This window comes from Stieleria mannarensis, assembly GCF_014154935.1.
GTDB lineage: Bacteria > Planctomycetota > Planctomycetia > Pirellulales > Pirellulaceae > Stieleria > Stieleria mannarensis.
Genome location: NZ_JACEHH010000010.1, coordinates 115344 through 173014, shown reverse-complemented (window position 1 = coordinate 173014; position 57671 = coordinate 115344). Strand labels below are relative to the sequence as shown.

General features: G+C 60.8%; 36 protein-coding genes (1 of these 36 only partly in view). 16 read left to right on the top strand and 20 right to left on the bottom strand.

Annotated elements, in window-relative coordinates:
* Positions 1–348 precede the first annotated feature (348 nt).
* On the top strand, positions 349–8652 hold the full coding sequence (locus H1B37_RS09340) for a choice-of-anchor I family protein (protein ID WP_182866371.1): 8304 nt from the start codon (positions 349–351) through the stop codon (positions 8650–8652).
* Between the two features lie 118 nt (positions 8653–8770).
* Complete coding sequence (locus H1B37_RS09335; RefSeq protein ID WP_182866370.1) at positions 8771–9442, top strand: PEP-CTERM sorting domain-containing protein; 672 nt, start codon at positions 8771–8773, stop codon at positions 9440–9442.
* Positions 9443–9583: 141 nt separating this feature from the next.
* Here the strand turns inward: H1B37_RS09335 and H1B37_RS09330 are convergent, their stop codons facing one another.
* Together H1B37_RS09330 and H1B37_RS09325 are read right to left on the bottom strand one after the other, a co-directional pair.
* Complete coding sequence (locus tag H1B37_RS09330) at positions 9584–9808, bottom strand: hypothetical protein (protein WP_182866369.1); 225 nt, start codon at positions 9806–9808, stop codon at positions 9584–9586.
* 341 nt (positions 9809–10149) lie between these two features.
* Positions 10150–10752: a CvpA family protein gene (locus H1B37_RS09325; protein WP_182866368.1), complete on the bottom strand. Its 603-nt coding sequence runs from the start codon at positions 10750–10752 to the stop codon at positions 10150–10152.
* Between the two features lie 447 nt (positions 10753–11199).
* On the opposite strand from H1B37_RS09325, the gene H1B37_RS09320 reads away from it, so the two are divergent.
* A complete protein-coding gene (locus H1B37_RS09320) occupies positions 11200–11982 on the top strand; it encodes a metal-dependent hydrolase (protein ID WP_353620811.1) in 783 nt (260 codons plus the stop codon).
* Positions 11983–12378: 396 nt separating this feature from the next.
* Here the strand turns inward: H1B37_RS09320 and dtd are convergent, their stop codons facing one another.
* The gene (gene dtd / locus H1B37_RS09315; protein ID WP_436298250.1) at positions 12379–12819 is read right to left on the bottom strand and encodes a D-aminoacyl-tRNA deacylase; all 441 of its coding nucleotides are present in this window, start codon (positions 12817–12819) and stop codon (positions 12379–12381) included.
* Positions 12820–12941: 122 nt separating this feature from the next.
* Between dtd and H1B37_RS09310 the strand changes: the two genes are divergently transcribed.
* Positions 12942–13847 carry a DUF1559 family PulG-like putative transporter gene (locus H1B37_RS09310; protein ID WP_182866366.1) on the top strand — a complete coding sequence of 302 codons (906 nt, stop codon included), beginning with the start codon at positions 12942–12944 and terminating at the stop codon, positions 13845–13847.
* Positions 13848–13917: 70 nt separating this feature from the next.
* Here H1B37_RS09310 and H1B37_RS09305 read toward each other — a convergent pair whose 3' ends face one another.
* From H1B37_RS09305 to H1B37_RS09295, 3 genes are all read right to left on the bottom strand, one after another.
* A complete protein-coding gene (locus H1B37_RS09305) occupies positions 13918–15357 on the bottom strand; it encodes a DUF1501 domain-containing protein (RefSeq protein ID WP_182866365.1) in 1440 nt (479 codons plus the stop codon).
* Between the two features lie 95 nt (positions 15358–15452).
* Positions 15453–17327 carry a DUF1800 domain-containing protein gene (locus tag H1B37_RS09300; protein ID WP_220498119.1) on the bottom strand — a complete coding sequence of 625 codons (1875 nt, stop codon included), beginning with the start codon at positions 17325–17327 and terminating at the stop codon, positions 15453–15455.
* A 604-nt stretch (positions 17328–17931) separates the two neighbouring features.
* A complete protein-coding gene (locus H1B37_RS09295; protein WP_182866363.1) occupies positions 17932–19152 on the bottom strand; it encodes an argininosuccinate synthase in 1221 nt (406 codons plus the stop codon).
* A 248-nt stretch (positions 19153–19400) separates the two neighbouring features.
* Here H1B37_RS09295 and larB point away from each other — a divergent pair, with 248 nt between their 5' ends.
* From larB to H1B37_RS09260, 7 genes are all read left to right on the top strand, one after another.
* A complete protein-coding gene (gene larB / locus H1B37_RS09290; RefSeq protein ID WP_286177558.1) occupies positions 19401–20243 on the top strand; it encodes a nickel pincer cofactor biosynthesis protein LarB in 843 nt (280 codons plus the stop codon).
* 299 nt (positions 20244–20542) lie between these two features.
* Positions 20543–21415, top strand: a complete 873-nt coding sequence (locus H1B37_RS09285; protein WP_182866361.1) for an NAD(P)H-hydrate dehydratase — start codon at positions 20543–20545, stop codon at positions 21413–21415.
* Positions 21416–21869: 454 nt separating this feature from the next.
* Positions 21870–22877 carry an ABC transporter substrate-binding protein gene (locus H1B37_RS09280; protein ID WP_286177557.1) on the top strand — a complete coding sequence of 336 codons (1008 nt, stop codon included), beginning with the start codon at positions 21870–21872 and terminating at the stop codon, positions 22875–22877.
* Positions 22874–24367 (top strand): sugar ABC transporter ATP-binding protein, encoded by a 1494-nt coding sequence (locus tag H1B37_RS09275; protein ID WP_182866360.1) that lies wholly within the window; start codon positions 22874–22876, stop codon positions 24365–24367. The genes H1B37_RS09280 and H1B37_RS09275 overlap by 4 nt, the downstream gene beginning before the upstream one ends.
* Positions 24364–25431, top strand: a complete 1068-nt coding sequence (locus H1B37_RS09270; protein WP_182866359.1) for an ABC transporter permease — start codon at positions 24364–24366, stop codon at positions 25429–25431. Before H1B37_RS09275 ends, H1B37_RS09270 begins: the two co-directional genes overlap by 4 nt.
* 208 nt (positions 25432–25639) lie before the next feature.
* The gene (ribF, locus tag H1B37_RS09265) at positions 25640–26584 is read left to right on the top strand and encodes a riboflavin biosynthesis protein RibF (RefSeq protein WP_182866358.1); all 945 of its coding nucleotides are present in this window, start codon (positions 25640–25642) and stop codon (positions 26582–26584) included.
* A gap of 15 nt (positions 26585–26599) precedes the next feature.
* Positions 26600–27589 carry a DHH family phosphoesterase gene (locus H1B37_RS09260; RefSeq protein WP_182866357.1) on the top strand — a complete coding sequence of 330 codons (990 nt, stop codon included), beginning with the start codon at positions 26600–26602 and terminating at the stop codon, positions 27587–27589.
* A gap of 69 nt (positions 27590–27658) precedes the next feature.
* On the opposite strand, the gene H1B37_RS09255 is transcribed toward H1B37_RS09260, so the two are convergent.
* Positions 27659–29701: a membrane or secreted protein gene (locus H1B37_RS09255; protein ID WP_182866356.1), complete on the bottom strand. Its 2043-nt coding sequence runs from the start codon at positions 29699–29701 to the stop codon at positions 27659–27661.
* A 273-nt stretch (positions 29702–29974) separates the two neighbouring features.
* On the opposite strand from H1B37_RS09255, the gene purB reads away from it, so the two are divergent.
* Positions 29975–31423, top strand: coding sequence for an adenylosuccinate lyase (gene purB, locus H1B37_RS09250; protein WP_182866355.1), 1449 nt, complete (start codon positions 29975–29977; stop codon positions 31421–31423).
* A gap of 234 nt (positions 31424–31657) precedes the next feature.
* Here the strand turns inward: purB and ppk1 are convergent, their stop codons facing one another.
* Positions 31658–33877, bottom strand: coding sequence for a polyphosphate kinase 1 (gene ppk1, locus H1B37_RS09245; RefSeq protein WP_353620810.1), 2220 nt, complete (start codon positions 33875–33877; stop codon positions 31658–31660).
* 251 nt (positions 33878–34128) lie between these two features.
* On the opposite strand from ppk1, the gene H1B37_RS09240 reads away from it, so the two are divergent.
* Positions 34129–35121 (top strand): hypothetical protein, encoded by a 993-nt coding sequence (locus H1B37_RS09240; RefSeq protein ID WP_182866354.1) that lies wholly within the window; start codon positions 34129–34131, stop codon positions 35119–35121.
* 9 nt (positions 35122–35130) lie between these two features.
* Here the strand turns inward: H1B37_RS09240 and H1B37_RS09235 are convergent, their stop codons facing one another.
* The 4 genes from H1B37_RS09235 to H1B37_RS09220 form a co-directional block, all read right to left on the bottom strand.
* Positions 35131–36645 (bottom strand): aKG-HExxH-type peptide beta-hydroxylase, encoded by a 1515-nt coding sequence (locus H1B37_RS09235; protein WP_182866353.1) that lies wholly within the window; start codon positions 36643–36645, stop codon positions 35131–35133.
* Between the two features lie 216 nt (positions 36646–36861).
* On the bottom strand, positions 36862–37038 hold the full coding sequence (locus H1B37_RS09230; RefSeq protein WP_182866352.1) for a hypothetical protein: 177 nt from the start codon (positions 37036–37038) through the stop codon (positions 36862–36864).
* Positions 37039–37355: 317 nt separating this feature from the next.
* Entirely contained in the window at positions 37356–38408 is a 1053-nt protein-coding gene (locus tag H1B37_RS09225; RefSeq protein ID WP_182866351.1) for a c-type cytochrome domain-containing protein, read from the bottom strand.
* A gap of 303 nt (positions 38409–38711) precedes the next feature.
* Positions 38712–39404 carry a hypothetical protein gene (locus H1B37_RS09220; protein WP_182866350.1) on the bottom strand — a complete coding sequence of 231 codons (693 nt, stop codon included), beginning with the start codon at positions 39402–39404 and terminating at the stop codon, positions 38712–38714.
* Positions 39405–39575: 171 nt separating this feature from the next.
* Between H1B37_RS09220 and H1B37_RS09215 the strand changes: the two genes are divergently transcribed.
* Both H1B37_RS09215 and queC read left to right on the top strand, forming a co-directional pair.
* Entirely contained in the window at positions 39576–40538 is a 963-nt protein-coding gene (locus H1B37_RS09215) for a 3'-5' exoribonuclease YhaM family protein (protein WP_182866349.1), read from the top strand.
* Positions 40535–41224 (top strand): 7-cyano-7-deazaguanine synthase QueC, encoded by a 690-nt coding sequence (gene queC / locus H1B37_RS09210; RefSeq protein WP_353620809.1) that lies wholly within the window; start codon positions 40535–40537, stop codon positions 41222–41224. The genes H1B37_RS09215 and queC overlap by 4 nt, the downstream gene beginning before the upstream one ends.
* A gap of 232 nt (positions 41225–41456) precedes the next feature.
* Here queC and H1B37_RS09205 read toward each other — a convergent pair whose 3' ends face one another.
* From H1B37_RS09205 to H1B37_RS09175, 7 genes are all read right to left on the bottom strand, one after another.
* Positions 41457–43667 carry a hypothetical protein gene (locus tag H1B37_RS09205; protein ID WP_182866347.1) on the bottom strand — a complete coding sequence of 737 codons (2211 nt, stop codon included), beginning with the start codon at positions 43665–43667 and terminating at the stop codon, positions 41457–41459.
* Complete coding sequence (locus tag H1B37_RS09200) at positions 43657–44715, bottom strand: prenyltransferase/squalene oxidase repeat-containing protein (RefSeq protein WP_286177555.1); 1059 nt, start codon at positions 44713–44715, stop codon at positions 43657–43659. The genes H1B37_RS09205 and H1B37_RS09200 overlap by 11 nt, the downstream gene beginning before the upstream one ends.
* 260 nt (positions 44716–44975) lie before the next feature.
* Complete coding sequence (locus H1B37_RS09195) at positions 44976–48173, bottom strand: hypothetical protein (protein ID WP_182866346.1); 3198 nt, start codon at positions 48171–48173, stop codon at positions 44976–44978.
* A 106-nt stretch (positions 48174–48279) separates the two neighbouring features.
* A complete protein-coding gene (locus tag H1B37_RS09190) occupies positions 48280–50478 on the bottom strand; it encodes a hypothetical protein (RefSeq protein WP_182866345.1) in 2199 nt (732 codons plus the stop codon).
* Complete coding sequence (locus H1B37_RS09185) at positions 50430–52436, bottom strand: BatA domain-containing protein (RefSeq protein WP_182866344.1); 2007 nt, start codon at positions 52434–52436, stop codon at positions 50430–50432. The genes H1B37_RS09190 and H1B37_RS09185 overlap by 49 nt, the downstream gene beginning before the upstream one ends.
* Positions 52433–53344 (bottom strand): DUF58 domain-containing protein, encoded by a 912-nt coding sequence (locus H1B37_RS09180; RefSeq protein WP_182866343.1) that lies wholly within the window; start codon positions 53342–53344, stop codon positions 52433–52435. Before H1B37_RS09180 ends, H1B37_RS09185 begins: the two co-directional genes overlap by 4 nt.
* Before the next feature lie 164 nt (positions 53345–53508).
* Positions 53509–54558: an AAA family ATPase gene (locus H1B37_RS09175; protein WP_182866342.1), complete on the bottom strand. Its 1050-nt coding sequence runs from the start codon at positions 54556–54558 to the stop codon at positions 53509–53511.
* A gap of 519 nt (positions 54559–55077) precedes the next feature.
* Between H1B37_RS09175 and H1B37_RS09170 the strand changes: the two genes are divergently transcribed.
* Positions 55078–55776, top strand: coding sequence for an outer membrane protein (locus H1B37_RS09170; RefSeq protein ID WP_182866341.1), 699 nt, complete (start codon positions 55078–55080; stop codon positions 55774–55776).
* Positions 55777–55870: 94 nt separating this feature from the next.
* Here the strand turns inward: H1B37_RS09170 and H1B37_RS09165 are convergent, their stop codons facing one another.
* On the bottom strand, positions 55871–57671 hold the 3' portion of the coding sequence (locus H1B37_RS09165; RefSeq protein WP_182866340.1) for an arylsulfatase. The gene runs 218 nt beyond the window's last position; only the last 1801 of its 2019 coding nucleotides appear in the window; its start codon lies off the right edge, out of view; it ends in the stop codon at positions 55871–55873.

Genomic DNA, 57671 nt, shown 5'->3' with positions numbered 1-57671 from the left:
AGAGCCAACGCCTGCGCGGTCCTTCTTGGCTTTTCACACAACAAAGACGCGCGGGTATCTAACCACACCTGGGAGTTACCAGATGAAGCTCTCGTGAACGTTTCGTCCGCGAACGATGTGAACTGTGTTAATAGCCATGTGTTCGCATTGCTCAACTTTTCGCGATCGCTATCTTCCGCAACTTCGGCAGCGGCCGAAGATCCAGACGCACCACCACCGTCAGGTTGCCGCGTCGCCCGCACACAACCATCCCCCAGCGAAACATCAACCGTGAAATCCAGAATGAATACGCGTCGTCCCAAGGGTTCGAGTTCACGATCGAAGCGTCGTCGCCCGACGAAGAAGAACTTGAAACTAGAATCGCTCGAAGCGCGTCAACTGCTCGCCGCCAACGTTGTCAATGACTCACTGACGCTGGCAACGGACAGTTCGATCAACGTCCTGACCAACGACACCTCGGGAAGCGAAGTGCAATCGGTGTCGGCGTTTCAGGTCGACTTCGACCGCGCAACGTATAACCCCGGCGTCAACACCACCGATTGGTTTATCCCCGAACGTCCCGGACAGCCGGGAGTCCCCCAACGCTCGTTGATCCCGGGCGCGGTGACTTCGATCACCGGCAATCGGGGCGACTTGGACCTGCATCGTGACAACGATGCGGACCCGTCCAACGATACGGACCTGGCACCTTTGACGGCGGCCGAGGGAATCAGCCTGCCCGTGATGCGTGACAACCAAGCGGTTGACAGCACGCAAACCAATCTGGGCGCCCTGCAGTACGTGATCGACTCCGCCAACACGTGGATCGCGATGGCCGCCGCCCCGGAGAACAACGGGGAAAGCTCTGTCCCGATCTCCAATACCTTCTTTCCCTACGACGCGGGATGGGCCGGGGCAACGATCGACGAAGGCGGTTCAAGGGTCTTCGGCAGCACAGACATCAGTGCGACCGGAGACGGCAGGAACTACGTGGTCGAAGTCGCCGGGGTGACCAATTCCTATGAGGACGGGTTCCTATTCTCGATCGCCGGTGACAACTCCGACAACTACTCGCGAGCCCGGCCGATCGAGGGAAACCAATGGGCGGTTCAGGTTCGTGACAACAGCCAAGAAATCGGTTCCACCGACATCGACCCGATCAGCGTGCTCTACATTCCTCGCAATGCGCAAGGTTTGATCGGCGGCGTCGTTGATGGCGGATTCGACGGTGCCAGCCCGATGCAGCAGTCCTTCGGCGAATTCAGCGTGTCTCGGCAATCCGAAGGGTTCTACCGGGTCAGCATTCCCGGGCACGACATCACCTCGGGCGCCCTGATTATCGAAAACCACGACCTTTCGGTCAGTCAACCGCGAAACACCTACTTCAGCTATGACGATGCGGGTGACGGAACGGGCGACATCATCATTCGCCAATTCGCCTGGAATGGAAACACCGAAACACCGCTCAATTCGGACTTCGTGTTCTTCTTTGTGCCCTTTGAAAACACGCTCAGCCCGACCACCGACCTGACCGTTTCCTCGCTCGGCGAAAACAACAATGGCCTGTCCGCCAAGGGACTGCCACTGTCGCTAAACGCCGACGGCACCGTCAATTACGACACCTCGGGCGCGATCAGTGCACTCGGTGCCGGAGAAACCGACACCGACACCTTTGTTTATCGGGCGTCCGATGGAAGCGTCGAAAGCGACGAAGCCACCGTCACCGTGAACTGGGTCGGCGTGAACGACGCCCCCGAATTGATCTCCACACCGGCGGACTTGATTTTCAACGAAGACGACGCGGCGACCGTGTTGGATTTGACCGCAATCTTCAACGATGTCGACGCCAACGACGTCCTGACGTATGGAATCGACACGGGAGTCAGCGGATTGGTGACCGGTGAAATCACCGGGACCAACGCCTCGATCGCGCCGGCGCTGAACCAGTTCGGCTACGCGACGGTCACCTTGTCGGCGACCGACCCCAGCGGTGAAACCGTCTCGACCACGCTGGCCGTTTCGGTCACCCCGCAAGACGATGGCGTGCTCGCGGTCGACGATGACGGAACGGTGACCGACAAGTTGACCCCGGCCAGCATCGACGTGCTGGGCAACGACTATCACCCCGACACAACCGAGTTCTCGGTTTCCGCCGCGGAGATCTACGGCGACCCGGCGGCGACCACCAACGAAGGGTCGGTGTTCACGATCGTCAACACCACCGCCGGTCCCAACGATTTGACGATTCAAAGCCCCGGCAACCTGGGTGACGTCGCGGTCGGCCGCGGCGGACAAGATTTGTCGATGGCCGATGGCGTCTTCTTGGGCACCGGCCGTGACAACACCAGCCCATTCCCGACCGTCAACACCTACGCCGCCTTCGGCAGCTACGGGTTCGCGACCGATCGGGGCATCGGCGGCGGCGAACGGAACACCGCACTGAGCGCCGCATTCTTCCCCTTCGGCGACCAATGGACCTCCGGGCACATCGCCGCCGACGGCACCGTGCTCGGCGGTGTCGGCATCTCGCAAGACAATGTGACGCTGCTGCAACCGGGACTGTTTGAAATCACGATTCCCGAAGCCAGCTTTACCGACGACGGATTGCTGTTCGCCGTCAGCGGCAGCAACGACGACAACATCGTGTCGGTCTATCCGCAGGGCTTCAATAACAAGTGGATGATCCGTCAGATGGACAGCGATTCGGATGCCACCGGATTCGAAAGCGACGCGATCAGCTTCGTCTACATCCCCGGAGCGACGACCGGATTGATCGGCGGACGCGCGGCATCGGAAGAAGGCCAGTACACGCTGCGACAAAGCTACGGCAACGTCACGCTCAGCTCGGACACCGACTTGGCACCGCTGGTGACGATCGATGGCTACTCACCGGCCGACGGGGCTTTGATCGCCGTTGGGACGTCTTATGATTTTGCCGACGTCAACGGATCGTCAACCCTGATCCCGTCCAATCACGCCGTGATGGCAACTCCTCAAGGCAACTCCTTCCGGATCGACATTCTGCAATCGGAGACGTTCACCCCGACAGGCAACTTCCCGGAATTCCAGTTCATCTTCCTGCCCTATGACAGCCCGCTGGAAAAGATCGACGGGTTGGACTTCAGCATCGACGGATTTGACAGCGTCAGTGCGCTCGGTGCATCCGTCTCGCTGGAGTCCGACGGGACGTTCACCTATGACCCCTCGGGCGCGGGATCACCGATCGCCGATTTGGGCAACGGAGAACTGCTGACCGATACGTTTACCTACACCATCCGCGATGGTCGTGGAGCGACTTCGACCGCGACGGTGACGGTGACGGTCCAAGGTGAAAACCAAGCACCGACCGCGAACGACGACACGGTCAATCTGAACGAGTTGAGTGCTCAGGACGCATTGATCACCGTGCTCGGTAATGACACTGACCCCGACGTTGAATTCCTGATCGGCTCGCCGCAGGGGATTCCCGCGGCGAATTTGTCGGTCGACGCGTCCAGCGTGTGGTCGGTCGCCCAAACCGGAACCGGCACCAACAGCATCACACTCGGGTCCGGATCGACGGGCACGGTTGAAATCCTGCACAACGGGACCGCGATCAACCAAGCCGACGGCGTCGTGATGGCCACGATCCGCGAGAACTTTGACACCCCCAACACCAATTACCGCTTGGTCCAGTCGTTCGACAATGGCAGCGGAACCTCACTCGCGCTGCAACAGTTCGGAGCCGATGCGTCTGCCGACGCCGACGTCTCGGTGGCTTACTTCTCGTTTGCCGACAACTGGGTCGGCGGGCACGTCAGTGCCGGTGGGATCTTGACCAACGGAAACGGGTTGACCGATGCCGAAGTCGTCCGCACCGACGTCGGTCGCTACGAAGTCACCATCCCCGGCGTGACCGACGCCGGCGTCGACGGATTCCTGTTCGTGATCGGCAACGAAAACGCCGACAACGTCGCCCAAGCCCGCGCGGTCCCCGGATCGTCGACCTATCAAATCGCCATTCGAGACAACCAACAAGACTTCACTGCCGGCGAAGACGGCGGGTTCTCGTTCGTCTTTGTCCCCCGCAACGCCCAGAATCTGGTTGCCGGAACGATCGACCCGTTCAACGCCGGACCGAACTCGGTCAGCCGGGCGATCGGCGAGTTTAGCGTCGAACGACTCGAAGTCACCGACGGCGGTCACGAGTGGAAAGTCACCATCCCCGGCCAGTCGCCCGACACCGGCATGCTGGTGCTGACCAATCAAGACAACGGCGAAATCGAAGACAACTACCTCAGCTACCAAGACGACGGGGCAGGGGGGTTCTTGATTCGATCGCATGACATGCCTGGCATGGGTCGCCAAGACCAACCGTTCACGTTCGCCTTCGTTCCCTTTGATTCGATCGGTCAACCCGCGGCACGTCCCGTTCCCGGATTGCTGTCGATCGACAGCGTCGATGCCACGTCCAGCTTGGGCGCGACACTGACGGCCAACGCGGACGGAACGATCAGCTATAGCCCGGGAACCGTGCTCGATTCGCTCTATGACGGCGAGACGGCGACCGACACGTTCAGCTACACGATGACTGACGGTTTCGGTGGCACCTCGTCGGCGACCGTCACGATCAACATCGATGGTTTCGGTGCCGCCCCCGTGCTGCAGACCGCATCGGGAGCGACCTACTACGGCGTCGGTGATGAAGCGGTCAGTATCGCCGGACAATTCAACCTCATTCCAATCGGCGTGCCGTTCTTTAACGGTGCCGTCGCGACGGTCGAACTGACCAGCGGCCAATTCGCGTCGGATGTCTTGTCGATCCGCGACGAAGGCGGCGGGGCAGGGGAGGTCGGTATTTCAGGAACCGATGTCATTTTTGACGGCGTCGTGGTCGCGACGTTCAGCGCCGGATCCGGAACCACACCGCTGACGCTGACGTTCAATGCCGCGGCAACAGAGACCGCCGTCCAGCGAGTCCTGCAGTCGGTCACGTTCTTCAATTCCGACTCCGTTGTGACCGGTGGCAACCGCGTCGTGACGTTTTCGTTTGTCGACGGCAACGGCATGGCCAGTGAGCCCGTCACGAAACCTCTGCAACTGGGATTGGTCTACCGCCGTGAACTGCAGCAAGGGGTCAACAACGGCTACGGAACCTATCAGGGAACGTCCGATGCCCAGATCCGTGAAAGCGATCCCGATTCGGTCATCGCTCCGGGATCGGATCTATTGGTCGACTTTGACAGCGGTGGAAACGCGTCGCAAGTCCTGCTGCGTTACGCAGACCTGTTCGGTGACGGACCGGGGCAAATCCCGCTGGGGTCGACCATCACCTCGGCAAACCTGGTCGTGGAAACCAACCCCAACACGTCCAACGCGCCGGGCGACGGGGGAACTCTGCACCGAATGTCGATCGACTGGGACGACGCCACGGCGACGTGGAACGCGTTTGGAAATGGAATTCAAACGGGCAGCGGTGAAGCCTCCGCCGCCTTTGAATCCGCAATCGGAACGGCCAGTGGAGCCGGCAGCACCGGCACGGGCCTACTGAGCTTCAGCGTACTGCCGGACATCCAAGCCTGGGCTAACGGTGAAACCAACAACGGCTGGGTGATTCAAGGCTGGCAGGACCGAACCGACGGATGGTTCTTCAGCAGTGCCGAAGACGAAACCCCGACGGCCCGACCGAAGCTGGAAATCGAATGGGTTCCCGCCGGAGCCAATATCGTCAGCTTCCGTGAAGGCGTCGACGGTTACTCCTCGACCGTGGACACGGAAATCAATAGCGCGGCCGCGGATGACGACTTGTCGGCCGCCGAAACGCTGTTCATCGACTCGCCGACCAGCAGTGCGTTGATCCGGTTTGACGACATCATCGGGGAGCTTGCCGGCCAGATCCCCGCCGGTTCGCGGATCATCACCGCACGGCTTCGCACCGCATCGTCGACCAGCAATGCACAAGGTGACGGGGCACGGTTCTTCCCGATGTTGACCACGTGGAACGAGACCGACACGTTCAACAGCCTGGTAGACGGTGTCAGCGTCGACGGCGTCGAAGCGGCGACGGAATTCACCGCCGCGGCAGGCAATGCCAGCCGCAACCCGAACGTCCAGGGGGGGTTCCACGACTGGGATGTAACCGCCGATGTTCAAGCCTGGGTCAACGGCAGCCTTGAAAACTTCGGTTGGTTGTTCGACCCCTGGGAAAGTGGAACGGACGGTTGGGGTTTCCAAAGCTCCGAAGCGGCCAGTGAAGTCGAACGGCCGCGACTGGAGGTCGTGTTCACGACCGCGATCAACCCGGAAATCAACATCAGCGGTGACAACAGCCAGCCGATCGTTGCCGGAACGACCAACGTCTCGCCCCTGGCGGGCACCGACTTTGCTAGCGCCGATGTGACCAGTGGATCGGTCACCAAGACGTTCACGATCGAGAACACCGGTGATGCGGCACTGAACATTTCCGATGCCACAATCGTTGGCCCAGAATCGTCTGCGTTCACGTTTGCCAACCAACCGGTCGCAACGGTGATCCCCGGCGGATCGTTCTCCTTCGATGTGGTCTTTGATCCATCGAAGCTGGGACTGCACGACGCCACGGTGGTGATCACCAGCGACGACGTCGACGAAGGTGTCTATCGGTTCGCCGTTCAGGGTAACGGCGTCGGCTTCTCCGCGCTGTCGGAAACCCCGGACGGTTCGACATCGTTCACGTCGATCGGTGGAATCACCAGCGGCCTTTCTGGCGCAGAGATCTCGGCGTTCGATCCCACCAGCGATCGATTGTTCGTGACCTCCGACGCCGGCTTGCAAGTCATCGATCTGGCCGACCCGGCCAATCCGGTGCTGCTGTCAACGATTCAGCCGGTAACAGAGGGTGCCGACGACAACGCGATCACCAGCGTTGCGGTCGGTCCGGCGGGCCTCGTGGCCGCAGCCGTCCCGGGCGCCGACAACCAAGTCGCCGGTCGCGTGTTCTTCTACAACGCGGCCGACACCGCGTTCCTGGGCAGCGTCACCGTCGGCGCCTTGCCGGACCAGTTGACGTTCACACCGGACGGCACCCGACTGTTGGTGGCCAACGAAGGCGAACCCGCCTCCGATGGCACAACGGATCCGGTCGGTTCGGTCAGCATCGTTGACGTCTCCACCGGTGTCGCGACTGCAACGGTGCAAACCGCCGGCTTTGAGTCCTTTGACGGCAGCGAGCAAGCCCTTCGCGACGCAGGCGTCAAACTGACTCCCGGCAAGAGCGTCTCCGAAGACGTCGAACCGGAATACATCGCCGTTTCGCCCGACGGAACGACCGCCTTCGTGACGTTGCAGGAAAACAACGCGTTGGCCGAAGTCGACATCGCGACCGCGACGGTGATCGGGATCATGCCGCTGGGTTACAAAGATCACAACGCGGCCAACGCGCAGATCGACCCGACGAACAATTCGCCCGATGCATTGACGCTGGGCAGCTTCCCTGTGCGAGGCTTGTTCCAACCCGACGCGATCGCCAGCTACGAAGTCGACGGGGTGACCTACTACGTCACCGCCAACGAAGGAGATGCACGCGACGCCGAAGAGACGGATGTCCAAAGCGTCACACTGGACCCGACGTTGTTCCCCAACGCCGCCGCTTTGCAGGATCCGGCCTCGATGGGCGAATTGGAACTCAGCGGCATCGTCGGCGACGTCGATGGCGACGGCGATTTCGACGCCCTGTATTCCTACGGTGCCCGATCGTTCTCGATCTGGAACGAAGACGGCAACATGGTGTTCGACAGTGGGGATGTGCTCGCCCGAGCGACCGATCTGTTGGGCCTGTATCCCGACGGGCGAAGTGACAACAAGGGCACCGAGCCCGAAGGCGTCACGATCGGACAGATCGATGGGCGAACCTACGCCTTCGTCGGACTCGAACGAGCCAACGCAATCACGGTGTTTGACGTCACCGACCCGACCAACGTCACGCTCTCCCAAGTCCTGAACGACACCGCCGACGTCAGCCCCGAAGGCCTGACGTTCATCTCCTCCAGCGACAGCCCCAACGGATCGCCGTTGCTGGTCGTCAGCAACGAAGTCAGCAACACCCTGCGGGTTTACTCGATCGATTCGACACCGGCCACTCCCCAAGTCGAGTCGGTCGTGATCAATGACGGATCCGCATCACGGTCCCAGATCACCTCGGTGACGGTGACGTTCGATAGCGAAGTCGACCACGCGAATCTGCAATCCGCGTTCACGTTGACCAACATCGACACGTCGACCCAAGTCACCGGGTTGAACATCGACGCATCCGATGCGAGTGGCAAGACGACGGTTGTGTTGACCTTTGCCGCCGGTGCGAGCGTGGTGACACGGGTCGGAACCGGGCTGCAAGGCAACTCGCTGGACGACGGCAACTATCGACTGGACATCGCGGGCACCCAAGTGCAATCGGCAAGCAATGCCGCCGCGATGGCCGTCGACTATGCCTTCGGCGGCCAAAACGCCGCGGGAACACCGAACGACGACTTCTTCCGTCTGCTCGGTGATGCCAACGGCGATGGGTTCCGCAACGGCATCGACCTGAACTCGATCATCCCGTCGCTGTTCAATCCTCTCGAGTATCGATTCGACTTGGACACCAACGGCGATGGAGCGATCAACGGGATCGACTTGAACGATTTGATCCCGACCATCTTCGGCTCGCCGCGTCAGTAAGCCTCCCTGAACCCCAAAGTTCATTTTCCTTCGCGCCCATCGTGGGCGCGAATTCAACACCAACCTGATTGCCACCCCTCAACACATCTTTCCACGACTATCACTTCGAGACTACGAAATGAGTTTGCGAATCCTTACTTTTGCCTTTGCCGTCCTTTCGACGCTTCACTATGCCAACGCAGAGATCAGCTACGACCTGTTGCTACGCACCAGTCGCGGCGACGGAATCGACAGCACGCTTGCGACCAACGCCGGTGAAAAACTGACCGCCGAAATCGTGATCCGGGAAACCGTTACGGGCACCAACACATCGCTGCTGGGTGCGGCCAACCTGAACGCGTACAACCTGTCACTGCAAAGCATCGGCGGCGACGGGCTGTTCGAATCACTGACCCTGAACGGCGACGGCGGATTTGATGCCGGTTCGACACCGACCAGCCTGACGTTCGCATCGTTCGGTCCCGGGTTCGGCCAACCCGGCCGCAGCTCGATCGATCGCGGCAACGGCATCTACGAAGCCTCGTTGGGCACCGTCACGCTGCAAGCCCCGACGGCGGGAGAAACACGCTTCGTCGTTTCCGATGGGACGGCCGTCGATGGCGACTTCACCACCTTCCAAACCGTCGGGTTCGGACTCGAATCCGCCGCTACCAACTCCGGTGGCGGATTCATCGGACGCGCGTTGACGCTCAGCACCCAAGTGACCGCGATTCCCGAACCGTCCAGCGTCCTGGCGCTGTCGCTGGTTTGCTCGGCCGGCTTGCTGCGATCGCGACGACGACGCAAGTAGACGAAAAGAGCAGGGCGGTTGGCTCAAAATTTTAGCCGCCAATACCAATCGCAACCCCGGAGGGCAAACCCACAAGCCCTTCGGGGTTGTTTTCGTTTGACGACGCCTGAAGACGCGACAAGGCGAAACGGGCTCGACCAATCAGCCGAGGCCGCCGGCCGGATCAGGCCGGCGACCGAGCGTCAGCGCAAGCCGATCGCGAATCCCAGAGAACAGACGCCGATCGGCTGAGGATGACTGAACACGAGCCGGATCGCGCGAGCGTTCGGCCTGAGCCATCGCCTGAGCCATCGACTGAGCCATCGACTGAGCCATCGCCTGAGCCATCGCCGCCAGTCGCGACAACGGTTGTCGACAACCAAACACTTTCAATCTGCTTGGCTGTCGACAACCGACTTTGATCCGTTGTCGACAACCAGGCGTTCGCTTCACACAGCTTTGCGCAGCGACGCTCCGATGGAGCGTGGAAGACCTCGGCGATCCACCTTCTGGCGAAGGCCACTACGCCGGTCAGCGATCCACCTTCTGGCGATGGTAGCTACGTCCGCGTGACGGACGGGGCGGCAAATCAGGGCACAAAAACCCCCTTCTGCAACGTCCGATAATCACTCTTATGTTGTATTGAGATCGCAGAAAACCCCGTGTTTGAGCGAAATCCGCATGCCACAGCGACGCATGCCTGCCCTAGGCCCCCGCTCCCAGGCACCTCATCTACGTGGGAGAACTCCCAAGCTTGCCATCTCCGCGGGCACGGCTTCCACGCTCTGAATCTCAGCGTCGCTAGACTGCGAACCCGCCCCACTCATCTCCGCATCCAAACGCTCCAAATACGGACGCAAGAACTGGTGAACCTCCGGCGGGATCACCGACTCGTTGCGATCCAAATTTCGAGCGATGAACCGACCGCTTTTGCTGGCGACGATCTTTTCCCGGACCGTGTCGCCCATCAGCGTGACGGCGAACAGCGTGATCAGCGTGCAGTACAAACCACCCTTGAGCAGCCCGAACAACGCCCCGATCTGGCGATCAAATTCCTTCAGCCTCAGCCGGTCGATCGTCTGGCGGACCATATTGAACGCAACCCAAACCACCAGCGACGTCCCGACGAACAGGATCAACATCGCCAGAAAGCGATTCCATGGCGGCTCGGCGACAATCGAATGGCTGAGCGGCTCGCGGAACCGGTACGCCACGAAGTAGCTGACCACGATCGAAGCGATCGACGCCAACTGCCAGGCAAACCCTTTGACAGCGCCGAAGATGGCGGCGGCCGCCAGCACGACCAGCATCAAAATGTCATAGATCTCCACAGGGAAATGTCCTTAAGTGAGAAAGCAACCCTCCCCGGCAAGAAGGGGCGAGCACAGCGAGGGGGTAAAAGCATCAAGTTACAACTTCACCCTCCCTGGCAGGGAGGGTCGAGCGAAGCGAGGGGAGGGTCGATTCGTGGTGGTTGAGTTCTTCTGCGCCACAACTAACCCTCCCCGCGTCGTCGCATACTCCTCCGCGACCCTCCCTGAAAGGAAGGGTGAATGCACTTTAGCGATGCTCCATCTCTTAACTTGATGCGTACGGGATCGAGCGAAGCCAGGGGAGGGCGGTGCGGCCGAAGCGTCTTATACGAAATCCTTGCGGTGCAAGCGAAGACCAATCGCAATCCTGTCTTGGCAGCGGACCACCAAAAGCGTTATGTACCAAGCAGCCTATTTTTCGACCGCCCTCCCCTGCCCCATGTTTCCGCTCACCCATTTGCTAGCGTGGCAGATTTCAAAACGCACATCAGCGCCAGCACGCTCGTCGGGATCGCCTATGGATACTGGGGCGTCACCTCGCAAGGGATGACGCTGGAGAACGGGATCCTGGCCGGCGGACTGTGTTCGGTCAGCGGCATGCTGCCGGACCTGGACAGCGACGGCGGCATCCCGCTGCGCGAGATCAGCATGTTCACTGCGGCGGTGGCGCCGATGATGATGCTGAATCGCTTCCGCGACTACGACCTGTCCCACGAGTCGATGGCGTTGGCGGCGATGCTGATCTATGTCGTGATTCGATTCGGCGCGTTCGAGTTCTTCAAACGGTTCACGGTGCACCGCGGCATGTGGCACAGTCTGCCGGCCGCCGCGGTGTCCGGATTGATCGCCTACCTGGCCATGCCGACCACCAGCGACGCCGAACGCGCTTACAAAGCAGTCGCCGTCGTCGTCGGCTTTCTGGTCCACTTGATCTTGGATGAAATCTGGGCGGTGGAAGTCGGCGTGGCACGGCTGCGCACCAAGAAGTCCTTCGGGACGGCGCTGAAGTTCTTCGGCAACGACGCGATCGCCAACGTGTTCGTCTACGCGTTACTGTTCGGGTTGTGCTACACGGCCTGGAGTGACAACAAGATTGCAGCACGTCTGCGCGAGCGAGCGAAGTACGATCTGACACAACCCGGCTGGCAATACACCCCCGCCTCGCCGCCATCGAACTGGACCGTCCCGCAATGGCAACCACCCGACTTCGGCCTGAACGCCTCACGCGCGTCAACCGAACGACGGTAGAGTTGGGAGTTGGGAGTTGGGAGTTGGGAGTTGGGAGCTGGGAGCTGGGAGCTGGGAGCTGGGAGCTGGGAGTTGGGAGTTGGGAGCTGGGAGCTGGGAGCTGGGAGCTGGGAGAGCAGGGGCAACACTCCTTCACTCCTTCACTCCTTCACTCCTCCACTCCTCCACTCCTCCACTCCTCCACTCCTCCACTCCTCCACTCCTCCACTCCTCCACTCCTCCACTCCTCCACTCCTCCACTCCTCCACTCCTCCACTCCTCCACTCCTCCACTCCTTCACTCCTTCACTCCTTCACTCCTCCACTCCTTCACTCCTTCACTCCTTCACTCCTCCACTCCTTCACTCCTTCACTCCTTCACTCCTCCACTCCTCCACTCCTTCACTCCTTCACTCCTTCACTCCTTCCCCCGTTCCAGCAACATCGTGACCGGGCCGTCGTTCACAAGCGCCACCTTCATGTCGGCCGCGAAGACGCCGGTTTCGACACCAATCCCCTGCCCTTTCAGCTCCTTGACGTACAACTCGTACAACCGCTCGGCGGTCTCCGGCGGGGCGGCGTCGGTAAACGCGGGTCGACGGCCCTTGCGACAGTCCCCGTACAACGTGAATTGGCTGACCGCCAAGACGCTGCCACCGACGTCGATCACGGATCGATTCATCTTTCCCGCATCGTCTTCAAAAACACGCAGCACCGCCGTCTTCTCCGCCACCCAGCGGACGACCGCCTCGTCGTCCCCATGGCCGATCCCGACCAAGGCCAAAAACCCGGTCCCGATTTCGCCCACGACCTCTCCGGCAACCGAAACGCTTGCCTCGCTGACCCGCTGCAACACCACTTTCAATGTCTTGTCCTCTAGAATGAACCGCTCGTGCCGCAACGCCGCTGACGTTTGGCTATTCGGGCACGTTCGTCAATCATCATCATGCACCCCACGTCTCGCAAGGCGTTTGTTCATTCATGCCCTACCTGTTTACCTGTCCGCATTGCCACGCGCAAACTCAGGTTGAAGACCAATACAGTGGAAAGTCCGGCGAATGCTTTTCGTGCGGCGCCCCCATTCACCTGCCCGACTTCGCCGGATCGGCGTCGAACGAGAACCTGGCCCAGCGCAAACGACCGCTCGGGGTGATGATCGCCGCCGGCGTGGTGCTGACCATGCTGGTCTGCATCGCATTTGCCGCCCTCCGGTTCGGCGGTGCCAGCGTGTCACGCCTGGCCGAAATCCGTTTACAGAATGCATCGATCAAGAACCTGGAAAGCATCGCGGCGGCACTGAACGCCTATGCGGCCGACTACGGGACCTATCCGCCGGCGACCCTCCGCGACAGCGCCGGGCTGCCGATGCATTCTTGGCGCGTTTTGATCCTGCCGTATCTGGGCGAACAAGAACTGTACGACCAGTTTGACCTTAGCAAGCCGTGGGATCACGAGCTGAACCTGCAAGCGAGTTACGCGATGCCGTCGGTCTACATTCACCCCAACGACACCAATCGCGCCGGCACCCAATCGGGATACTACTTGATCACCGGCCCGGGAACGCTGTTCCCGCCGACCGGCCCGCGAGCGCCGGACAAGATCCAAGACAACGCCTCACAGACCATCCTGGTGATTGCCGGTGCGCCACCGATCAACCGCGCGATCGGCGGTTGGGCCGAACCGGTCGACCTGGACTACACGGCCATGCAAGGCGTGGTCAACGGAACGGTCGGGATCGAACCGGGCGGCAGAATCTCCAGCGGCGTCACCATGGCCACCGTCGACGGTCGCGGCCACTTCCTGCCCAACGACCTACCGCCGCGGACCTTCGCCGCACTGGTCACACCTAACGGCAACGAACCATTGCCCGACGACACGCTGGATTGACCGCTGTGGGATAGGCTTCTAGCCTGTCAATCGTGGATACCGACAGGCTGGAAGCCTATCCCACGGGACGTTACATCAAGAACCCGAGCGGATAACTCGTCTGACCGCTGCCGACAAAATTGCGGATGTTCGGCAGAATGCTTTCCATCTGGTTGCCATTTTCCAGACCGTACCACATCGCCAACTCGCACCACATTTCGTCGACCGATGTGGTGGGCAGCAAACGACCGCGGCCCAGATCCAGCGGGTTGCCGGGGGCCAGCGAATCGGGATAGGTCCCGCACAACTGATTGCCTTTGACCGATCCGCCCATGATGATTTGGTTGCCGCCCCAGGCATGATCGCTGCCGCGACCATTGCTATTGAGCGTCCGTGCAAAGTCGCTTGCGGTAAAGGTCACGACGTCGTTCTGAACGCCCAGTTCCGTCATCGCATCATAAAAGTCTTTCAATGCTTCACTGACCCGCGTCAAGTTGGTTTGCTGGTTGTTGATCAATTCATCATGGTTGTCCCAGCCGCCGATGTTGACAAAAAAGATCTGTCGGGAATGACCGATGGTCGACCGCGCACCGATGGTTTTGGCCACCATCTGCAATTGGCTGGACAGGTTGTTGTTGGTGGTCCGAAAGGTCGTGCTTAAGTTGACCGCATTGGCGGCCTCGTTAAACGCGATGGCCGAATCGAGTGCGTTGCGATTCGCATTGGCGAAGGTCTTTTCGACCAGATTTCCGTAGGACCGCGACAGTACGTCGTCGGTCAGTTGGGTATAGATCTTTGCCTGGGTCCAGGTCTGGCCGTACCAGCCGACTTCGCTGGCGCCGGAGTTGGTGACGATATAGGGAATCACCGAGCCACCGGTCTGCATCATGTTGACCGAATTGAGCGCGATATTCATCGAGATGCTGTCGTTCGAATTGACCTGACTGGTAATCAGGTCCGCCATCCTGCCGGCCCAACCGGTGACTTGGGAACGCGTCTGCGGAACCGACGTCATCCAGTGCCGCTGCAAGTCGGCATGGGAGAACAATCCCAGCGGCAGATTCGTTCGCGCCTGGTACTGCGCCATCGTCGTCGGCTCGACCAAACTGCCGATATTGCAAATGAACGTCAGGTCACCGTTTTGGTAAATCTGTTGCACATCCCCCATGCCGGGATGGATTCCGAAGCGGCGGCCGGTGGCGTTGTCGGTGATCGGGTGCAGTTCGTTTTCGGGCAACCCCAACGCGCCGTTGCCCGCCTCGTAGACACCGCCGCGTGCTTCCAGATAATCGGCTCGTTCGCCGGGCTCGAGCGGCGTGAGCATGTTGAAAGAATCGTTGCCCCCGTACAAGAACACACAGACCAGCGCCTTGTAGCCGCTCAAGTCATTTGCGGCGACGGCGGCGTTGGTGGCCGACAGACTGAACAGCGTGGACAGCAGTGACGTGTTGGTCAGCGCCGCACAGCCTCCGGCTAGCTTCAAAACATCGCGACGAAGTGGCTCGCGATGGATGCGATGCGTGGGGTTCATGGCAATCGGTCCGGTGGGAGAAAAGTGTTGGAGTGGCAGCTGCCAGCGACAAGATCCGCGGCAATCGATTCGGTAACGACCTATTCGGTAACGAGCTATTCGGTAACGGCGGCGAACGGAGACAGCACGGTGGCCATCAGCGCCGCGTTGACCCGAAACTCTTCCAGCCTGGGACGGTACTGGGCGTTGTCCTTCATCCACTGCGTTTCCGCCGTCGTGACCTCGACCACCCGGTCCTTGTAATCCTGCGGCATCGATCCGTAGCAAAACAGCAAGTCGAATCGATCCATCAGCTCGTGCATGTCTTCGTCCTCGGTGCACAGCGATTCTTCGTCTTCCAAATGAAAGATCATGTCGCTGTTATGAGAGACGCCGCTGGTGCTGTTGGACCAACGTTGTTGTGACATTTGATTGGAGATGTCCCAAATGTATCGGCCGGCCAAGCGGTTGGAAGTGACCGGTGTCTTGATCTGGAACTCCGGCGACGACAAGAATCCGTTCGGGACCCGGCGTGAGGGTGTGTAGCCGAGCAAGTCCCCCGGCGGTTGGTAGTCGGGCAGATAAAAATTAAACACCGTCGGCGACAAGTAAGGCTCTTGCGTCCAGTTGTAATTCTGGGACATCAACATCGCCCGTCCGCTGTGATGATTGCTCGTCGCGTTGACGCCGCGAAGGAGGCGCGTGTAGCGAATCACCGGTTCGGTCAACGTCGAGTAATCCGTGCCTCGGGGAATCACTTCCACTTGATAGGGTCGGCGGCGTCCGAGCAACCGTTGTCCGCTCCAGGCTTCGGGGTCCAGCAACACGGCCTTGACGACCGCGGCAAGATCGCCTTTGACTCCTTGCCCGTTGTCTTCGAACTTGCGGGCGACGCGACGGATGTAACCACGCGAGGGATTGCTCTTGACCAACCGCTGAATCAGTCGGCGCGAGATGAAGGGGGCGACGTTGTCGTGGGCGATCAGATTGTCCAGCGCCGCGGCGATATCCGCATCCCCATCCACGGTGCTTTCACTGCCGATCACCTCGCCGCCGAGCAAGGTTTTCAAGCCCGGTTCATGTTCGAAATCGAACATCTGCATCGGTGCCTCGAATTCGTTGCCCCACCAAAACTGCCCCGTCCCCGTCGCGTTGGGATGGGGCTTGAACGCCAACCCGGTAAAGACCTTGGCGAATTCTTTGATCGTTTCGTTGTCGTAGGTCGGAATTAAATTGCCCGACTCATCCGTCTTCAGCCGACCGTCCTGATGAAGTTCGTACAACCCGATCGTGAACAACTGCATGATCTCGCGGGCATAGTTCTCGTCGGGAAACCGGTTGCTGGCCTCGTCCGTTTTCCGGTTCCGCATATGACTCAAGTAGACACCCATGATCGGGTGATAGGTCACATCCTCCAACAACTCGCGATAGTTCCCAAACGCGTGCCGGACCATCAAGTCATAGTAGTGTGTCGGCCCAAGCCACCGCCCTTCCCCGCTGTGATGTCCGGGGTTCTGATCATTGAACCCCGCACCGTCCTGGCTGGTCACCAGAATCTGAATCAATGCCCAAGCCACGCGTTGGCGAAGTTGATCTTCGCCGGCCAACGCACAGTGCCACCAGGCGTGGTAGCGGTAACGTTGGATCCAAACGTCCCCCTGGGTCGACGTCAGCCCGTCGCGGGCGATCATGTCCAATGCCAGCGGATGGTGATAGCCGGCCGGCAGTGCCATCTGTTGATCGATCCATTCTTCACAGGCACGCCGTGTCCCGATCTGCCCCATCCGTTCAGCCAGCGCCTCGATCTGCTGCAGGTTGGGACCGAAGGTGGCCCGCGAAAGAAACTGCGCGGCCCGAATCTTGCGTTTGATCACCGAGATCTCACGACGCGTGTTTGCCTCAAAGGTGCCCGCATCGGCTGCCGTGCCCGACATGCCGATGAAAACCAGGCAAACCCACACCCCGATCCAAGCACTCGTCCGCAACGGCATCGCTCTCACCTTGCAAAGGATTCGGCTCTGCCAACGCACGAGCCGATCGGAAAAGACCCCTTCGCGTTTTGAAACGCACGGGCAACGCGAACGGCGACATCAGCCCCTGTATTTTGAGAGTAATCGTCACATTCGCGCCAAGCAGGCTAAGCCAAACCGGCGCGCGGGTCAATCAGAATAGGGCCGAGGCAGTCATTCCAGGTGGAGACACACCCCCATGACCCTGCTTTAGATTGCCCGCGTGCGAAGCGAGCGGACAGACGAATTCACCCTCCTGACAGGGCATTGTTGTCTATGCAAGTCGGCTCGCAAATTAGGATAGGGCTCCCTCTCCCTAAAACAGATCGCGCGAAAGACTTGGATCGCGGTTGAACGATGCTCGCGATCTGTTTTGGGGAGAGGGGCCGGGGGTGAGGGGCCGCCCCCCGATGCATCTATTCCTCATCTCTTTCGCATTAGGCAGACTGCCGGCCCCCTCATCCCCAGCCCTTCTCTGTGCGCAAAGCCGGGGGAGAAGGGAGCCATGGTAAGTTGTGTAGCCACCAATGGCTGCCAGGGAGGGTGAATTGAAGTCAAACGCCCGAGGAACCAATTCCCCAAGTGCCTAATACTTGCGAGGCGTCACGGAGCCTTGGACGCGGCTGGGCAAGCCTTGGATCCGCAAGAAACCTTCGGCGTCGTCTTGATTGTAGGAACCGCCGCCTTCCATTGTGGCGATTTCGGCGTCGTACAAGCTGTTGGGACTGCTTCGCGAATCGACCGAGATGTTTCCTTTGTACAGCTTCAACGTGACTTCGCCGGTCACGACGGCTTGAGCTTGTTTGATGAACGACATCAGCGCGTCCATCTTGGGCGTGTACCAGAACCCGTAGTACACCATCTCGGCGACTTCGGGGGCCAAGCGATCGCGAAGGTGCATCAGGTCGCGGTCCATGGTCAATTGTTCGACGTACATCAACGCGTCGTACAGGATCGTCATGCCGGGCGACTCATAGACGCCACGGCTTTTCATCCCGACGAATCGGTTTTCGACCATGTCGATGCGACCGATGCCGTTGCGACCGCCAATGTCATTGAGTCGTTCGACCATCTCCAACGCATTGACGGCTTGGCCATTCAGCGTGGTCGGGACACCGGATTCGAAACCGATCGTCACCGATTCGCTTTCGTCGGGAGCCTCTTGCGGGCTGACGCCCATGCCGAACTCGACCAATTCCACACCGTTGACATCCAACTCCTCCAGCTCACCGGCTTCGTAGCTGATGTGCAGCACGTTTTCGTCGCTGCTGTAGGGCTTGGCCGTCGAGGCCTTGACCGGAATGTTCTTTTCGGCACAGTAGGCGATCAATTCGGTTCGACCGGGGAACGCTTCGCGGAACTCCTTGATCCGCCACGGCGCGATCATCTCGACCTTCGGATCCAACGCTTCGGCGGCCAATTGGAAACGGCACTGATCGTTCCCCTTGCCGGTCGCACCGTGGGCATAGGCGACCGCGCCGACCTCGCGAGCGACTTGCAGACAGATCTTGCTGATCAACGGTCGTGCGATCGAGGTCCCCAACAGATAGATCTGCTCGTACTTGGCCTGCCAAGCCAGCACGGGAAAGGCAAAGTCACGGCACAGTTCTTCGCGGACGTCGATCAATCGCGCCGAGGCGGCACCGCAATCACGGGCCTTTTTCATGATCGCATCGCGGTCTTCACAGGGCTGCCCCAAATCGACATACACGGCATGGACTTCGTAGCCCTGGTCCTGCAACCATCCCAAGATGACGGAGGTATCCAGACCGCCGGAGTAGGCCAAAACGCATTTTTTAGTCGACATGAACCAATGCCTTTGCTGATGCTGTTCAAGTGGAAGTGTCGGGTCACCGGGCACGCCGCTGCCGGCCCACCGGGACTGGGGGCCGCGAACACCCAGCCACGTCGGCTTCGCCCGGACCACCCTGTTTGGATAACATGGAACTGCAGCCCATTGGACCAGCGCGGCGCCGAGTTGCAAACCCGCGTTGGGCAAGACCGCCCTGCCCTGCCCCGTCACCGACCGCTCCCCTTTTTCGCCACGGCCCATCCTTGCCTCCCCATCCGCCCCCCAAATCGAACGACGAACCGCTCGCCCGCCTGCTGACCGAGGTCGCAACCGGACGCCTGAGTGCCGCCGACGCATTGACATCCTTGGCGACCGGTGCGACCGCCGACGAATCCGCAACATCCGACCGCGTCACGCTGGACCTGGACCGCCAGCGCCGCTGCGGGTTCCCCGAGGTGATCTACGGCGATGGGAAACCGGCCCAGATGATCGCGTCGATCATCGCTGCCCAGCAGGCCGCCGGGCAGCCGTCACTCGCCACGCGTGTCACCCCGGCGGTCGCCGAGCAAGTCCGGACTCAGATTTCGGCAGCCCGCTACAACCCGGTCGCCCGCACGCTGACCGTCGGTATCGGTGACGCGGCGCCGCCGAGCCCGCTGCCCCGAACCGACACCCCAAACGCCGATGCCGGTTTGATCAAACACGTCGCCGTCGTCACCGCGGGCAGCACCGATGCGCCGGTGGCCGAGGAAGCGATCGAAACGCTGCACTGGATGGGAATCCCTTTCCGACCGTTCGACGACATCGGTGTGGCCGGGCCGGCGCGGTTGTTGGCCGCGGTTCCGCACCTGCGCCAGGCCGCCGCGGTGGTGGTGATCGCCGGCATGGAAGGCGCCCTGCCGGCCGCCGTCGGCGGTCACTTGAGCGTCCCGGTGTTCGCCGTCCCGACCAGCGTCGGCTATGGCGCGACGCTCGGTGGGTTGACCGCGATGCTGGGGATGCTCAGCTCGTGCGCATCCAACGTCGCGGTCGTCAACATCGACGCCGGATTCAAAGCCGCCTACCTGGCCGGGTTGGTCGTGCGACAACTGGAACGGTCACAGTAACGGAACACGCCGAGGGACATTTTCTCTCCCTCTGTGAGAGACGGCGTTTGCGCGGCGAGCAAACGCCAGCGCGGGCCCACGCTGGAAGACTCGTGTCCGCCTTCAGCAGCCGAAAGCCTTGGCGGCGACCGCTACGAACAAATCCGCCACTTAGACCAACAATCCGTATGCGTTTCGCCCCAGCGGCGGAGAGCCGAAAGCCTTGGCGGCTTCCGCTACGGTGATCACTCCGATCTGTGGCAGATCGCCAAACGTTTCGCCCCAGCAAAAACCACCCCCTATTCCTGACGTCAGCCATCATGTCCCAACCTGCACCTCCCCTGCCCTTCCCCGCCCGGGCGTCCGATGCCCACAAAGGTGACTTCGGACGTGTCTTGTTGATCGGCGGATCGCGTGGCATGGCCGGATCGATCGCACTGTCCTCCATCGCTGCATTGAAAACGGGTTCCGGACTGGTCTCGACCGCCATCCCCGATCGCTGCCTGGAAACCGTTGCGGGCTTCCATCCGGGGATCATGACGATCCCCTTGCCGGATACCGACGATGGTCAATTCGCCTCGTTCGCGGAGCTGCCTTCGGTGCACCCCTGGGATGCCATCGGTTGCGGCCCCGGCATGCGGACCGGCCCCGGATCGCAGCGGATCGTCGAAGCACTGTTGCAACAACACGATTGCTTCCGAGTGATGGACGCCGACGCGATCAACCTGGTGTCCGAGCACCAACTGCTCGACCGCCCTGCCCTGCCCCGCGACCAATCCAAATTGGTCCTGACACCGCACCCCGGTGAATTGGCGCGGCTGACCGGCGTGTCGGCCGGCGATCGGCCGGGCCAGATCGCCGCCGCAAAAGCGTTGGCAGAAAAACACGGCCTGACGATCGTCGTCAAAGGTGGCCCGACGGTCGTGGTCGGACGCGAGGCGGACAACCACGACGTCGTGGAGCACGTCAACAACAGCGGAAACCCCGGGATGGCGACCGCGGGCAGCGGCGACGTGTTGACCGGCATCATCACGTCGCTGCTGGGACAAGGCCTTGCCCCTTGGGACGCCGCTCGACTGGGCGTGTTTATTCACGGCTTGGCCGGTGACGCGGCAGCCACCAAGCACTCACAACCCGGCATGACCTGCGCCGAACTGCTGCAAGCCCTACCGGACGTCATTGAGTCCCTTTAATGCCAGCGGGAAGCGTCACGGCCTGTTGATTTAGTCGAAATGAAACAGCTAACGATTAACCGATGGGCGCTAGCCCCGGTTTTGCGGCGGCGAGAACCGCGGCTAGCGCCGTGCGGCTGATTAGATCAACAGGCCGGTCAGCGAGCGGCCCCTCCCCGTTCTTTGAACGTGGCGAAAACTCTGTCCGAAGAGATTGCAACGCCCCCTCTCTTCGATGCAGCCAATTTCCCTACCTCCCAAATCTTCCTACCTCTCCACTCAGACACGGTGTCCAGCCGCGTCGGTCGGAACCACGGCAGGGATGGCAGAATGATTCGGGGCAGAATGATGCAGCGCGGGTGGGCCAGCGGCTTAGGAATAATCAGCCTCGCCACTGTCCCACGGCACGTGTCGGCATCGACTATCATTGCGGCTTCCCTCCAACCCTTCTCCCGATCGCTTCACAAGCACGCTCATGAAACGTTTCATCCTTCCCCTGGTCATGCTGCTGGCCGTCACGTTGATCGTGGCCGGTTGCAAATCTTCGTCCGACAATTCCTCCGCATCGAACGCCGGCGACGGCGACGGCAAGCAACTCCGCATCGCGGTGATCCCCAAGGGCACCAGCCACGAATTCTGGCGATCGGTACACTTCGGCGCCGAAAAAGCAGCCCAAGAAATCGGCAACGTCGAAATCCTTTGGCGCGGCCCGGTGGTCGAAAGCGACACGGGCAGCCAGATCGAAGTCGTCAAATCCATGATCACGATGGGCGTCGACGGCATCGTGTTGGCACCGAACCAAAAAGGCGGCCTGGTCGACGCGGTCGAAGAATCGATCGGCGAAGGCATCCCGGTGGTGATTTTCGATAGCGGGCTGGACGATGGCCCCGAGATCGTCAGCTATGTCGCAACCGATAATTTCAAAGGCGGTCAGATGGCCGGCGACGCGATGGCCAAAGCGATCGGCGAAAAAGGCAACGTGATCTTGTTGCGTTACTTGGCCGGCAGCGAAAGCACCGAACAGCGCGAAGAAGGATTCTTGGAAGCACTGAAAAAGTATCCCGACATCACCGTCGTTTCCTCGGACCAATACGCCGGCGACAACGCGACGAGTGCGAAAGAAAAAGCCGACCAGTTGCTGCAACTGCACGGCGAATCGCTGGCGGGAATCTTTGCCGTTTGCGAACCCAACGCCAACGGCACCCTGGAAGCGATCAAAAACGCGGGGATGGCGGGAAAGATCAAATTCATCGCCTTTGACCCCAGCGACGCCTTGATCCAAGGCATGCGGGATGGCCATTGTCACGGCATCGTGCTGCAAGACCCCGTGCAAATGGGTTACCAATCCGTCATCACGATGGTCGACTTCATCAACGGCAAATCCGCGGAGGATTTCCAGAGCACCGGCGAGTACCTGGCGACGCCGGAGAACATGGACCAGCCGCAATATCAAACGCTGCTCAAACCAGAAACGGTGCAGTGAAACCGTTGCTGGAAGTCTCCGGAATCAGCAAGCGGTTCGGCCCCACGATCGCCCTGGACAAGGTCTCGCTCTCCGCCCAAGCGGGCCGCGTGCTGGCCCTGATCGGTGAAAACGGCGCGGGCAAGAGCACGCTGCTGAAAACACTCAGCGGCGCCCACCGCGCCGACGCCGGAACGATGTCGCTGGGCGGTCAACCCTTTCGCCCGTCCAGCCCCATCGACGCGCGCGACCGCGGCGTCGCGATCGTCTACCAAGAACTCACCTTGGCACCGGACTTGAGCGTCGAAGACAACGTGATGCTCGGTCGCGCCGGCACCGGTGCGGGGACCTTGATGCGATCCAATCAACGCGCCGCGGTCAGCGAAGCGCTGCACCGCGTCGGGCTGATGCACTTGTCGCCCAAGGCGCGGACCGGCGACCAATCGGTCGCCACGCAACAATTGATCGAAGTCGCCCGGGCGCTGATCAGCGATGCCAAGATCATCCTGTTTGACGAACCGACCAGTTCGCTGCCGGCGGCCGACGTGGACCGCTTGTTCGAAATCATCGACAACCTTCGCAGCCGCGGACTGGCGATCATTTACATCAGCCACTTCTTGGAAGAAGTCCGCCGCGTCGCCGACGATTACGCCGTTCTGCGTGACGGCAACTCCGTCGGCAGTGGACAGCTGGCATCGATCACCGACGACCAAATCATCTCGTTGATGGTCGGCCGAGACGTCGACGACCTGTTCCCCCACGTCCCCCACGAAATCGGCGACGTCCGCTTGGAAGTCGAGGACCTGGGCGCCGCACCGATGCCCAAAGACGTTTCGCTGTCGCTGCGGCGTGGCGAGATCTTTGGCGTGGCCGGACTGGTCGGCGCCGGACGCACCGAGTTGCTGCGTTGCCTGTATGCCCTGGAACCGACTTACGCGGGACACGTCCGACTGGACGGCCGACGCCTGCCACACAACGTGCGCGGACGCCGCAAGGCCGGGTTCGGGCTGCTGAGCGAAGACCGCAAGAGCGAAGGCCTTGCGCAAAACCTGTCGATCGTCGAAAACCTGGCGATGGGCAATCACGATCGCTACAGCCGAGCCGGATGGATCAATTTGAACGCCCGGCTTCGCGACGCCCGGGAATGGATCAAGAAGGTGGAGATCAAAGCACAGGATCCGGTGCAACCGGTCGCGGAACTGTCCGGCGGCAATCAACAGAAAGTCGCCATCGCCCGGCTGTTGGCGCAGGACGCCGAGATCTATCTGTTGGACGAACCGACCAAGGGAATCGACGTCGGCACCAAAGCGGAAATTTATCGCATGATGGGCGAGTTGGCGGCCGCGGGAAAAACGGTCGTGTTCGTCAGTTCGTACCTGCCGGAATTGTTGGCGGTTTGTGATCGGGTCGGCGTGATGACCCGTGGACGGCTTGCCGAGTCGCGTGATGCGAGCGAATGGGACGAAGAGGAATTAATGGTCGCGGCGTTGGCCGCGGTGGAAGAACGATGACTGAAAATCAAACACGACGGGGCAAATTTCATTGGCTGACCTCGTTTCGGCACGGCCCCACGCTGGCGTTGTTGGCGATCATCGCCCTGTTTGCCATCCTGGACTGGCAGTTCGGCAGCGGCCGATTCTTTTCGCCGCGAAATGCGCGTGTGATCGTCAACTCGGCCGCCCTGATCGCCGTCCCCGCACTGGGCATGACGATGATCATCATCGCCGGCGGGATCGACCTGTCCGCCGGAACGGCACTCACCCTTAGCGGCACCGCGCTGGCGATCGCCTTTCGTGATTACACGATCCCCGCCGACCAGGCCGGCGCGGCGACGTGGATCGCCGCGGCGCTCGCCTTGGGCTTGGCCGTCGGCGTCCTGTGCGGATTGCTGAACGGTTTGATCATCAGTTTGACCGAGATGGTGCCGTTCATCGTCACCCTGGGCACGATGACCATCTTCCTGGGACTGGGCCAAGTGATCGCCGATGAATCGACCGTGTACCCCGAATCGGAACACTTGCCCGATTGGTTGCGGTACCTGTGTTACACCGGCAGCAACTCCGATCACTACTGGATCGATTTCTTGCACATCCCGGCCAGTGCGTTGATCGCAATCGTGTTGGGATTGCTGGTCGCCGCGCTGATGCATTTCACCGTCTTCGGCCGCAACGTGGTCGCGATCGGTTCGAACGTTTCGACGGCACGGCTGTGCGGGATCCGCGTCGGTCTGACAACGGCCGCGGTTTACGCGTTGGCGGGCGTGTTTGTCGCCGTCGGTGCCCTGCTCTACTTTGCCAACGTGAAAAACGGGAACCCGTCCGACGGCACCGGCAAGGAATTGGAGATCATCGCCGCGGTGGTGCTCGGCGGAGGCAGTTTGAGCGGCGGACGGGGGTCCGTGCTGGGAACGATCATCGGGGCGCTGATCATCAAAACGATCAGCAGCGGATGCACCATGCTGTCGATCCCCAACACCTACACGCACATCATCATCGGCGTGATCATCATCATCGCGGTGTTGATCGACGGGCTGCGAAACGGAGCCCCGAAATGGCTGTTCGACCGACTGCGGTGACTTTTTCGTCCCCACCTCGCCCGATCGCCAGGAATCGGCCAAACTAGTGCTTTGGCAACACTTTGACGTAGCTACGCTCGCCAGAGCGTGGAAACCGCCGGGGATCCACCTTCTGGCGAAGGTAGCTAGGTTCGCACGGCGCTTCGCCACTGTCATGTGCTCCTGCCCCCGTTTCCGCGAACCACCCTTCCCTGCCCTCTCGACTCCCGTGACCGAAATCGTCTCGCTTCCCGACATCACCGGCTCGGCGGTTCTTGCTGCGCTGCGGGGGGGCGTGCTGAGCATCGGAAACTTCGACGGCGTCCATCTGGGCCACGCCAGCTTACTCGCGCAAACGCGTCGATTGGCCGATCAGCTGGGCGGCCCGGCCATCGCCTGTCTGTTCGACCCCCACCCGATCGCGATCCTGCGTCCCGAATTGGCGCCGAAACGATTGACGTCGATCGACCAGCGGGCACAGCGGATGACCAAACTGAGCATCGATTTCCTGCTCGTTTGCCAGACCTCCCCGGCCCTGTTGAACCTGTCGGCCAAGGCATTCTTCGACGCCCTGGTCTGCGACACGCTGGATTGTCGCGGCGTGGTCGAGGGGCAAAACTTTTGCTTCGGCAAAGACCGCCAAGGCGACGTCCGGGCTCTCAGAACGTGGTGCGGTGAGCATGGCATCAAATTTCGTGTCGCGGAAATGGAATCGGTCGACGGGTCGATGATCAGCAGCACGCGAATCCGCGACTTGTTGGCCGGCGGAGACGTCCGCACGGCGGCGGCGATGATGGCCACACCGCATGTGATCCGCGGCCGGGTCGGCCACGGGGACCGCCGCGGACGCACGCTCGGTTTTCCCACCGCCAACCTGGAACAGATCGACGTGGTCATCCCTGCCGCCGGCGTCTATGCCGGATACGCCTCGGTCGGCGACACCCGCCACCGGGCGGCGATCCACATCGGCGAAAGCCCGACGTTCCAATCGGGCGACGCGACCAAAGTCGAAGTCCACCTGATCGGTTTCGACGGCGACCTGTACGATCAAACACTCGACGTCGAATTGATCGACCGTGTGCGCGGCGTGGTCCGATTCCACTCGGTCGACGCGTTGACCGACCAGCTTCGAAAAGACATCCGATTCGCCCAGCAATTGCTGGTTGCCCCCTAACGTGATCCATTCCCGATGACCGTCAACTGGAAACGCTTTGCCGACCAGATCAGCTACTACCAATCCTTCGTCCTGGTCAGCCACGTGCGCCCCGATTGCGACGCCTTGGGCAGCGAGCTCGGCATGGCGTACATCCTTCGCAAACTGGGCAAACAGGTCCGGATCATCAACGCCCATCGCGTCCCGCCGTCGCTGCAGTTTCTCGACCCGGCCGGCAACATTGAAATCCTGGGCGAGGACGTCCAGGCCGAAGACATCTCGGCCGATTGCATCATGATCCTGGACACCAGCGCGTGGGTCCAACTGGGCGACATGGCCGATGTCGTCCGCGCCGCATCGTGCGACAAAATGGTCCTGGACCACCACGTCGGCGAAGACGACTTGGGGGCGACGATGTACAAGGATTACCAGGCCGAAGCCTGCGGCACCCTGGTCGTGCAGGCGGCCGATGCGCTGGGCGTTCCGCTGGTCCGCCCGATGGCCGTGCCGCTGTTCGCGGCGATCGCCACCGACACCGGCTGGTTTCGTTTCGGCAGCGTCAACGCGGACACGTACCGCGTGATCGCACGGCTGGTGGACACCGGCGTGGTTCCCGCGGAAATCTACAGCGACCTGTATGAACGTGACACGCTGGCTCGGTTGAAATTGCGCGGCCTGATCCTCTCGCGGACCGAAAGCGAACTCGACGGGGCGCTGATGCACACGTATGTCGAAACCCGCGACTTCGAAGCGGTCGGAGCATTGCCCAGTGACACCGAGGACTCGGTCAATTTGACCCTGGCGGTGGAGAACACCAAGGCCGCCGTGATCTTTGTCGGCCAACGCATGGGCGGGTTTAAAATCTCATTCCGCAGCCGCTGCGACCTGGCGGTCAACGTGATCGCCGAGCGGTTCGGCGGCGGCGGACACAAGGCGGCCGCCGGTGCGTTCCAAGAAGGCACGCTCAGCGACGTCAAAGCCCGCGTGCTGCCCGTCGTGATCGAAGAACTAAAAAAGGTGCTTTAGCACCGCTTTGGGATAGGCTTCCAGCCTGTCGTTGCGGAAATCGACAGGCTGGAAGCCTATCCCACTGGCTTACTTGGCCATCAGGAACCCGGTCATCGTCCAGCCGCTGTCGGTCTTTTCCCAGAACGCGCCGCCGCTGGTGAAGAACGGTTTGATCGATTCAAACGGCGGCAGCTTGCCGGCTTGGATTGGATCCGGCTCTCCCTCTTCGCCGTTCTCCACGATCCGCCGCAACAGATTGGCGATCAACGAGTCGCTGTCCTTCAGCTCACCTTTGCGCAGCAATTCGTAACGTGCCCGCAACGCGATGCTGGGGTGGAAAACGCTGTCATAGGTCACCAGGTTTCCGACGTTCAGATCATCGATCGCAGCGACGATCGTTTGCGTGGCCTCGGTCGACGCCAGGCCATCGTTTTCGGCCCCCGAGCGGACACGTTTTCCCAGCTTGACCAGCAACTCGCTATGACTGGAAAACATCAGGTAATCCGCCCCGTCAGTCTGTGGTCCTTTGACGACGGCGATGGCCCAATGGTTCAACAGCGGTGCGGTGTCTTCGTCTTCGATGTCTTCGTCGAATCCCAGTGCGGCCAATTGGGCATCGATGTCGTCGCTATCGTTCTTGCCGCGTTCGACGCGCCAAACATCAAACTCGGGGACCTCCAGTTTGATCGCATCGGGTTCGACCTCCATCGCCTTTTGAACGACCTTGGCAACCACATCGGCGTTCTTGATCCGCAGCGCGACCAACATCCGATCCGACTCCGGTCCGGCCGGCATGGTGTTGTCGGTGATCAGGATCACCTCGTTTTCCAGGTTGGGCAAAAAGTCCTTGGCGATATCAATCTGCGGGCCTTCGGGGTCATCGCGGATCCCTTCGATCATCGGGCGAAACAGGTCTTCGCCCAGCGCGTCGTTGACCAACGACTCAGCCGCCCAGAAAGCTGATTCGAGCTCCCAGTTGAATCGAAAGAACGCTCCGGAGTCGTCGGTGGGCCACGCGGGGATCGGCAACCGGATCGCATTCTTGGCCTGCAACATGCGGGCGGCTTTGGTCAGCTTTCCCGGCGCCAGGACGATGCCCGAGTGCAGGATGTCGAACCGTTGGCCGGCGACCATGCCGACGCCGCCGACGGCTTCGATGACGCCGAATCCTTGACGTTCGAGCAACTCGATCACGTCCAAGTCGTCACGCCGATCGTATTCAAACACTTCGCGCAAGATCCGCCCCATCGCGAACGGCTCGGCATACCACTGCCAACACAGCGTCGCGCCCTGGTCGTCGGCTGATTCGATCGACTTGGACGATTCCGAGAGCACTTGTTGGTACGACGCGCGAGCGGAGAATGCCTTGGCCGGCGACTTGTTTGCCAACACGTCCAACGCATCCCGAATCACTCCGGCGCGATCGGCCGCGATGAAACGCTGGTCGTTCCAGGTCAACGCGATCTCTTCGATCTTCAACTGCCCCGGCTTCGGCTTGGTGCGGTACACACGGATCGTATCCTCACCGTACGTGAGATCCTTGCGCGTCGCCCCACCGGCCTTCAATTCGGCATCGATCTTTTCGGCCGCCGCATCCGCTTCCGCCTTTCGGCCCCGGATGTCGGCGATCACGCCCAACGCGTACGGACGACGCTTGTCATCGGGAAACGCCATCCACGCCACCACGACCTCCCCCGACGCGATCTCGTACAGATCATCGGGCTTCAATCCGATCTTACGGTCGAGCGAATCAAAGTAGGTTCGGGCGCGTTCGCGTTGATCATCCAGAAACGGTTGCATTTCGGCCGAGGCCAACAGCAAGCCGATCTGGGTCCGCTCCCAGGCGTCGCAAAACGTGGGCAGTTCCGGGATCCGCACGATCCCGGCGGTCGATTCGGGCAACACGTCCACCGCCGGAACATAACCGCCCGCCGGTGCCTGCTGCGGCGCCGCCGGTTCACTCTCGACAGCCGTTGTTGCTACCGCGGATTGCTCGGCAGTTCGGGCGGCGTCGGCCGCTTGCGCCTGCTGCACCGGCTGGGCAGCGATCGACAAATGGCCGAGGGACAAAAGGGCGAATCCACACAGGAATGCCGCCGACGATCGGATCAAATGAAGACCAATTCTCATAAAAATATCTTTCGGCAAACGCTGACACCTAGCTGCCATGATGTTCGGAAAAAAACCGCTGATTCGAAAAAACGCCAGGGAGTGGAAAAGCGCAAATCTGCTCAAATGCATGTTTGAACCCAGCGGCATGTGAATCTCGGGGGAGCGAGACTTACTCGCAACGAGTGGCGGCCGATCGAATCGACGAATTGTCACCCATCGCGAGCCCAGTATGTTATCGCACTCGATTTAACCACGAAACGCCTTCGATTCCGACGTCCCGAAACTGTTGAAATGACCCAATCCTCGTCCAATCCCGCCGAATCAACGTACCAAAACCCCCTGATCGAACGCTATTCGTCTCGAGAAATGGCAACGCTGTGGGGCCCGAATCGACGTTTCCAGACCTGGCGACGCCTCTGGATTGCCCTGGCCGAGAGTGAAAAAGAGCTCGGAATCGATATTTCTGACACGCAATTGGAGCAACTCCGTGCGTTTGAGTCCAATCTAAATCTAGACGTGGCCCGAGAATACGAGCGGATTCGACGCCACGACGTGATGGCCCACGTCGAAGCCTATGGGGACCAATGCCCCGATGCCAAAAAAATCATCCACCTGGGCGCCACCAGCTGCTTCATCACCGACAACGCCGACGTCATCTTGATCCGCGACGCGCTGCGGTTGGTCGCCCGGCGGCTGGCCGCCACCATCGACACGATGGCCAACTTCGCCGCCGAGTACCGCGACCTGCCCTGCCTGGGGTTCACCCACCTGCAACCGGCCCAGCCGACGACCATCGGCAAACGATGCTGTCTGTGGACCTATGACCTGGTCCTGGATCTGCACGAGATCGAACACCGGCTGGAAACTCTGTGCGCCCGCAGTGCCAAGGGGACCACCGGAACCCAAGCCAGTTTTCTGCAACTGTTCGGCGGCGACCACGACAAAGTCCGCCAGCTGGAACGCCGCATCGCCGAAAAAATCGGCTTCGACAAGACCTACGCCGTGACCGGGCAAACCTATCCCCGCAAAGTCGACGCCCAACTGCTCGACGCACTCAGCGGGATCGCACAAAGTCTGCACAAGACCGCCACCGACATCCGGCTGTTGGCCAACCGCAAGGAGATCGAAGAACCGATCGAAAAACATCAAATCGGTTCCTCGGCGATGCCCTACAAACGCAACCCGATGCGGAGCGAGCGGATCTGTGCGTTGACACGATTCGTGATGAGTCTGCAAAGCAGCCCGGCGATGACGGCCGCGACGCAGTGGATGGAACGCACGTTGGACGACAGCGCCAACCGCCGACTGGTGATCCCACAAGCCTTCCTGGCCATCGACGCCTCGTTGGTGCTGATGCAAAACATCGCCAGCGGTTTCGTCGTCTATCCGAAAACCATCGAGCACAACCTGGCCAAGGAACTGCCCTATATGGAAACGGAAAACATCATGATGCGGGCCGTTGAAGCCGGCGGCGATCGACAAGACCTGCACGAACGGATTCGCGTCCACAGCCGCGAAGTCGCCCAGCGCGTCAACGCCGAAGGCAAACCCAACGACATGATCGAGCGACTGAAGAACGACGACGCCTTCTCCGCCGTCTCCTTCGACACCGAAATCAACCCGCTGGACTTCGTCGGCCGCGCCCCCGAACAAGTCGACGAGTTCATCGCCCAAGAGATCCAGCCGATCCGCCAACGTTACGCCGATCAAGATTCGCTGAGCGTCGAAGTCACGGTGTAGCCGGCAACGATTGCAAATTGCAAATTGAACAGTGCAGATTGCGAAATGATTTGAGCGACGAGTCCCGGCAAATTTGAATTTTGCAATGAGCAGTTTGCATTTTGCATTTTGCAATCGAGGGATCCAGCAGAATCGCTGAACGCCCCGAACCTCCCCAAGGTTCCAAGTTCCATTGATTTTCGCCAACCCACCCCCAGGCGGAGCCCGGGTACGAGTCACCCAAGCCTATTCATCTCAGCTGCCCGCGCTGATCGGGCGGAACGTCGCGCGGCGACTCGATTCGGCCTTTTTCCAGGTGTTGACGACACGGTCGTATAGCACCCGCTGGGAACGCAGCGGCGGTTCGTCGCCGCGGTCCTTTTGACGGTACTCGCCGTCGGGCATCATCTGCCAGCAATTGGTGTTGTCCTGAAAATAGGTTTCCAACACTTCCTTCAACCGATCACAGCACTTGCGGTCGGCCACGGGCACCAGTAGCTCGACGCGCCGATCCAGGTTGCGGGTCATCCAGTCCGCGCTGCCGATCAACAATTTTTCGTCGCCGTCCTGATGGAAGCAAAAGATCCGTGCGTGTTCCAAGAATCGATCGATAATCGAAATCACTTCGATCGAATCGCTCAGCCCTTTCACACCGGGCCGCAAGCAACACTGGCCACGCACGTTCAACCGGATCTTTACCCCTGCCCGACTGGCGCGATAAAGCGCGTCGATCACCTCGGGGTCGACCAAGGCATTCAGCTTGGCGGTGATCTGCCCGCGTCCGCCTTGCAGACTGCGCTGCGTTTCCTCTTCGATCAGATCCAAAAACCGGCGTCGCATCGTCGTCGGTGCTGCGGCGAGCTCTTCCAGCGCCCGGGGCTGGCTGGCGCCGGTGATCGCATTGAAGAAGTTCGTCGCGTCGCGGCCCAACACTTCGTCACAGGTCAACAGCGAGATGTCGCTGTACAGTTTGGCCGTGGCTTCGTTGTAATTGCCGGTGCCGAAGTGCATGTAGCGGACGATGCCTTGCGGTTCGCGTCGTACGATGATGCACACCTTGGCGTGTGTTTTCAGTCCGTGGATTCCGTAGATGACTTGAACCCCGGCGCGTTCCATTTCCTTGGCCCACTCGATGTTCCGCGCCTCATCGAACCGAGCCTTCAACTCCACGATCGCCGTGACGTACTTGCCACGTTCGGCGGCGCGTTCCAATGCCGCAACGACGGGACTGTTCTTGCTGGTCCGGTACAACACCTGTTTGATCGCCAGCACGTCCGGATCGGCAGCGGCCTCCTCGATCAGCCGGACGACGGAATCGAACCGATCGTAGGGATGCACCAACAACAGGTCGCCCGCGGCGATCGTCGCAAACATCGGCTCTTCGGGATCGATCCGCGGGTGCGGCTTGGCCGGCCAAACCTCGTCGCGGTGTTGATCGAACCCCTCCTCGCCGTGCAGCGCGAACAGGAAACTCAGATCGATCGGTCCGTCGATGGGATACAAGTCTTCGGCGTGCAGTTGATGGACTTTCTGCAAAAACTCCACCGCCTCCTCGCTGGCCGACGCACCGTACTCCAGTCGAACGGGCCTGGCGTAGCGGCGGTTCTCCAGGATTTCCTCCATCCCGCCCAACAGGTCGCTGGCGGCGTCTTCACGGAATTCGATGTCGGCGTTGCGTGTCAGCCGGAACGGGACACACTCGACGACCTCGCGGCCGGGGAAGAATTCATTGACGAAATGTGCCGTCAAGCGTTCCAGCAACACATACCCGTGGCGTTTGTCGCCGGAGATCGGCAACACGCGTGGCAGCGATCGGCCCATCGGAATCAGTGCATACTCCGACGTTTGCTCCGCCGGCGAATCGTCGTCCGAATCGGAACCGCCACTGGCCTTCCCCAATCGCGTCTCCGGATCCAGTTTCAGGCGGACGAACAGGTGCAGGCCCAGACCTTGCAACAGCGGAAAGCTGTCCGCCGAAACCGCTTGGGGCGACAGCACGGGAAAGACGTCGCGCCAGAAGCGGGCGGTCGCGGCGACGTGCTCGGACTCACTGGCTTGCGTCAAATCGACTTGCGCGATCCCCGCCGCCTCCAATTTCGGCTGCACTTCGTCCCGCAGCAACTGGTACTGCCGCGACACGATCTCGTGCCCCTTTTTGGCGACCGCCTGCAATTGTTCCAATGCCACCATCCCGGCGGGATCCCGTTGGGTGGGATTGCGTTGGTGCAGGATTTTCAGTCCCCCGACGCGGACCATCATGAATTCGTCCAAGTTGGAACTGGTGATGGCCAGAAACTTGGCGCGTTCGAGAATCGGCAACGTGCCGTCGGCCGCCTGGGCCAGGACGCGTTGGTTGAACGCCAGCCAACTCAGTTCGCGGTTGAGAAACCGATCCTCCGGCAGCGGACGATCCATCCGAGCCTGACGTGCCGAGAGCTTCGATCCCTGCTTCTTTTTCTTTGCGGTTTTCGCCACTCGTTTCCCCGTGTCCATCGATGCATGATTGCTGACCTGAACGTCTCCCACCACAGAATACGCGATCGGAGGATCATCAGAAATCACCCGAGTCGAAAACGCGTGCGGGAGCGACGATCAGCGCACCGTCGGACGCAACGACAGCCGAATCACAGCGTCACGACCTCCGTTGACGGCCATCGCTGTGATCGGCTATCCCACATCGATAGCGATCCGACGGCACCCGGTTTCCCGACTTTTTTACCCGCACGATGATCTACTTTCTGACGACCAAACGGCACAACTACACGATCCGCAAGTGCTTGGCATCGTGTGGTGCGGCACTGGCTGATTCGGTGCGTCCACGATGCTACGGAAAACTTTTCCTGCAAAAGCGATATGCCCCGGGCACCTATGTTTTTTCCGACCTGGAACGGCTGGATGCCACGTCCCGCAAGCGGGCCTCGATCATCCGACAGCGGATGCTTGGTGACGATCGCTTTCGCGTCCTCAATTCACCCGCCGACACGCGGCTGCGGTTTGACCTGCTCAAAACTCTCGTGAATCGATCCGTCAACGATTTTGACGTGCATCGCTTAGCCGATCGTCCACGTCCGGCACGCTTTCCGGTCTTTATTCGTGGCGAAGACGACCACAAGGGACCGCTGTCGCCGCTGCTGCACGACCAATCCCAACTGGACCGCTGGGGAACTCAATTCGAAAATGCGACCGGCGGACGACGCGACAAACTCGTCGTCGAGTTCCTGGACGTCTCCGACCGAGACGGTGTTTTCCGCAAATACGCTGCCTTCAAGATCGGAGATCGCATCATTCCGCGGCACCTGTTCTTTGCCAAAGACTGGTGTGTGAAGTCTTGGGAATGTTTGGATGAACCTTACCTGGCCGAAGAATGGGACTACCTGTGCCAAAATCCCCATCACGATGAATTGTGTGCGATTTTTCGGATGGCCCGAATCGATTTCGGCAGAATCGACTACGGCGTGCGAGAGGGGAAACTTCAGGTGTGGGAAATCAACACCAACCCGATGCTTCCGGTCGACTACGGCGGCGGCGGAACGGCACGGGATCGGGTGCACCAGCGGTTTGATGCCCAATTCATCGACGCGATGCGCGCGATCGATGATTGCCACGGCCATTCTGCCATGCCAGCGGATCGAATCATTCCGCTATGGCGCGCCGCCGAGATCCCGGCACGAGCCATCTATCGGAAGCTGCGCCGCGGGAAACGAAAGCGGGTCGCCTGAGGCCAGAGGTCAAATCAAGATCGCCATCGCCGAAGCGAAATCAACGACTTGCTCGAAGTGATCTTTGACGACTTGCTCCGTGCGTCGGTTGACGTCGTATTGGCAGATGTGGCTGGTCAATTCGTCTTTGGCACGTATCGCTTGACCGGTGTCGTTGAGGCTGAACCCAAATCCCGCTTGTGGATCAAAATGAACCATCGGCGTGTCGTCATCAATGCCAAGGGACTTTGCAACGACCAGACCGCGCCGCAATGACTCGCCGACCGCTTCGCAGATGACGCGCCCCTTGGTGGTGAAGTTTCCCCAGCAAAGCAATTGCGCAAGTGTGGTTTGCAACTGAAACCCTAGTTTTGCGACACGTGATTTCGCATACGCCTGATCGATCCCGGTCAACTGGCCCGATTCAAGGGCGGCAATCCAAAACCCATGCACTCGCTGAAACACGAACGCGGCGTGGAACAGCCCATAGATCGGTCTCGGATCCTCACGCCAGGGGGAGTAGAACGTCGTCGGGCGAGCCTGATCGGAATCGTCGCTGAGGAACGCAAACTTTTCCTCCAGTGCGAACAAACGATTATGATAAAACTCGTGAATCAAATCGTCCGCCAGCATCATCGCGTTTCCCGCTGCCGTAAAGATCGATGCACCGGGAAGACGTGAGCAACTGGTGTTAAAGACGCCGCCGGCGCCGGATGGTTTGAATGCGATCACACGCATGTAGCTCCCGATTTGGCGATACGTTTCAGGGTCAAAGGCACGGATCAATTCGAGAGTGTGCTCTAAAACCGGTACAACGTTAGATTGGTCTTCGACCGACGCCGAGGCAACCGAACGAATATCTTTAAGACCGGGCACGTTGAACGCATGAGGCTGCAACGTGATGGCACCGTCTCCGCAGACGACCCGGGGGGCAACATGAAGCGTCGTTTCCCCGGTCGTCGATAGGGACCGCTCCCCCATCGGACACTTCACGTGGTCACCATCGACGAGCAAGCCCAACGCGCCGTCGGCGTGCACACCGCACAATTGGACCTGGCGTGCCGGATTCGAAATCGAATAGTCCGTTCCTGGCAAGACATCGGGGGTGTGGAGCGGTGTCGGGCTGAACGAAACCGCCTCTTCGCGGTGCAACGCCAGCGCCGCGACAAACAAGTTGAATTGGTTCAAGTGGTACGCCAAGCCGACGTCGGAATCGGCGATCCGAAGCCCTTGCAGATACTCCGCGGTTCCGTTGGAAATCGTCGCTCCCCGATGAACCGCTGCCACCAAATCGAACGCGACCCGCGCCCAGTGATAGGCTCGCGGATGACAAAAGACTTCCTCAAAGGGATTCTTTGCCGCCTGTTCGCACCAATCCAGCAAGTGCAAAAACTCCACCTCACGATCGGTTCGCTCGGCAGCGCTTTCGAACAACTTTCTCAGCGCCATCAGCACGCCCACCGTCTTCTCGTGCTTCCACCGCAGCACGGACTCATCGTTCCATAGCAGCCCGCTGACGGCTTCGGATTCGGTTTGAACAGCCATGGTCGGTTCGCTCGCTTCCCTGCCCTTCTCTGCAACAACACTGCGTTCTCGCGCGACAACGTGCGACGCGAGATCGCTCAATCAAAATCGAACCTTGGTGGTCCGTCCGCAGCTTGGATGTCCGGGTAGTGGACGAGGCGACGAGTCCTTTCGGATTGCCGGCGGTAAGGACTCCTCGCGTCGTCCACTACCGTTTACCCGGGTTCGCGGCGTGCTTTAGTTTTCGATGCTCGCTGCGTTTCCGGTATTCCCTTTTCCGGTGCCCGATGCGGAGAAATCCTGTGGGAAGGTTTTGCTTCCGTTCCGCTCAGTCGCCGGTTTGTCGAGCGCTTCAAAGATTTGGTCGACTTGGTTTTGTGTATCGACACTGTTGCGGATGTCTTCGCGATCCATTCCCTTTTCCATGGAACTATTCTCCTGCCGATGGAAAATAAACCATGCCGACGCCTCGGCACGAGCGTCGACACGAACGAGATCCCCGAAATGAGGTGCGGTTTGGCCGCTCGGCCAACTTGTCACGACGGGAACTCATTGCGTGGCAATCTGAATCCCCCCCTTAAACCGAATCGCCGCAAGACTGTAAAGAGCAATTTGCGCACGCCTGTCCGCTTGACCGGCGAGAGCAGCTTTGGCAAGGCATCGCCCGCGTGGTTGAATTGCCCGCGTGGTTGAATTGCCGAGCGGGAACGATGCGGACCGACGTGGAGGCGTCAGTTCGACGACGCCTGCGCGACGGTGCCGGCGACGACTTCATCATCGGCCAGCGCCGCGGGTTCCTCCGCGAATTCGACGTCGGTCGGTTGGCCTTCGGTGCCCAACAGAATCCGAAATGCCTTGGGATAAAAATCCTTGCCATAGGTCATCTCGCCGCCCTGGTGTCCGACCGCCCCGACCATGCCCGCGACGACCAGTAAACCGACTTTCCAGGTCCGTTCCAACTTGATGTTCTTCGTGGCCAAAGCTCGCAGCGCGATCAGCGCCAACACCACCGAGGTGACCGTCACGATCACGCCGCTCCAACGATGCCAGAACACTTCGCTGTCCATGTCGACCTTGGTCCACGAACCGTAGCCTTTCTCCATCGCGAACGACCATCCCATCGCGGTCGATGCGATCGCCATCAACGCCCCCAACAACAGACACGCCAACGGGACCTGCTGGCCCAAGCTGGGCCATTTCCAACCCAACACGACGAACATTGCCCCGAACAACAACAGCGCGATCGGGAAATGGACGGTGGCCGGATGCAAGAACCCTTGGAACGCCCAGACGCGATCCAGCAGTGACTTGGGCGCCACGACCACCGGTTCGGCCGCCGCTTCCTCGGCCCCCTGCTCTGACACAGGGTCGACCACCGCGTCCTCGGGCCAGTGAGCGCCTTCATCGATCCAAACCCGAACCACCGCCAACTCTTGCGGTGACAGCGGGCCGCCTTTGGACGGAGGCGGCATCAGCATGTCGGGATCATCCGACAGCATGTAGTCGGCCAACACCGTGCTGTACTCGGCGTCCTCGGGTTCGACGTACGACAAAAACGTCTCGGCGTCGTCGACACGAAAGTCGCCCTTGGCTTCCTGCTCGTTGTGACACTCCAAACAACGCACCCGCAGAATGGGAACGACGTCGCGTTGGAAATCGACGATCCGCCCCTCGTCATCCACGGCGGTTCGCTCCTGGGCCTTCAGTGACGCCCCGCTGACCAAGATTGCCACCGTGCACGCGGCGAGAACAAAGCGGTACGGGCAACGCAAGAAAATGGACATCGCGTGAGTTTCTCCAAAACGAGAACGGCACCGAACGCCTGGGCAATCGTCAGAACAGCCGCGTCCTGATCGCAGCTCGCGATACAAGCGGGCGTTCAATTTCCGACGGCTTGAGGATACAGCGGCGAAACAGTGGTCGTTGCCTGATAAAACGGCTGGTGGGGGGGAAGGTGGGACCGGCCGGGCCGACCGGTGCGTCCAATGGTGCCGGGTGCGACAATGTTGAACACCCCACCATTATGACAGATCGAGGCCCCAGTTCAATCACAAGTTGCGGATCAACGAAATGCGTCCGAAAGTCAATCAGACCGTCAATCCGCTGAAGGCGCTGCCGATGCCGAGTGACTGGATCTCCTTTTTGACGGCAGCTTTGTCGGGATTTTCCAGCGTTTCGACCACTTCGTCGGCCAGCAATTGGGCGAACGCGGCTTTGGCTTCTAATTTCAACTGCTGCAGTTTGACCTGGTCCAATTTCACCGCGCAGGCCTTTTCGACCTCGGCGGCGATTTCATCCAAGCTGGCTTTGGGATGGATCGTGCTGGTCCACAGCACGCTGTACAACGGTCGGCTGGGGTCTTGGTGCTGCATCCGTTCCAACGCCCGCCACGCCCGTTCGAGCAAGCAATCTCGCCACATCACCAGCCATCCCTTGGGATCCAGGGTCACCCCCGAGTCGTTTTGCTGGTCCGCCGACGTCTCCCCGCGTTCGGTCAGCCGGGCCTTGGCACAGGATTTGACCGCCCGCGCCAGAAAGTCTCTCAATCGCCCCTTGCGGTGTTCGCCGAATCCGGCCGAAACCAAGTGGGTCAGCAAAATCCGCAGCGCCTGGTCCGCCTCCTCGGTCGACCCCATCACGGCGGTCAACTGTTTTCGCATCGGTGACAAGTAGCGCAACACAAACCCCGCCGCACTCTCGGCTTCGGTCCACGAATGCGACGACCGAACCAAGTTGACCGAGGAACGTGTTCTGCCGGAAGAAGAGATCTGAGTCGACATGGGGCCTAGTATAACATTCCGCCACCATAAACGAAGCACTTTGCGAGAATTCGTACCGTTGGGGGAGTGCGGCATCACCGATCCACCGCCATCACACCTTGCCAGCGACGCCCATCGCACGCATCCTTTGCATCATCTCATCACTTTCTGCCCCGCCAAAGGGAATCTGCCGTGCCTCGAACGCTTGTCACCGACCTGTCCGACGGCCAATCTCTCGACCAGCCCTTTCGCTTGGCCGACAAACAAATCCGCGTCAATCGCCAAGGCGGCAAGTACCTGCTGCTGAAGTTGGCCGACCGCAGCGGTACGATCGTCGCGATGATGTGGAACGCCGACGATTCGGACTACGAAGAGATCCACCGCGGCGGCTATGTGCATTGCGTCGGCCGCACCCAAGTCCACCAGGGTGCGTTGCAAATCATCCTGACCGCGATCGACGACTTGGCCGACACCGAGGTCGACCCCGGCGACTTTGACCAGTTCGATGCCGCCGCATCCGACAAAGCCATGGCGACCCTCCGCGAGCTGGTCGGCAACCTGCGCAACGTTCACCTACGCGGACTCGGAAACACGTTCCTGGCCGACGACGACTTTGTCGCCCGACTCCGCCTGGCCACCGCAGCGGTTTCCAACCACCACGCCTACCCCGGCGGGCTGCTGCGGCACACCGTGGACTTGATGGAAATCTGTCAGTTCCTGGGTCCCCGATACCCCGGCGTGGACACCGAACTGTTGATGTTCGGCGCCTTCCTGCATGACCTGGGCAAGATCGAAGAGATCTCCGCCAGCGGCGAACTCAGCTACACCGACCGCGGCCAACTGGTCGGGCACGTCGTGATCGGCGTGCAAATGCTGGGCGATGCGATCAGCCGTTACGAAGACGACGCCGAGGCGACGTTCCCCGACGAGCTGCGTTTGCAACTGGAACACCTGATCGTTTCCCACCACGGCCAACTGGAATTCGGCAGCCCACGCCTGCCGGCCACCCTGGAAGCGATCGCGTTGCATCACATCGACAACCTGGACGCCAAAATCACTTCCTTTACCAGCCTGATCGAATCGGACATGACCAACAGCGAACACTGGACGGTCTACCATCCGTCGATCGGGCGCAAGCTGTGGAAAAAGCAGTGACCGAAAAACGCCCCCCCGCTGTCGTCCTGCTCTCCGGCGGACTCGACAGCGCCACCTGCATGGCGATCGCCCGCGAGCAAAACTATGCCATCCATGCGCTCAGCTTTCGCTACGGCCAACGTCACGAATACGAACTCGATCGCGCCGTCGCCCTGGCAAAACACTTCGATGCCGTCGCACACCGAATCGTCGAAATCAATCTGTCCCAGTTCGGCGGTTCGGCGTTGACCGATCAGTCGATCGTCGTTCCCAAATCCGACTCGGTCGAACAAATCGGCGACGCGATTCCGGTGACCTATGTCCCGGCGCGGAACACCGTGTTTCTGTCCCTGGCGTTGGCCTTGGCCGAAACCATCGGCTCGGTCGATCTGTTCATCGGCGTCAACTCACTCGATTACAGCGGCTATCCCGATTGCCGACCGGAGTACATCGCCGCGTTCGAAGCGATGGCCAACCTGGCGACCCAAAGCGGCACCAGCGGCCGAAAACTGACGATCCACACGCCGCTGATCGATCTGACCAAAGCCGAAATCATTCAAACCGGACTCCGGCTGGACGTCGACTATTCGATGACCCTGTCCTGCTATGATCCCGGCCCCGGCGGAAAACCCTGCGGCCACTGCGACGCCTGCCTGCTGCGGCAAAAGGGTTTCAACGAAAACAACCTGCAAGACCCCGCCGGGTGAGAGGTCGTGCGTCTTTTAACTTCCTCTCTATCAGACGTTCACGCCTTCACCCTTCCTCTGGGAGGGTCGAAGGGGAGTGAGCGACAACGCGGGGAGGGCTTGCCGAGGTTCGGAGGCACTCAAACACCACCAATCGCCCCTCCCCTCGCTTCGCTCGCCCCTCCCTGCCAGGGAGGGTTAAATCCCAAGAGCCGAACAACCTCGAAAGGCAAAAGCACGACGTCGCACCCTCTCACTGGAACGTCTTCGGCTGCTTCACCGGCACCAGCTCCCACCGTTCTTGCCGCGACGTTTCTCGGGGTCCAAAACTCAGACGCTGCAACAAATCGACGGGGATCCGGCAGTCCCCGAATGATTGATGGGCCCCCTGCAAGACGTACCCGTCAAAGGTTGCCGTCTGCAGCCCCAACCGCGCCCCGTCGCGGGTGGTGATCACGTAACGACACGACGGCGTTTCCTTCTCCGCGCCGTTCTCCGCTTGCCCCAACCAAATCACCGCCGCCACGCCGGTACGATCGATCCGACGGGTTCGGTCACGGACTTCGATCCGCACGTCCTGTTGGTCCAGCGACAACAACCGGCCTCGCAGCGCATCGCCGTCCGGAGACACCAACAAATGCGTCGGCGGCGAATCAACCATTCGCCTGGGCAGGCTCGTGAGCCACGGCAAATCCGTCGGTTCCACCTTCACCGCCGGCCCCGTTTCGACGCGACTGACATCCACCAGCGGCACTCGGATTTCGTTACACACCACACTTCGAAATCGGACCCCATCGCTTTGAATCGAGATCAACTCGCCGGGCAGCTGATCTCCGCCGACAAGCGTCAATAGTCCGTGGTCACGTTCCGACGCCGATTCGACATCCGCGTTCACATCAGAGGGCGATGCAAAGAGAATCGTGACACCGTCGTCTGCCGTGATTGGGACATCGTTTTCGGCCAACGCCGCCCGCCACCCGAATGTCGTCCCGGTGCCCGATCCGTCCAACAGCCGCCCCCACAACCGAATCCCATCGGCCCGCAACTCGGACGCATCACCGGCCGGCGCGGTGTCGTCGTCGGCGCGTCCGACACAGCGCACCACCGACGGCGGTGCAACGACCAAACGGACGCCCGTCGAATCACGCAACACGATCGCCCCGGCGGTGTCGCGTCCTTGGACCTCGCCCCGCAATCGGCAACCATCACGCAAAACCAATTCACACCCGACCGCCGCAACGGTCTCCCCACCGAACTCCACCCAAGCAAGATCCTGGATCGGATACCAAGCGTCACCGACACGAATCCGATCAGCGTCCCCTTGCCGGGCGACTTGCTCGACGATCGATCCATCATGCAGCAACGTGTATCGATCTGGCAGCAAACGCGACTCGGGAACGCGGCCGTCCCACTGCAACAATTCCAACTGAGTCACCTGGACCGGAGCGCCACGGTTGATCAAGGTCAACTCGCGACGCAACACGGGTTGGTCATCGACCAGCGACACCTCGCCACGTTTGACGCCCTCGTGATAAGCCAGCAAGCGACCCGATGTTTGGTCGGCATACAGGTCCAGCGTCAACCGATCGATCGCATCGGTCAGGTCAAACACCGCGGCATCGGAAACACTGGCATTGCTGCGGACCAACGAGACGCTGTTGTCGAACCACTCGATGCGGGTGACCAGTGTTTCGGTCGGCAATCGTGAAAGCGATCCACCGCGTCGATCGATCCGACCACCACCCTGCCCTGCCCCGCCGGTCGAACGATCACCGAGGATCAATTCAAAATCAGGCGTCCCCTGACACGTCACATCGATTCGAATTCGAAATCGATCGGGCAGATCCAGATCGGCAACCGTCGCCGTCTGGGCGGTCGCCCCGAACAAACCTTGGTCGTTAAATTCCCAACCGGCTTCGCGGCGATACCGAAACCGTGAATCGGCGAGCGAAGCAATCGGGCGCGGCATCTTGTTGACGTCCATGATGCGGACCACGCGTTCGCTTCCGAACGACACACGACCGACAGACTCGGTTTCAAGTGTGATCACGTCGTCTTGCCAGGTAACCACCTCTCCGACATACCGACTGCGGTCGTTCAATTCGAAGGCAACCCTCGTTGCCCCTGCATCGTCGGTGGAATCGGCTGCGACGTCGGGTTCGGCGGACGGACGACGAGCTTCCAACAGATGATCGGTCGACACGACGATCGGCTGGGTGAACCGCGGGTTGTTGATCTGGACCGTCCCCTCCGCCTCTGCCGCCGACAGGGTGCCTTCGACCGTGCTCCCGTCCGCCATCAAAAAACGCATCGTCGGTTCGTCGGCGCGACAGAGAACGGCACAGCAAATCGAGAGTAAAGCGATGATGCCGACGGATCGTTGTCGCGGCCGGGCAAAGCTCCATCGCTCCCAAGCCGGATGGCTCAAACCGGCGGGCGCAGCCTCTTGCAGTTTATCGTTCATAGATCGGTAGAAATCGGTAGTTCAATGCGATCGCCAGCAGGGACATCGAGGTGCTATTGGTCACTCCGAGGTCCCCGTCAAAACTTCCGTCAGGCTTTTGTTCGCGTTTGAGTTGTTGCACCAGTCGATCGTTCCACTGTTTCCAGACCGCGACGTCGGATTGAAAGTAGGCCTGGGCTTGATAGTAGCGTGCGTATTCGGGCCAGGTCGGTTGGGCATCGCGATTGCCGACGATGTACCGCAGTGTCGATTGATAGGCCGGCACATCCTTTCGTCGGGCGATGGCGAGCACCAGGTTGACGATGCTGCTGCGGGCGACCGACTCGCCGCCGCCTTCGCTGGCGCTGGCATAGCCGACCGTGCCGTCCTGGGCGGTCATGCTGACGAAGTAGTCGATGGCTTTGTCGATCGATTCATCCGGCACCTCGATCCCCGCGTTGCGAGCCGCCAACAATCCCATCACGACGGCGCCGGAGACGGACGTGTCGGCGTCGCTGGCATTGGGTGCGTACCGCCATCCGCCCCTGCGATTGTTCTTTTGTGCCGTCAACGCCGCGCGAACCGCCAACTCGGTCGCCTCGGCCAGACTGCGCCGGGCGTCCGATTCGTCGGCCGCATACAGGTCCGAATCGTCCACCACCCCATAGGCCTCGCACAAGGCCAACATGCCGAATCCGTGGTGGTACATGCTGGGCGAAATGTACCCGGTCACCGCCGACTGGCCGGCGATGATGTGCCGCAACCCTTTGCGGATCACGTCGCGATGGGGACCAAAGTTGGGGTCTTCACCGGACGCCAAGAACGCCAACACGGCCAACCCCGTCGTTCCCGGCCCGGTGCCCTCCCCCGCCGGCCACGTGCCCCGTTCATTTTGAGTCTGACGCAAAAAGCCCAACCCCTTGGCATAGATCTCATGCACGTCCCGCGAAACCGTCTCGCCGATGTTGGCCGACGATGAATCCACCGCCGTCACCGCAGGTGTCTGGGCGTTGGCGGAATTCGCCAGCAACACCGTCGCTGCGCAAACCAGACACCGCAAGGCTCGCAACGTAGCTACGCTCGCCAGAGCGTGGAAAGCTCGGGGGATCCACCTTCTGGCGAAGGTAGCTACGTTTGCCAGGCATTGGGGTCTACACAAGTCGGCGAGGCATCGAAGACAGGGCCCCCTCATCCCCAGCCCTTCTCCCCCGCAAAGCCGGGGGAGAAGGGAGCCATGGTGCTTTGTGTCGCATCCGTCCTCTGGTCGCAATGAATCGCGGGTCGGTCGTCCCCGCAGGTTGCTTGCTCGCGTCCGAACCATCCAACCGCTCATTGTCCCGCCTCCCCGTTCGCCGCACTGCGGCGTTGTTCCAAGCGGTCGAAATACAGATCCAATCCTGCCCGCCAGCGTTCGGGGACTTCGCGGCGGTCGCGTCCGAGTGACAACGCAGTTTTCGTTTGGCGCGTGACGGCGAGTTGATTCAGCCCTTCGCCCAGCAGCGCGATCGCCGCCTGATCGGTCTCACCGCCCTGCCCTCCCCCGGCGCTTCCTCCGCCACCGCCGCCGCCTTCGGGGCTGACCTTGTTGCTCCGCAGCAACAATTCGATCGCCTCGGTTTGCGCCGCCACGGCGACCGGACCGGTTTCCGGCGTGACCAACGTCTTCGATGCGTCGGCCATCGCGGCACTGGCCAACGACAACACCTCGATCTCTTCACCAAAATTCAACGCCCCGTCGGGCAGTGCTTCGATCGTGTCCACGACGGCATCCAATCGGTCACGCACCACATCCTGTGATTCACTCAATCGAATCGCTTCGCTGACATAATCCGCCCGCGCCATCGCCTCGCGTCCCTGCTCGGCGACCCGAGTCTGTTCGCGCAAGGTCACTTCGGCCTGCAAGACCCGCAACACTTCCACAACCAATGCCGGCGAGAGTGACTTTTTGTTTTGCGGTCCCGATTCGGCTTGCTCCGATCCCGGGTCCACCAGGTCGTCAGCCCAGCGGTCCAAGTTGTCCGCCCAGAATTCGGCCACGCTGATCGAAACGCCAGGCCGCCGCACGACACGGTCTTTTAGCGCATACAATTGTTCCAACACCCGCGCCTCGTTCATCTCATCCAACACCGATTGAAAGTGCTTGATCTCGCGTCGCTCGCAAAACGCTTCCAAGTCGTCCAGCACCGTTCGGACCCGCGACGCAGATTCAATTGCGTCGGCAACGACCGATTCCGAACGATCGCCGTTGGCTTCGGCAGAGCCGCCAAAGGTGGATTCGATTCCGCGCCCCAACTGCATCGCGATCCGTTCTTGCAACCGGCTGACCGACTTCAAGCGTTTGACCAGCGTGCTGCCTTCCATGTTTCCCATCAACTCCTTCAACTCTTCGGCGACCGCATCAAACTCCGCGACCAGATCGGTTTGATCTTCGATCGCGATCTGCAACGCGTCTTCCTCGGCGTCCTCGGTTTCCTTTTCTTCCGACCGCTTGGAAGTGTCGATGATCGTCGTCCCCGCCAATCCGATTTGCGGTGTGGATTCTTCGTCACCGTTCTGTGAGGACTCCTCCGCCGTTTTGTCACCCGTCGGTTCGTCCAGCGTCCCCTGTGAACTTTCCTGACCGGCCAGTTCCGCGAACTTGGAATCTTCGTCGTCCTGCTTGGAAGCTTTTTCCAGCAGCTCGGCGACACGAGGCATCCGCTGGTCGGACAAGTCCTGCAGTGTCTTGATCGTCGCGGCGAGTTTTTCGACATAGTCCACCGCGACTTCCTCGTTGCCGGCCGCTTGCCGCAATAGCGTTTCCCCCTCGGTGGTCAGCGATTCCAATTGGCGACCGTTGAAGGCTTCGGCCCGGGCCTGTTCGGCCACCGCGGCACGCCACTGGTCATCACGCTCGGCGGCGGCGACCTGAGCCAGTTCGCGGTTGCGTGAGAACAGATTCAGTTCTCGATCGCGAACATCCATCGCCGATTGACGCCAACGCGCGAATTGTCCGGCGATCCAAACGGCATGCTCGTCGGCGGTCAGAACATTGATCGCGACCGGATCGGAATACACACGTTCGCGCCCCGGAAAATCGTCTTCGGCCCAAAATCGCACACGGACTTCGCCCGGCGGGGCGTCCAGTGACGTCGCCTGAAACACAGCCGCAAAGGAACCGGAATCGTCGCCGGATCCCAAGACCCGTTCTCCCGAGTCGGCATCGTCGTCGCCAGAGTCGCTGACCCATTGCATGCCGACCCGACGAATCCCAAAGTCATCGCGTGCGGTCACGGTGAACTGCAACGCTTGGCTGTCCAGCACGCGTGGCGGAATCCCATCGTTGTCGACCATCAACGTCGGACGCTGATCCGCAACGCGCTCTGCCGCGACCACCATCGGCTCGCCCGCCGTCAGCCCGTCTTGATCGGTCCAGTCCAACCGGATGTTTTCAGCGCTGGCCCCGAATTCCGCGATGAACCGGTTTTCCTGGACCTCCACCGACACCCCGTCGACCGACGCGGACGCCAGGGCCGACGAGACGGTCAAATGAAGCGTCGCCGCGGCACCCTCGACGATTCGGATCACACCGTCACTATATTCGGTCTGCACCGTCCCCCCGTCGCTGCGGTGGGAAAGATAATCCGGCAACCGAACCGTCGCGACGACGTCCGTCAATTCAGGCCGCAGCTTGGGGACCAAGCGGACTTGCCCCCTGGCATCCCCGATCCTCAGCTCGGCCGACACCGGCTCGAACAATCGCGGAAGCAAGAATGCATAGCGCGGCGTGACGGAATCGTCGGAGTGAATCAACCGGGCCATGACTGGCCGGTCACCGATCCAAAGCGTCGCGTCACCCGGAACCCAACGGCTGTCGGGATCCAATGCCACCGTCCAATCCGACGGCTCGTCGCGCGGCACGATCTTTTCTTCCGGCAGCGGTGGCAATCTCACGAACGTCAACCGCTGGATCGTCGCCAATGGCGCACCCAATCGCGACGCCGTGTTCCAGACCAACGCGGGAGCAAACGCAAGTACCAAGACGGCAGGCGCAAGCAGCGCCATCAATCCGCGAACCATCACGCCCGCACGTGACTCGGGTAACGCCTGATGAAAGTCTTTCGCTGCGGCTTCATCGGCCACCTGCTCGAGCGCCGCGACGCACAACGTCACCGAACGAGCCTGCTCCGATTCACAATCCGCCAACTCCAATGCACCGACCAAGTGATCGCCGTACACGGGGTCCCGTCGCCGAATCACAGCCGCAACTCCCAGCGGTGATCGACAATCCCAGACCGCCCGCCACAGACTCACCAATGCGATCCCAAACGCAGTGACAATCACGGCCAGCAAGATCAATCGAATCGCCGGCGGTGTCTCGATGAATCGATCGACAACCAGCAACACCCAGAACACCAGCGTGGCGATCAGGAAACATCGGAACGCGTGGTCCCGAGTAACCTGCCACAACAGCGCTCGCCGAAACGCAGCCAGCTTGCCGAGCAAACGCTCGGGGATCGCGATGTGATGCGGCTGGGGGTGGGACATGGGAGTTGGGAGTTGGGAGTTGGGAGTTGGGAGCTGGGAGTTGGGAGTTGGGAGTAAGAAGAACTGAAAACTGAAAACGGACGCCTGACGACTGACGACTTAACTCTCAAACCGCTCCGGCCCATTTCCTGGCGATCCAAAACAGGGTCAACCCGGCGATCATCGCGGACAACACGGCGGGATGATTCCACCACTGGATCCGGCGAGTCGTCGAGGGGTCCGGTGGCAGACGGTTGAGTCGGTCGACGAGTTTTGGGATTTGGTTGGACGTGAACGTTTGGCCGCGGCCGACCCGGGCGACTTCACGCATTATATCCCAGCGTGCCGGTCGCCCCAGTTGCTCCCCTGCCCTGCCCCCGACCGCGATCCGGGCGGTGACGGTGGACGCTTCGCTGGGGTGACGGAGTGTGGCGGTGTAGACGCCGGACTGGTCCACCTGGGTCTGCGCGACGAACACACCCCACTGCGAATCCTGTCGTTCCAGCTTGACCGATTCGCTGCCGCCGGCCGGCGAAACCAATTCGACGGTCGCCACGTCGGCTTGCGACGGCGCGCCGTTGCTGGTCATCACGCTGGCCCGCAACGTCACGGTTTCGCCAAGCTGTGGCTGGTCGGGTCGATACGACAGCCGCATCGTTTGGCCAACCGCCATGTTGCGTTGATATGCCATCCAACGGATCACTTGGCCCCAGAACCGATAGTGATACTTGTCTTCGACTCCCATCCGCCAACGCCACGCGGCATCGCTGCCCATGAACAAGACCTTGCCGGCGCCGGCCGGTCGCGTGACCAACAACGGCACACGTCCGTATTGATTGCTCGATTCGGCATGGACCGCCAACACCTCGCTGCCCGCCTTGGCACGTGTCACCGCCGCGTGCCAGTAGAACCCGGGCAACGATTCCCATACCGCCCAGTTGGATTGCGGATCATCATCCAGTGTCGTCAGCAAACTGCGTCGCCCTGGGCCGGTCAATGCAAACGCCCCCGGCGCGCTGTTGCCGACTCCTTGCGGCGCGGACGCATCCAACAGGACGGGAAACAGGTCGCCCAGGTCACTTGATACCAGCGACGCTTGTCGGCCCCGCATGCCGGGCATCAGAACCAAACCCACCGCTTGCTGCTCGACCAACCCACGCATCTGCGCACACTGCTGAACCGTCAATTGCCCTTCGACGACGCCGACGTCGCCCAGAAAGATCACGTCATACGAAGCCAGTTCGGCGGGATCCGCGGGCCAGGACGCCAAGTAGTCTTCGCCGCCACCGCCGACACCCGGCAACTGCGGATGAAACAGCAAACAGGAAACGTCGATCCCCGGATCACGCAACAAGGCGTTGCGCAGATACCGATACTCCCATCGCGGCTCCGCTTCGACGATCAACACACGCAGCTTCTCTTCGCGAATCTCGATCGTCTTCGTCAGTTGGTTGTTCTCCCGATTGGTTTCCGAATCCTGCACCGGCGTCTCGACGCTGATCGCAAATGTCCCCGGTTGCTCGGATTGCCACACGAACGCACCGTCAAACCGGCCGCCGCGGTCGATGGTCACCTGCTGCGAGTCGACCTGAGAACCGTCTTCGCGCAACTGCACGCTGACGTCGCGCATTTGGTCGTACCAATTTCGGATCGTCAGCGGAATTCGAACCGGTTTGCCGACGACGCCGAAGGTGGGCACGTCGGCCGAAACAAGTTCAATGTCGGGCAAGCGATCGGGGCTGCCGAGGGGGACGGTGTGGACGCGGGCCCGACCGCCGCGGCGTGCGGCCAGTTCCGCGGCCGCCTGCGCCGGTGACGGGCCACGATTAAAATCCCCGTCGGACACCAGCACAAACGCGACGGCGGATTGATGTCGCTCGGCGGCGCGATCGAGTGCGCCGCCCAAGTCGCTACCGCCGTCGTCGGCCTCGGCCACCGCAACATCCACTTTCTCAAACCGGTGGTCCAGCTGTTCCCACGCCGGATCGTTGACGATGCTGTCGGCGATCTGGTTCCGGGCGACCGCCTCGCGTTCGATCTGCACGTCCGCCGTCTGCATGCTCCCCGTGCGGTCGATCAGCACGACGACGTCACCCTTGCGGTCGGAATCGACACGGTAAGTCGTCTCGGGTTGCCACAGCAGGATGATCGCGGCGGTCACCAATCCGACACGCAGTGCTTCGACCACCGCCACCCGCACGCGTCGCCCGCTTCGTTTCCAGGCGAGCCATGCAAACCAAACCACCGCCAGGATCGACGCACCGGAAATCAGCACCATCACGATTGCCCCCGCGTCCGCGTCGGCAACGTCAACCAGGCTTCGCACAACATCCCCAGGATCATCAGCACCCAGATCGCGCCCCAGATCTCTTGCACCAGACCGCCACCGGATCCATCTTGTCGGTCGCCCAGAGTGACACGGTTCCAACGAACGTTGCCCAGTAGCGATTGAAGTTGCGATTCAGTGATCGGGTTTCGATCAGATTCCGCAACCGGGCGATTGATCGCCACCACATCGGTAGAACTTTCGGCAGAGGCCCGCACGGAAAACACCCCGGCGGCGTGCCCAAGCGGAATGGCATCGGCCGTGTCGCCTCGAACGAGCAGTGGTTCAACCAGCAGTGGTTCGACGATCGCGTCGTCGAGCGTTTGATTCTGTCCCAATTGTCGCTTCAGTCGCTGGTCATCGATCCCAGCGACGAACCCTTGATCACCGCCGACATGCAAGCGGCTGGCGCCGAGTGCTTCGGCCACCAGTCCATACAAGACCAAGCCGTCTGTGACGAACAAACTGTCACCGTCGATCACGTCGGCACCACAAAACCAAGCGGCTCCATCACCGACACGAAGCTTACCGATCCACAACTGATCTTGTCCGATCGTCGCCACGCGAACCAACTGGCCGTCGATGGAACACGACGCGGCGATCGGCAATTCCCATTGGTCGAACGTCGCCTGTTGAACGTCATCACGAGACCACTGGCCCCAACGGATCGATTGGAATTCACGCTCGCGATCGACATCCATCGGCGGAAAGAAAACGATGCTTCCGCCACTTTGCAGAAATCGCCGGGCGGCTCTTGCATCTTCGCCGACCGGTAGTGGCCCCTGCCACAACCAGCACGCCGCATCACGCAACGAATCCTCCCGGCCCGCCAGCCGACTCCCCTGCCCTGCCCCGCTTAATTCAGCGTTGGGTGTATCGACCTTCGTGCCCAACACGTCGGCGGCGACTTCCAAGGCCAGGCACGGGGACTGGGCGATCAAGCCGATGGGGCGGTCCTGATCCGCTTTGGCAACGAAAAACCAATCGTCGTCGGCGACATTCACATCCGCCGGGATTGCGACCTGACCGAATACGACACCGGCGCTCTGTGGCAACGGCACACGCACTTCGGCCAACTCGCCCCGACCGCCATCGACCTGCACATCGAAGCGGGACGTCACCCCACCGACCGTGACCCTCACCGGAATCTGGACCGCATCGTCGTCGTCGCGTTGGACGAGGATCGAAAGCATCAACTCCTGCCCTTGATCGTGGTCGACAAGACGCTGGCGGGTCACCGTGACGGACGAATTGACGCGTGGATCACTGGCGACATCCAACAAGTGCAATCGAACCCCAGGGCCCATCCCCTTTGCCGCTGCGGCGATTTGCGTCCACAGCGGAGCGTCAGCGCGCCAATCACTGGCCTGGCGATCGCTGCAGACCCAAACGTCGGCGACCGCATGATCGTTGTCGCGGATCGTCTGCATCGCGACGCGCAACATCTGGGGAATATCGGCGGCGGAGGCCGCGCCGCTTGTCACCGACGGATCCGTCAACGCATCGACGTCCGCCAACTCGACCGGTGCCAGACTCACGCTGTCGATCAGCACGACACGCTGCGTCCCAAGGGTCTGCAGGGTCTCGGACAGACGACGCAGTGCGGCCGCTTGATACGTCAACCCGGACGCGGTCCTTCGCTGCATGCTGGGGGAGCGATCCAAAACCACAATCGAAGGTGCCCCGGAAACGACTCGACTGGCCGCGATGCCGAAACGGCTGCTGGAAAGGGGGCGCGCCAGTGCGCCGACGACGGCTGCGACCACAAGTGTTCGTACCGCCAGGATCAACCAACGCCGCAACTTGGCCGGGCCGCGACGCGTTTGGCTGGCACGGCGCAAAAACATCATCGCCGCCCATGGCGCACTCGGATGCCGGCGACGGTGAATCAGATGAATCACGATCGGGATCAACACCAACGGAAGCGCCCACAGGGCACCGAGTCTCAGAAAACTCATCCCGCCGATTCTCTTGCCCGTCCCGCCAAGAACCTCATCAGCGATTCCTCGATCGGCCGGTCCAGCATCACGCGATGGTAGTCGGCCGACGTCTCGCGGCTGATCCGTTCGACCTTCTCCAAAAACTCCCGGACGGCTTCCTCATAGCCGGCAGCGATTTCGTCCGGATCCACCAGCATCGATTCTTCCCCCTCCATGTCCTCCAATCGAATCGGCCGATCCCAGTTCGGTTGCAACTCCGACGGATCCATCAAGTGGAACAGTGCGACGTCATGTTTACAAAACGCCAGATGCTCGATCGCACTCCGCAGCGCCGAGGGCTCGAACAACAGGTCGGAGATCACGACGATCAACGCTCTCTGCCGAATCATCTCCGCTAGCCGGTGCAGCGTCTGTTCCAGCGTCGTCATCCCGGCGGCTTCGATGCTCTTCAGGCGTTCAAACAACAACGAGGTTTGTCCGGCAATGCGTCGCGGCGGCAACAACTGACTGTCGGACTCACTGGCACAGATCATCCCGGCCGCGTCGCCTTGACCGATGGCGATGTAGGCGAGCGTGGATGCGATCTGGCGTGCGGCGTGCAACTTGTCACCAAACCCCATCGATCCGCTGCCGTCGACCACCAACACCAGTCGCAGGTTGGTGTCGGCTTCGAACTCCTTGACGTAATAACGATCGCTCCGCCCATAGGCTCGCCAATCCAATCGTCGCAAATCGTCGCCGGGTTGATAGCGTCGATACTCGGCGAATTCGACACTCGACCCGCGATGCGGACTTTGGTGCCGCCCCGAAACCGTCCCCAACATCGACTGCCGCGTCGTCAACGGGATCGCCGACAATCGCTCCGCGAGCACGGGATCGAAAAACGATTCCGTTGCGGTGTTGGGCTGAGATCCAGGCTGGGGCATGAGGGTGGGAAAGGGAGGGAGTTGGGAGTTGGGAGTTGGGAGCTGGGAGCTGGGAGCTGGGAGCTGGGAGCTGGGAGCTGGGAGCTGGGAGCTGGGAGCTGGGAGCTGGGAGCTGGGAGCTGGGAGCTGGGAGTACGAAAAACTTGAAACTTGAAACTTGAAACCTAGACCAACCGGGCAACAATCTCGCGCGCCGAAATCCGTTCGGCTTGCGCGGCAAAGGTGAGTACCAGGCGATGCGACAGCACGGCCGGGGCGACGGCCAGGATGTCTTCTTGGCGAACCATGTAGCTGCCGTACAGGGCCGCTCGGCTTTTGGCCCCCAGGATCAGACTTTGGACGGCGCGTGGCCCGGCGCCCCAGGCGACCAGGGGGATCAACCAGTCCGGCGCGGTGCCGCCGTCGGGACGGGTTTGACGAACCAGTTTGGCGGCGAATTCATACAGGTGATCGGGCACGGGCACGCGACGCACGACGTCTTGGTGACTCAAGATCTGCTCGACCGACAACAGCGATTCCAGCACCGGTTGGCGCTGGCCGGTCGTCATCCGCGCGATCTCGATCTCCTCCGCTTCGCTGGGATACCCCAATTCGATCAGGGACATGAACCGGTCCAGCTGAGCCTCGGGCAACGGGTACGTCCCCTCCTGCTCCACCGGGTTCTGAGTCGCCAAAACCATGAAGGGCGACGGCAAGGCGAATTCCTTGCCCAGCACCGTCACGTTGCCTTCCTGCATCGCCTCCAACAGCGCCGCCTGGGTCTTCGGCGGGGCGCGATTGATTTCATCGGCCAGCACGACGTTGGCAAAGATCGGGCCGCGGACGAATTGGAATTCACGCCGCCCCTCGGGGGTGTCCTGCAAAATGTCCGTCCCGGTGATGTCCATCGGCATCAGATCCGGCGTGAACTGGATTCGACTGAAACTCAGCGACAATGTCTCGGCAAACTTGGCCACCAGCAACGTCTTGGCTAGCCCCGGCACCCCCACCAACAACGCGTTGCGGCGGGCAAAGAAACAGATCGCCAGTTGCTCGATCGCTTCGGATTGACCGACGATCACCCGCGACAGTTCGGCGCGCAAATCCGCATACGCCTGCTGCAAGCGATCGATCGCGTTGACATCATCCCCCGAAAGATCCCCCTGCGCCGATCCTGTCGGTTCAGCGCCAGTCTGTGCTGCTTGAACCCGTGCTGCTTCAACTTGTCCAGACATAGACCTCAGACGACGATGCTTGGGGCATGAAATTCGAATCGAGCTAGTGTAACCCAAACCGTCCGGGGGCAAACCCGCAGTCCGCCCTCCATGCGGAAATCAGCCGCACCGCCGGGATGCATGCGCCGCCAGTTTTTCCGTCGTGGAAATCAGGTAAGAAGATTTTGGCGGTAAGAAAATGATGAAACGCACCAATCATACGAATTCACTAGTTTTCCTACCTCCAAAATTTTCCTACCTCACCGCTCAGCCGCCACATCCTGCCAATTCGGTGGGAATCAGGTGAGAGATGGCGGAAGCATGGGGTGCTCCCCTGCTGGCTGCCTCGCCGGCTGATGTTGGCAGACCGTAGCGATTGGTCAAACAGGTCCGGTCATTCGCGTCGCGAGGGGCATTGATCTTTTCCCCAACCGCGCCCGCGGCGCGGCCCGAAACCCCTTAGAGCGGGGAAGCTGGGATGCTTTTGACCTGCTGCTTGAATAAGTGACCGCTGTTTCCCCCAACCGAAAGGATTCGAAGATGCGTCTCGGACAGCAACTCTTCCTCGCCCTGGTGATCTCGATTGCGGGAATGAGTTCCGCCTCGGCCCAGTTGTTTGACTTCAAGGACTGCTACGTCGCGGGTTCCTTCGCCGGCGATTTCCTGACCATGGAAGGATCCGGTCGCAACACCAACGGGAACTTCGACGCGTCGGGCAAGGAGCACGAAACGAACGAAGCCTATGCGTTCTCCTACGGACGCGAATTCGATTACTGCGACTACCAGATCCGCCTGGAGTCCCAGTACATGTTCCTGGAAGATTCGCAGTTCACGCTGAATAGTTTTCCCGGACCGCCCGGCCCCTACACGTTCTTTTACCGCGGCGCGTTCACCGACCGCTTTGCCGGGCTGTCGAACCTGTGGATCGATAAACCGATCAGCGAGAACCTGGAGGTGTATGCCGGCGGAGGCATCGGCTGGTCGCACTTCGAATTCCAAGCCAATGACGGCGTCGTCTCCAGCGTCAAAGACGATGATGACATCGCCTACCAGTTCGGGATCGGGCTGACGTGCAAATTACTGTCCAACGTCGAGCTTGATTTCGGTTACCGACGCCTGGACCTGGGCAACGCCAACACCAACCTTGTGTCGAACGCCGGCGGTGCCCCGGCAGGAAACCTGAACGTCGACCTGGACTCGGATCAACTGATGCTGACCCTGCGAGTCTTCCGCCGCTAACGGCGACGGAATCGATGGCAGAAAAATAGGGGCAGAAAAATGACTGGAAAACGTTTGGCTGGGTAATCAGCGGGCAATCAGCCAGGTGACCGGATCATTTCCGCTGCCAATTCAATTCCACCGACACGTCGCCATCGGCGAGTGTCGTGACGGCAACCGGATGCATGCCTTTCTCCAGCCGAATCTCGGTTGAATAAGTCTTGCCAGGGTCGAATCCGAAATCGGCATCGATCAACGTCGCGTCATGGATCCGCGCGAACGCAGGCGAGTCGGTCGAGAGCGTGACTTGATACAGCCCGGTTTCGGGGGCGATGAAAACTCCCCGAAATCGAACGGCCCCCGAGGCATCTTTCACCGACAACTCATCCGAACGCCCCGACGCGGTCGCTTGCAAGTCGTCGACATCGGGCACATAGGGAAACGGGCCGGAGTAAACGTCGTAGACCCAACCGGATTGTCTGTCCATGTTCACCGCCGGGATCGCGACATCGTCATACGGCCGCGACGCCGACGGATTGGCCCGACGCAGCTGCAGCACCCGGTCGCGCATCTTCTGCTGTAACTTGGCGAATTCCCCCCCCGTCCCGGCCAGATCGTGCAGCTCTTTCGGATCGCTTTTCAGATCGTAGATCGCAAACGGCTGTTTGTGGTCTTGAATATCAACTCGCACGCCCTTGTACCCGTCGACGAACACGACCTGCATTTGCCGGCGCCGTTGGTTCCGTTTGGACGCTTGGAAATCGTTGTAGGTAGGTGTCTTGCCGCCATTGAAATACTCGATGTAGACCTGCCCCGGACGCTGCGTGCCGTTGCCCGTCAGCGTCGGCAATAGTGAGACGCCATCGGTTCGTGCCGGCGGTGCGATGCCACCGGCACGGGCAAACGTCGGCATCCAATCCTGGAACTGCGAGGGCCGGCGGCTGATCGATCCCGGTGCGATCTGCCCCGGCCACCAGGCCAACGTTCCGACGCGAATGCCGCCTTCCCAGACATCCCGCTTGGTGCCGTCGAAGGGACCATAGGACTGGAAAGACTGGGGTGTGTAATTGACGTTTTGGCCTTGCGCGTCTCGCAAGTACGACTCGTGGTGCGGTCCGTTGTCACAACTGAGCACCACCAGCGTGTTGTCGTCGATCTTTAGATCACGCAGCGTTTGCAACAAGTCGCCGATCGAATGATCGATCCGACGGACCATCGTCGCAAACCGCTCTTCGGCATCCGACCAGCCCTTGCCGGTGTAATCAGGGTGCCGATAGCCGTCGACGGTTCCGACCGCCGTGTTGATCATCGCCCCCGGCTTGCCGGTCCACTGCAACCCGCCGCCGAGACCATAGCCGTCGGGGAACGGGGTCGAGGGCAACTGCAGTGCCGCGTGCGGCGTGTCGTAGGCCAGGTACAAGAAAAACGGTTGCCCCGAACCGCCTTGGACATGCTTGGTGATCCAATCTTTGCTGCGGGCGGCGAACAAATCCGTCGTGTAGCACTTGGCCAACTCCTTGCTGACTTCTCGATCATTGTGCCAAACCTGCTTGGGCGTGCGATGCGATTCGCTGTCGCCCCGATCCCAATGCTCGGCGGGATAATGCACGTGCCCGTCACGGTGACGGACGTATCCATAGAACTCGTCGAACCCGCGCTTGGTGGGATAGGCGGGCCAATCGGCCGGCGTCCAGTCGTCATCCTGGCCGTTCTTTGCGCCTTGCAAACCATACTTGCCGACCAACCAGGTCTTGTAGCCGGCCGCCTTCATCACCGTGGCAAGCGTGTGGTTGTCCGCCAACGCTTTGTCGAACTGATTGTCACGCACCTCCGCATGACCTTGATGCACGCCCGTCAACAGCGACGATCGGCTGGGGGCACAAACCGGTGCCGGACAATAATGATCGCGCAACTGC

Bases quoted from the DNA above. Each gene is read 5' to 3' on its own strand.
- H1B37_RS09235 (WP_182866353.1), bottom strand. From the start codon at position 36,645: ATGGCTGTTCAAACCGAATCCGAAGCCGTCAGCGGGCTGCTATGGAAC.
- H1B37_RS09305 (WP_182866365.1), bottom strand. From the start codon at position 15,357: ATGAACCCCACGCATCGCATCCATCGCGAGCCACTTCGTCGCGATGTT.
- H1B37_RS09185 (WP_182866344.1), bottom strand. From the start codon at position 52,436: ATGAGTTTTCTGAGACTCGGTGCCCTGTGGGCGCTTCCGTTGGTGTTG.
- H1B37_RS09175 (WP_182866342.1), bottom strand. From the start codon at position 54,558: ATGTCTGGACAAGTTGAAGCAGCACGGGTTCAAGCAGCACAGACTGGC.
- H1B37_RS09310 (WP_182866366.1), top strand. From the start codon at position 12,942: ATGCCCTACCTGTTTACCTGTCCGCATTGCCACGCGCAAACTCAGGTT.
- H1B37_RS09270 (WP_182866359.1), top strand. From the start codon at position 24,364: ATGACTGAAAATCAAACACGACGGGGCAAATTTCATTGGCTGACCTCG.
- H1B37_RS09255 (WP_182866356.1), bottom strand. From the start codon at position 29,701: ATGAGAATTGGTCTTCATTTGATCCGATCGTCGGCGGCATTCCTGTGT.
- H1B37_RS09225 (WP_182866351.1), bottom strand. From the start codon at position 38,408: ATGTCCATTTTCTTGCGTTGCCCGTACCGCTTTGTTCTCGCCGCGTGC.
- H1B37_RS09300 (WP_220498119.1), bottom strand. From the start codon at position 17,327: ATGCCGTTGCGGACGAGTGCTTGGATCGGGGTGTGGGTTTGCCTGGTT.
- H1B37_RS09260 (WP_182866357.1), top strand. From the start codon at position 26,600: ATGACCGTCAACTGGAAACGCTTTGCCGACCAGATCAGCTACTACCAA.
- H1B37_RS09180 (WP_182866343.1), bottom strand. From the start codon at position 53,344: ATGCCCCAGCCTGGATCTCAGCCCAACACCGCAACGGAATCGTTTTTC.
- H1B37_RS09170 (WP_182866341.1), top strand. From the start codon at position 55,078: ATGCGTCTCGGACAGCAACTCTTCCTCGCCCTGGTGATCTCGATTGCG.
- H1B37_RS09295 (WP_182866363.1), bottom strand. From the start codon at position 19,152: ATGTCGACTAAAAAATGCGTTTTGGCCTACTCCGGCGGTCTGGATACC.
- H1B37_RS09230 (WP_182866352.1), bottom strand. From the start codon at position 37,038: ATGGATCGCGAAGACATCCGCAACAGTGTCGATACACAAAACCAAGTC.
- purB (WP_182866355.1), top strand. From the start codon at position 29,975: ATGACCCAATCCTCGTCCAATCCCGCCGAATCAACGTACCAAAACCCC.
- H1B37_RS09205 (WP_182866347.1), bottom strand. From the start codon at position 43,667: ATGAACGATAAACTGCAAGAGGCTGCGCCCGCCGGTTTGAGCCATCCG.
- H1B37_RS09195 (WP_182866346.1), bottom strand. From the start codon at position 48,173: ATGTCCCACCCCCAGCCGCATCACATCGCGATCCCCGAGCGTTTGCTC.
- H1B37_RS09335 (WP_182866370.1), top strand. From the start codon at position 8,771: ATGAGTTTGCGAATCCTTACTTTTGCCTTTGCCGTCCTTTCGACGCTT.
- H1B37_RS09285 (WP_182866361.1), top strand. From the start codon at position 20,543: ATGTCCCAACCTGCACCTCCCCTGCCCTTCCCCGCCCGGGCGTCCGAT.
- H1B37_RS09220 (WP_182866350.1), bottom strand. From the start codon at position 39,404: ATGTCGACTCAGATCTCTTCTTCCGGCAGAACACGTTCCTCGGTCAAC.
- H1B37_RS09240 (WP_182866354.1), top strand. From the start codon at position 34,129: ATGATCTACTTTCTGACGACCAAACGGCACAACTACACGATCCGCAAG.
- H1B37_RS09280 (WP_286177557.1), top strand. From the start codon at position 21,870: ATGAAACGTTTCATCCTTCCCCTGGTCATGCTGCTGGCCGTCACGTTG.